The 57,671-nt window shown below is 65.7% G+C and carries 33 protein-coding genes and 4 pseudogenes (1 of these 37 running past the window's edge); 29 read left to right on the top strand and 8 right to left on the bottom strand.

Translation table 11 applies throughout. The features are described from left to right. From BLU09_RS29520 to BLU09_RS29490, 6 genes are all read left to right on the top strand, one after another. A protein-coding gene (locus BLU09_RS29520) for a ligand-binding sensor domain-containing protein (RefSeq protein WP_244172112.1) crosses the window boundary here: on the top strand, positions 1–2,553 show its 3' portion. 666 nt of this gene lie to the left of the window's left edge; only the last 2,553 of its 3,219 coding nucleotides appear in the window; its start codon lies off the left edge, out of view; it ends in the stop codon at positions 2,551–2,553. Further along, positions 2,531–3,187, top strand: coding sequence for a response regulator (locus tag BLU09_RS29515; RefSeq protein ID WP_011556093.1), 657 nt, complete (start codon positions 2,531–2,533; stop codon positions 3,185–3,187). Before BLU09_RS29520 ends, BLU09_RS29515 begins: the two co-directional genes overlap by 23 nt. Before the next feature lie 107 nt (positions 3,188–3,294). Next, positions 3,295–6,723, top strand: coding sequence for a hypothetical protein (locus tag BLU09_RS29510; protein WP_244172111.1), 3,429 nt, complete (start codon positions 3,295–3,297; stop codon positions 6,721–6,723). Between the two features lie 261 nt (positions 6,724–6,984). Beyond that, positions 6,985–9,486 carry an Ig-like domain-containing protein gene (locus BLU09_RS29505; protein ID WP_167371184.1) on the top strand — a complete coding sequence of 834 codons (2,502 nt, stop codon included), beginning with the start codon at positions 6,985–6,987 and terminating at the stop codon, positions 9,484–9,486. A gap of 43 nt (positions 9,487–9,529) precedes the next feature. Further along, entirely contained in the window at positions 9,530–14,077 is a 4,548-nt protein-coding gene (locus tag BLU09_RS29500; protein ID WP_090493336.1) for a myxosortase-dependent M36 family metallopeptidase, read from the top strand. A gap of 535 nt (positions 14,078–14,612) precedes the next feature. After that, entirely contained in the window at positions 14,613–16,346 is a 1,734-nt protein-coding gene (locus tag BLU09_RS29490) for a Kelch repeat-containing protein (RefSeq protein WP_167371183.1), read from the top strand. 230 nt (positions 16,347–16,576) lie between these two features. Here the strand turns inward: BLU09_RS29490 and BLU09_RS29485 are convergent, their stop codons facing one another. Further along, complete coding sequence (locus tag BLU09_RS29485) at positions 16,577–18,025, bottom strand: FAD-binding protein (protein WP_090493330.1); 1,449 nt, start codon at positions 18,023–18,025, stop codon at positions 16,577–16,579. Between the two features lie 575 nt (positions 18,026–18,600). Between BLU09_RS29485 and BLU09_RS29480 the strand changes: the two genes are divergently transcribed. Further along, positions 18,601–19,737 (top strand): lipase family protein, encoded by a 1,137-nt coding sequence (locus BLU09_RS29480; RefSeq protein WP_090493328.1) that lies wholly within the window; start codon positions 18,601–18,603, stop codon positions 19,735–19,737. Positions 19,738–20,145: 408 nt separating this feature from the next. Continuing rightward, positions 20,146–20,319, top strand: a complete 174-nt coding sequence (locus BLU09_RS40140; RefSeq protein ID WP_090493326.1) for a YetF domain-containing protein — start codon at positions 20,146–20,148, stop codon at positions 20,317–20,319. 549 nt (positions 20,320–20,868) lie between these two features. Here BLU09_RS40140 and BLU09_RS29470 read toward each other — a convergent pair. Continuing rightward, the gene (locus BLU09_RS29470) at positions 20,869–21,999 is read right to left on the bottom strand and encodes an acyltransferase family protein (RefSeq protein WP_090493323.1); all 1,131 of its coding nucleotides are present in this window, start codon (positions 21,997–21,999) and stop codon (positions 20,869–20,871) included. Between the two features lie 739 nt (positions 22,000–22,738). Between BLU09_RS29470 and BLU09_RS39950 the strand changes: the two genes are divergently transcribed. The 12 genes and pseudogenes from BLU09_RS39950 to rlmN all read left to right on the top strand — a co-directional run bounded on the left by BLU09_RS39950 (position 22,739) and on the right by rlmN (position 37,538). After that, a complete protein-coding gene (locus BLU09_RS39950; RefSeq protein ID WP_279627376.1) occupies positions 22,739–24,160 on the top strand; it encodes a zinc-dependent metalloprotease in 1,422 nt (473 codons plus the stop codon). Next, positions 24,157–24,732 carry an RDD family protein gene (locus tag BLU09_RS29455; RefSeq protein ID WP_090493322.1) on the top strand — a complete coding sequence of 192 codons (576 nt, stop codon included), beginning with the start codon at positions 24,157–24,159 and terminating at the stop codon, positions 24,730–24,732. Before BLU09_RS39950 ends, BLU09_RS29455 begins: the two co-directional genes overlap by 4 nt. A gap of 304 nt (positions 24,733–25,036) precedes the next feature. Further along, positions 25,037–26,095 carry a type 2 isopentenyl-diphosphate Delta-isomerase gene (gene fni, locus BLU09_RS29450; protein WP_090493320.1) on the top strand — a complete coding sequence of 353 codons (1,059 nt, stop codon included), beginning with the start codon at positions 25,037–25,039 and terminating at the stop codon, positions 26,093–26,095. A 33-nt stretch (positions 26,096–26,128) separates the two neighbouring features. Continuing rightward, entirely contained in the window at positions 26,129–27,457 is a 1,329-nt protein-coding gene (locus BLU09_RS29445) for a hydroxymethylglutaryl-CoA reductase, degradative (RefSeq protein ID WP_090493318.1), read from the top strand. 4 nt (positions 27,458–27,461) lie between these two features. Further along, the gene (gene mvk / locus BLU09_RS29440; protein ID WP_090493316.1) at positions 27,462–28,394 is read left to right on the top strand and encodes a mevalonate kinase; all 933 of its coding nucleotides are present in this window, start codon (positions 27,462–27,464) and stop codon (positions 28,392–28,394) included. Positions 28,395–28,449: 55 nt separating this feature from the next. Continuing rightward, positions 28,450–28,545, top strand: a pseudogene (locus tag BLU09_RS40135) (hypothetical protein); the annotation flags it as partial. Positions 28,546–29,412: 867 nt separating this feature from the next. Next, complete coding sequence (locus tag BLU09_RS29430; RefSeq protein ID WP_090493312.1) at positions 29,413–31,677, top strand: family 2 encapsulin nanocompartment cargo protein terpene cyclase; 2,265 nt, start codon at positions 29,413–29,415, stop codon at positions 31,675–31,677. A gap of 53 nt (positions 31,678–31,730) precedes the next feature. Beyond that, positions 31,731–33,128: a family 2B encapsulin nanocompartment shell protein gene (locus BLU09_RS29425; protein ID WP_090493310.1), complete on the top strand. Its 1,398-nt coding sequence runs from the start codon at positions 31,731–31,733 to the stop codon at positions 33,126–33,128. A 41-nt stretch (positions 33,129–33,169) separates the two neighbouring features. Then, positions 33,170–34,570: a family 2B encapsulin nanocompartment shell protein gene (locus BLU09_RS29420; RefSeq protein WP_090493308.1), complete on the top strand. Its 1,401-nt coding sequence runs from the start codon at positions 33,170–33,172 to the stop codon at positions 34,568–34,570. A gap of 1,283 nt (positions 34,571–35,853) precedes the next feature. Continuing rightward, the gene (locus BLU09_RS29410; protein ID WP_090493304.1) at positions 35,854–36,222 is read left to right on the top strand and encodes a hypothetical protein; all 369 of its coding nucleotides are present in this window, start codon (positions 35,854–35,856) and stop codon (positions 36,220–36,222) included. After that, on the top strand, positions 36,219–36,383 hold the full coding sequence (locus tag BLU09_RS38925; RefSeq protein WP_167371182.1) for a P-loop NTPase family protein: 165 nt from the start codon (positions 36,219–36,221) through the stop codon (positions 36,381–36,383). Before BLU09_RS29410 ends, BLU09_RS38925 begins: the two co-directional genes overlap by 4 nt. Before the next feature lie 45 nt (positions 36,384–36,428). After that, positions 36,429–37,538 (top strand): 23S rRNA (adenine(2503)-C(2))-methyltransferase RlmN, encoded by a 1,110-nt coding sequence (gene rlmN, locus BLU09_RS29405; protein ID WP_090493302.1) that lies wholly within the window; start codon positions 36,429–36,431, stop codon positions 37,536–37,538. A gap of 1,545 nt (positions 37,539–39,083) precedes the next feature. On the opposite strand, the gene BLU09_RS29400 is transcribed toward rlmN, so the two are convergent. Then, positions 39,084–39,917: a LysR family transcriptional regulator gene (locus BLU09_RS29400; protein WP_090493300.1), complete on the bottom strand. Its 834-nt coding sequence runs from the start codon at positions 39,915–39,917 to the stop codon at positions 39,084–39,086. A 68-nt stretch (positions 39,918–39,985) separates the two neighbouring features. Between BLU09_RS29400 and BLU09_RS29395 the strand changes: the two genes are divergently transcribed. Continuing rightward, positions 39,986–40,786, top strand: coding sequence for a pirin family protein (locus tag BLU09_RS29395; RefSeq protein ID WP_090493298.1), 801 nt, complete (start codon positions 39,986–39,988; stop codon positions 40,784–40,786). A 67-nt stretch (positions 40,787–40,853) separates the two neighbouring features. Here BLU09_RS29395 and BLU09_RS29390 read toward each other — a convergent pair. Further along, positions 40,854–41,066 (bottom strand): annotated as a pseudogene (locus BLU09_RS29390) (IS21-like element ISGau7 family transposase); the annotation flags it as partial. A 1,000-nt stretch (positions 41,067–42,066) separates the two neighbouring features. Between BLU09_RS29390 and BLU09_RS29385 the strand changes: the two are divergent. The 5 genes and pseudogenes from BLU09_RS29385 to BLU09_RS29360 all read left to right on the top strand — a co-directional run. Next, positions 42,067–42,329, top strand: a pseudogene (locus BLU09_RS29385) (transposase); the annotation flags it as partial. A gap of 267 nt (positions 42,330–42,596) precedes the next feature. Beyond that, positions 42,597–43,865: an AbiJ-related protein gene (locus BLU09_RS29380; protein WP_244172109.1), complete on the top strand. Its 1,269-nt coding sequence runs from the start codon at positions 42,597–42,599 to the stop codon at positions 43,863–43,865. Positions 43,866–44,024: 159 nt separating this feature from the next. Beyond that, positions 44,025–44,639, top strand: coding sequence for a hypothetical protein (locus BLU09_RS29375; RefSeq protein ID WP_143043219.1), 615 nt, complete (start codon positions 44,025–44,027; stop codon positions 44,637–44,639). A 196-nt stretch (positions 44,640–44,835) separates the two neighbouring features. Further along, complete coding sequence (locus BLU09_RS29370; RefSeq protein ID WP_090493290.1) at positions 44,836–45,180, top strand: hypothetical protein; 345 nt, start codon at positions 44,836–44,838, stop codon at positions 45,178–45,180. Between the two features lie 1,176 nt (positions 45,181–46,356). Next, positions 46,357–47,493, top strand: a pseudogene (locus tag BLU09_RS29360) (IS701 family transposase); the annotation flags it as partial. A gap of 343 nt (positions 47,494–47,836) precedes the next feature. Here the strand turns inward: BLU09_RS29360 and BLU09_RS38395 are convergent. Beyond that, positions 47,837–49,216 (bottom strand): hypothetical protein, encoded by a 1,380-nt coding sequence (locus tag BLU09_RS38395; protein WP_143043218.1) that lies wholly within the window; start codon positions 49,214–49,216, stop codon positions 47,837–47,839. A gap of 473 nt (positions 49,217–49,689) precedes the next feature. Further along, the gene (locus BLU09_RS29355) at positions 49,690–50,160 is read right to left on the bottom strand and encodes a hypothetical protein (RefSeq protein WP_143043217.1); all 471 of its coding nucleotides are present in this window, start codon (positions 50,158–50,160) and stop codon (positions 49,690–49,692) included. Between BLU09_RS29355 and BLU09_RS29350 the strand changes: the two genes are divergently transcribed. Both BLU09_RS29350 and BLU09_RS29345 read left to right on the top strand, forming a co-directional pair. Further along, the gene (locus BLU09_RS29350) at positions 50,159–50,425 is read left to right on the top strand and encodes a hypothetical protein (protein WP_143043216.1); all 267 of its coding nucleotides are present in this window, start codon (positions 50,159–50,161) and stop codon (positions 50,423–50,425) included. The two genes, BLU09_RS29355 and BLU09_RS29350, sit on opposite strands and share 2 nt — an antisense overlap. Positions 50,426–50,834: 409 nt before the next feature. Further along, positions 50,835–53,186 carry an RCC1 domain-containing protein gene (locus BLU09_RS29345; RefSeq protein ID WP_244172108.1) on the top strand — a complete coding sequence of 784 codons (2,352 nt, stop codon included), beginning with the start codon at positions 50,835–50,837 and terminating at the stop codon, positions 53,184–53,186. A gap of 491 nt (positions 53,187–53,677) precedes the next feature. On the opposite strand, the gene BLU09_RS29335 is transcribed toward BLU09_RS29345, so the two are convergent. Continuing rightward, positions 53,678–54,850 carry an HTH domain-containing protein gene (locus tag BLU09_RS29335; RefSeq protein WP_143043215.1) on the bottom strand — a complete coding sequence of 391 codons (1,173 nt, stop codon included), beginning with the start codon at positions 54,848–54,850 and terminating at the stop codon, positions 53,678–53,680. Between the two features lie 1,777 nt (positions 54,851–56,627). Between BLU09_RS29335 and BLU09_RS38390 the strand changes: the two genes are divergently transcribed. Then, positions 56,628–57,341 (top strand): nucleotide-binding protein, encoded by a 714-nt coding sequence (locus BLU09_RS38390; RefSeq protein WP_167371180.1) that lies wholly within the window; start codon positions 56,628–56,630, stop codon positions 57,339–57,341. An 89-nt stretch (positions 57,342–57,430) separates the two neighbouring features. Here BLU09_RS38390 and BLU09_RS29330 read toward each other — a convergent pair. After that, positions 57,431–57,671: transposase (locus BLU09_RS29330; RefSeq protein WP_143043213.1), on the bottom strand; the 241-nt coding region annotated here is incomplete at its 5' end.

The raw sequence follows: 57,671 nt of genomic DNA, 5'->3' as shown, positions 1-57,671 counted from the left end.
GACATCTTCAGCCTCGCGGCGGACCCGGACGGCGGGATGTGGGTGGGCACCCGTGATGGGCTCTACCGGGTCGAGCGCGACGAGGCCTACCTGCGCCGCGCCCGGTTGTCTCCACCGGAGAGCGCCCAGAAGGTGCAGCTCGTCACGGAGCTCGAGCCCGATGGACACGGGACGCTGTGGATCGGCTCCTTCGGCGGTGGGCTCCTCCGCGTGGACACGGCGACGGGCGAAGTGCGTGAGGAGCGTCTCCCGTCCGCGGGGCCTGGCTACGAGCACCGCATCGACGAAGGCGCGCTCACGTTCGACGCCGCTGGCAACCTGTTCATCGGCACGTTCGGGATGGGCTTGTTCTATGCGCCCTTCCGGCAGGAGACCTTCAGGACGCTGCGCGGAAAGGCCGGGAACTCGGCCTCCGGGCTGACGAACGAGGACGTGTGGGCGGTGATTCCGGATGGCGACAGCCACCTGCTCGTGGGCAGCTTCGGCGGAGGCGTGGACCGGGTGGAGGTGCGCTCGGGGCAGGCTGTTCCACTGCCGGGGCCCGTGTTGGATGGCGTCGACACTCGAGGCGTCCTCAGCCTCCTGCGCACCCGCGACGGGGAGCTGTGGGTCGGCATCTCGATGGGCGCCTATCGCCTGGACCCGACGACAGGCCAGTTGCTCAAGTTCTACCGTCGCACGGAGCGCGGGTCGAGCGACCATCCTGGCTTCGTCAACACGCTGCTGCAGGACGCTCGTGGCCACGTCTGGCTGGGCAGCGGGGGACAGGGGCTGCAGCGCTACCGGCCGGAGACCGATGACTTCGTGTCCTTCCGTCACGAGCCCTCGAATCCTCGCTCCCTCTCCGATGACTTCGTGACGGTGCTGATGGAGGACCGGCGCGGGCGCTTCTGGGTGGGAACGCGCTCGGGCGGACTCAACGTCTGCTCGGCCAGCGAGGACACGGTGGAGTGCATGCGCCTGGGCGCTGACTCGAAGCTGCACCTGAGCCACTACTACGTGAGCACGCTCATGGAGGACCCTTCGGGCGCCATCTGGGTGGGGACCGTGGGCGGAGGCCTCCAGCGGGTGTCTCTCGACGACTCCGGGATGCCGGTGTCCGTGGACCTCTGGACGAGCACCGACGGGCTCATCGACAACAACGTGATGGCCATGGCGCGTGCCCCCGACGGGGGCATCTGGGTAGGGACTCGCGCGGGCCTGTCACGGCTGGACGTGGCCACGGGGGCATTCGAGAACTACGCCGCCTCGGATGGTCTGCCCAGTGACGCGTTCAATCCGGAGGCGGTGACGCTCGTGGGCGGCCGGCTCTACTTTGGGAGCTCCAAGGGACTCGTGGACCTGGACCCCTCGGTGCGCCCGCCCCGCGAGCCCTCTCCGCCGCTCATCCTCACCTCCATCGAGGGGCTGGAGTCGGACGCGCTCCCGAACCAGCCGGTGTGGGACCTCCCTGGCCTGGAGGTCCCGTGGCGCCAGCCCTTCTCGCTCGAGTTCTCGCTGCTCGACTATGCGCGCAACGGCGTGGAGTACGCCTATCGCTTCACGGCGGAGGAGCCCTGGCTCTCGCTGGGGACGCGCAATCAGCTCTCGTTCCACTCCCTCCCTCCGGGGGAGCACTCGCTGCGGCTGCGCGCGCGCAGCCCGGGCCGAGACTGGGTCGAGATGCGTCCGTTCACCCTCCGCGTGGCGCCGCCTCTTTGGCAGCGGACCGATGTGCGCTTCGGCGCGCTGGCGGTGGTCCTGCTCTCGGTGGTGGTGGGGCTGGTGTGGCGGACTCGGCTGCTCGTCGGACGCAACCTCGCGCTGCGCACGTTGCAGGCGGAGCGCGAGCAGGCGCTCGAGGAGGCGGAAGCCGGGCGTGAGCGCCTGCGCCGCCTCACCATGCGGCTGGAGGCCGTGAAGGAAGAGGAGCGCAAGCACCTGGCCCGCGAGCTGCACGACGAGTTCGGCCAGGCGCTCACGGCGGTCAAGCTCAACCTCGGGTTGATGAACGCCTCCGCGAGTCCGTCGGTGACGCGCCTGCCCGAGGTCGTCGCGCTCATCGACCGGCTCATCGGGCAGGTGCGGGCGCTCTCCGTGGACCTGCGCCCGCCGCAGCTCGATGAGCTGGGGCTGGTCGCCGCGCTCGAGTGGTATCTGCGCGAGGTGGCCCGGCGCAGTGGCGTCGAGCTCGTGTTCACCGCGTCGTCGGCGCCTCCCTCGCTGAGCAAGGGGCGGGACATCGCCGTCTTCCGCATCATCCAGGAGGCGGTCACCAACGCCCTCCGACATGCCTCCGCGCACCGCATCGACGTGCGGCTGGAGACTGTGGGACGCGTCATCCGGCTCGAGGTGCGAGATGACGGCAAGGGGTTCGACGTCAACCAGGTCCTCACGGGCCGGGGGCCGGGCAGCTTCGGCGTGTTCGGGATGCAGGAGCGGGTGCGCGACCTGGGGGGACACTTCGAGGTGACCTCGCGTCCGGGGGAGGGGACGCGCGTGGTGGCCGAGGTGAGGGCGGACGTGCGGGAAGACTTTTCCGGAGGACCAGATGCGCGTGTTGCTGACGGATGACCACCAGTTGGTGCGGGCGGGCCTGCGTGCACTGCTGGAGTCGCTGGGTGGGGTGACGGTGCTCGCCGAGTGCGGCGATGGGCATGAGGCCCTGACGCTCACGGACAAGCTGCAGCCGGATGTGTTGCTCCTGGACCTCTCGCTGCCGGGGCTCAATGGCATCGAGGTCGCCCGGCGCGTGCCGAAGCTGAGCCCCTCCACGCGAATCCTCATCCTCTCCATGCACACGTCGGCCGAGTACGTGGCCCAGGCCTTGCGCGCGGGGGTGGCGGGCTATCTCGTCAAGGACTCGGCGGTGGAGGAGCTCAAGGTGGCGCTGGAGTCCGTGTGGCAGGGCCGCACCTACCTGAGTCCCGCCATCTCACAGACCGTGGTGGAGGGCTTCCTGCGCATCACCGACGACGAGAGGCCCGCGGCGAATCCGCTGGACCGGCTTACCTCGCGGCAGCGGGAAATCCTCCAGCTCATCTCCGAGGGGAACGGCACGCGCGCCATCGCCGAGCGGCTGCAGGTCAGTGTGAAGACGGTGGAGGCGCACCGGACGCAGCTGATGGAGCGGCTGGCCATCTATGACGTGCCCTCGCTCGTGCGCCTGGCGGTCCGGTATGGGCTCGTCCCGGGAGAGTCGTCGTGACGTAGGGGATTCCTGAGGGGCGGTTAGGGGGCTCCCCGATGGTGGGGCTCTCCGACGGGGCCGTAGGGTCGTCGTGCGTCCCAAACCGTCATGGAGACCCCCCGCCCATGAGACTGATTTCACGCTCCTCCTTCTCCAGCGCCGCGCTGGTGGGCCTGCTGAGCGTCGTGCTCACCGCCTGCGGCTCGGACCCGAAGCCCCCCGGTGAGCCTGATGCCGGAGGCGGCGAAGTCCCGTCCTACGCCGTGGGCGGAACGCTGTCGGGCCTGCGTGACGGCGCCCAGGTGGTGCTGCGCAACGGCGAAGAGTCCCTGCGCGTCACCACCAATGGTTCCTTTGCCTTCAGCCAGAAGGTCGCGCGAGGTGCGGCCTACGCTGTCACCGTCCAGTCGCCGCCTGAGGGCGCCTCCTGCACCGTGGAGAGCGGCAGCGGGACGATGGGCAACGCGGACGTCACCCGCGTCGCCGTCACCTGCGGCGCGAACACCTATCCGGTGGGTGGTGTCGTCTCTGGACTTCTCGAGAGGGCCTCGCTCGAGCTGCGGAACAACGACGGGCCCGTGCTCACCGTCTCCGCGAATGGGCCATTCCAGTTCCCCGCGGAGGTCGTCGATCTCGCCGGCTACTCGGTGACGGTGCAGTCGTCTCCGGAGGGCCATGACTGCACCGTGGAGCGCGGCGCCGGCACGGTGAAGGGCTCGGCCGTCACCGATGTGGCCATCACGTGCGCGGCGAGCACCTTCGGCGTGCGCGGCTCGCTGTTTGGCCTGACACAGGGGCAGTCGGTGGTGCTGAGGAACAACGGGGGCGATGCCATCACCATCACCGCCAGCGGGCAGTTCGCCTTCGCGACGCCGGTGGCCTTCGGCGCGAGCTACGACGTCACCGTCGAGGCGGTGTATCCGGTGGCCTGCACCGTGAGCCGGGGGACCGGAACCATGGGTAACCAACCGGTGACGAACGTGAGCGTCAGCTGCAAGACGACACGGTTCTCGCTGGGAGGCACCGTGACGGGCCTCCTCCCCGCAAGCTCGGTGGAGCTCACGAACGGCGCGGAATCGCTCCGCGTCAACGTGGATGGCTCCTTCGCCTTCGTCGGGCCGGTGGATGACCTGAGTGGCTACTCGGTGACGGTGAGCTCGCCGCCCATGGGCCAGGCCTGCGACGTGCGCAACGGGACTGGCACCGTGAGCGGGGCGCATGTGAACAGCGTGGTCGTGACGTGCTGGGCGTCGGAGTATTCGCTGGGCGGAAGCGTGGCGGGACTCTCGGGGGGACAGTCGGTGGTGCTGAAGAACAACGGAGGGGATGCGCTCACCGTTGCGTCAAATGGCTCCTTCACGTTCCCGACGCCGGTGTCCTACTGGAGCACGTACGCCGTCACCGCCGAGGCTCGCTACCCGCTGATCTGCAGCGTGCCGAATGGCACGGGCCGAATCGAGGTAGGGGGCATCGCGGACGTGGTGGTCTCCTGCACCACGCGGTCCTTCACTGTCGGAGGCGAGGTGGCGGGGCTCGTCGAGGGAACCGCGTTGGAGCTGTGGAACAACGAGCAGGAGCGTCTCACCGTTTCCGCGAATGGGCCCTTCGCCTTCCTCCAGCCGGTGGCGGACCTGAGCGCCTACTCCGTCTCGGTGAAGACCCAGCCGGAGGGACAGTCCTGTGAGGTGCGGCAGGGCACGGGCACGCTGGGGGGCGCGGCCGTCACGAGCGTGTCGGTCGTCTGCTCGCCGGAGTCCTATCTCGTGCGCGGCACCGTGGCGGGGCTGGGGGATGGGCAGTCGGCGGTGCTGAGGAACAACGGAGGGGATGTCCTCACGGTCTCCGCCGATGGAGCCTTCACCTTCCCGACGCCGGTGGCCTTCGGCGCGACCTATTCCGTCACGGCCCAGGCGACCGCGCCGCTGGTGTGCACCGTGTCGAACGGTACGGGCACGATGGGCGAGGGTGACGTCACCCGCATCGAGGTGCTCTGCGGCACGGCGTCGTATCCCGTGGGTGGCAGTGTGAGCGGCCTGGCCGAGGGCGCCATGCTCGAGCTCCAGAACAACGGCGACGAGGTGCTCCCGGTTTCGGCCAATGGTGCCTTCACCTTCGCCCAGCACGTCGCGGAGCAGGGCAGCTACTCGGTGACGGTGAAGACTCAGCCGGAGAACCAACGCTGCTCCGTGAACTCCGGCGTGGGGACCGTGAGCGGTGCGCCCGTCACGAACATCGTCGTCACGTGTGAGAGCGTCTACCGGCTGCGCGTCAGTGTTTCGGGGCTGATCGGCACGCTGGGGCTGAAGTCCGGCGCGGACGCCCTCACGGTCGCCACCGACGGGGAGTCTTCGTTCCCGCTGCCGCTGCGTCCTGGCGAGGCGTATGCGGTGGAGGTGAGCCGTCACCCGATGGGACAGACCTGCGAAATCTCGGGAGGAACGGGCACCATGGGCGAGGTCCACGTCACCGTCATGGTGGCCTGTGAGGCGAACGCGATGGTGGTCCGGGTGGGCGCGGGCGCCGCGGCCCTCAACTCGAATGCCACGGAGGTCTTCATCGATGAGTACCGCCCCATGGGGGGGGCTCCCGTGCGCACCTTCGCCATTCCCGCCTCGAGCGCGGCGGGGGCGGCCCGCCTCACGGTGGTCGGCAGTGATGTCCACCAGGGTTACCTCTCTCGCTCGGGCAATGGTCGCCTGCTCACCTTCACGGGCTTCGATGCGGACGTGGGCCTGGCGAACGTCTCGGGCACGACCGCATCGGCGACACCTCGGGTCATCGGGCAGTTGGACCTCGCGGGGACCTTCACCCTCCCTGTGCGTCTGAGCGATGCCTATGACCAAGACCTGGTGCGCTCGGCCTCGACGGTGGACGGCACTGGCTACTGGCTGTCGGGTCGAGGCGGCGGCATCCGCCATGCGCTGCCTGCCGAGAACACCACGGTGTCGGCAGCCATCTCCACGGGCGTGGTGGACACCCGCTTCGTGAGCCTGTTCGACGGCCGCGTCTACTTCTCGCTCGGAATCCCTCCGAGCCCGAATCCCCAGGGCTACAACCAGGGCGTCCTGACGTTCCCCACCGAGCAGCCCACCGCGGCGGTCGCGCCGAACCAGCTCCCCTCGTTCTCGACGACGCTCAACTCGTCCGGCTTCGCGCTGCTCGATGAACGCCCCGAGGTGGCCGGTGTGGACACCGCTTACGTGTCCATCAACCTCAACCAGAATGCGAACCAGGGCGGGACTCCGGACACGTTGCGCCTGGAGAAGTGGACCTTTGACGGGGTGAGCTGGAGCAAGGTGTCCAGCTTCGTGCCCACCTTCGCCGCCGCGGGGACCACCACCGTGCGTATCGCCACCCATGGCGTCTCGGCGGTGCGGACTCCCCGGGGAGTCCGCGTCTACGTCACCACGTACCAGTCGGGTGGTGGTGGCGCGGGCAACCTCCTGGTGTCCTTCCTGGATGATGGAAGCTCGTTCACGCCGTCCGTGCGTGTCGTGGCCACGGCGCCGGCCAACACCAGCTTCCGGGGCGTGAGCGCCAGCCCGCTGCCCTGAGTCGTGAAGCGCGCGGCATCAGCGCCCCTAGGGGATTCCTGAGGGACCTCCAGGGGCGCCCCCGATGGTGCGCGCCGCCTGAATCCGTACCGTTTCGTTTCCAACTCCATGGTTGCTGTTCGTCGCACGCGCGGCGGTTTGCTGCAGAGAGGTCCATCCATGTCAGTGCGTTCCCGTTGTCGTCTGCTTCACCCCGCGTTGCTGGGGCTGGTCGCGGCGGCAGTCCTTGTCGGCTGCAGTAGCGAGAAGTCCTCCCCCTCCGTGAAGACCCTGCGGATTACGCCCGAGCGCTTCTCGCTCGCCGTGGGCATCGGCGCGGACGTCACCGCGACCGCCACCTTCTCAGATGGCAGCACGCGGGACGTCACGCGCGAGGCTTCGTGGTCCTCGACGGATGCCGTCATCGGTACGGTGTCCTCCGAGGCGGGCGCCGCGCCCCAGGTGCGCGCGCTGGCCAAGGGACAGACGACGCTGCGCGCGACCTACTCCGACGTCTCCGCGCAGGCGCGGCTCGACGTGACGGACGCCACGGCGGTCTCGCTGTCCATCGAGCCGAAGGAGCTGGCGCTCGCCGCGGGCCTCTCGCGGCAGCTCGCCGCCACGGCCTCCTTCTCGGATGGCACGTCGCACGGGCTCACCAGCGACATCATCTGGTCCTCCTCCAACGAGGCGATTGCCGTGGTCTCCGCGAGCGGCCTGGTTCACGCCGGTTCGCCCGGCGAGGCCACCCTCAAGGCCCGGTTCGGCACGCTGGAGGCCACCGTCAAGGCGACCGTCACCTCGGCCGTCGTGACGTCGGTGGCGGTGACTCCGAATGACGCCTCGATGGCCCGGGGCAGCACGCTGATGTTGACCGCCCTGGCGACCCGTTCGGATGGCACGACGGTGGACGTCTCCAATGAGGCCACCTGGAGCTCCAGTGACGGGAACATCGTGTCGCTGAACAAGCGCGTCGCGAGCGGCGCCGCGCTGGGTGGGGCCCGGGTCACCGCGACCTTCGCGAGCGTGAGTGGCGACACCGAGGTGACGGTGTCCGAGGCCGTCGCGCTCGCCGTCTCGCCGGCGGCGAGCATGCTGATTGAAGGCCACCCGAGCCAGCTCCACGCCGAGGCCACGCTGTCCAACGGCCGGACCCAGGAGGTCACCGCGAGCGCCGCCTGGACGAGCAACACGACGGACGTGGCCGTGGTCTCCATGACCGCGTCCACGCGTGGGCAGGTGACGCCGGTAGGGCAGGGCTCCGCCACCATCACCGCGACCTTCAACGGACTTCGCGGTACCGGCCAGGTGAGCGTGTCGAAGCTGAGCATCACCAGCGTCGTCCCGACGTTCCAGATGATGGAGGATGGGGTGGTCTCCTTCACGGCGCGGATCACCAAGGCCCTGCCGCCCTCCACGCGGCTGCGGTGGCGCGTGTCGGTGATTCGTCACAACCCGCCGGCCGATCTCCACCTGCCTCCCACCGACAGCCCCGTGGTGGGCCAGCCGGTGCGCTACTTCTCGGGCGCCGCGGGTGAGGTGGCCGACCAGCCGGAGACGTGGACGGGCGGCTCGGAGACCGACGCGAGCGGCGCGGCGTACATGAGCCAGGAGTCGGGCTTCGAGCTGGGGGCGACTGAGCTTCAGGGCGCCGACGGCCACACGTACGCCTTCCGCACGCGGTTCGCCATCAAGGGCGACTACACGTTCAACGTCGAGCTGTTCGAGGTCGGCGCCGGGGGTGCGCTGGCTCGAATCGGCGACGCCACGGAGCTGCGCGCCACCGTGGGGACGATGCGCGCGACGGATGCCTCCGAGCTGCTGATCTTCACCGCTTCTCCCTCGGCGGAGGCCCAGACGGAGGAGGAGTCCTTCCCGCAGGCGTTCGCCGTGCGACCGGATGGCTCCCAGTTCCGTCAAATCACCCAGGCGCCCACGCCGTTCTTCTCTCCGCGAGACGTCCACTCGGAGGTGATTCGTTCGCCGGACCGCAAGTCGGTGGTCTGGGTGGACGGGCGAGACAAGTTCGGGGGCATCTACTTCCAGGGGCTCCTCTACATCGCGGACGCGGACGGCAGCCGGGTGCGGCGCCTCACCCAGGCGGACTCGTCGCTGTGCGGAGAGCGCATGCCGGAGTACTCGCCGGATGGGCAGTGGATTTCGTTCATGCGGTCGTGCGCGCGAGACCCGTACCCGGGCCGTGATGGCCTCGAGTTCACCTTCATCATCCGCGCTGACGGGACGGACGAGCGGCGCGTCCTCATCAGTGGCATCAACGACATGCCGGCGCCCGTCCCCATCTGGCCGCTGGTCTTCTCCTCCTTCTCGCGCGACGGCAAGACGCTCTACACGGTGCAGTACGCGATGAAGGGCGCCCAGCTCTGGGCCTTCTCGCTGGAGGATGGGAGCGCGCGCTCCATCATCAACTTCTCCGTCCCGGGACAGGAGATGGCCTCCATCGTGCGGTTCCCGATGGAGCTGCCCAACGGCGACCTGCTGTACCACTACTGGAACGAGGACGTGTGGTCGGACACGTGGCTGGAGCGCATCCGGCCCGACGGCACGGGCCGCGAAATCGTGCGGCCCGTCATGCGCGGCAGCAGGGGCGAGTTGCTCCAGTCCCTCTTCACGCTCTCTCCCGATGGCACGAAGGTCGCCTACACCGAGCGGGACCCGGTGACGGGAATCAACACCCTCATGGTGTCCAACATCGACGGCTCGGAAGCCGTCTCCATGGGGAACCCTCCGGCCTACTTCGTGCGGCGCATCTTCTGGGCTCGCTAGCGCGCGTGCCGAGCACACCCATCCCTCTTTCGAGGTCCATCTCGTGAAATCGCTCCTCAAGAACCTCGCCGGTGTCGCGCTGGCGTTCGCGGGCACGCAGGCTGGTGCCGACTCCCTTCCCAACTACGATGCTCTGCTGGAGCGCCCGCCGGCTCCCGGAGCCCGCTCGCTCCTGGAGGACCGTGCGAGTCTGGGCGGGCAGGTGCTGCACCGCGAGCACCGGCTCGGCGTGCCGACCTTCGTCTGGGCCTCGCGGCCCGCGCAAGGTACGGCGTTTCCCCCGTCGCTTCGCGCGGCCAGCGACTACGCGCGGATGTCTCCGGCGACCGCGGCCCGGCTCCAGCTCGATGCGCTGGCTCCGTTCCATGGCGGCCGGTCGCTCTCGCAGGTGGGGACTTCGGTCGCCAGCGTTCGCCGGAGCCCGCTGGGCTCCTCGGTGGTGACGCTGCGGCAGGAGGTGGGTGGCGTCGAGGTGTTCCGTGGCACCGTCAACCTGCTCCTCGACAAGGAGAACGTGCTGGTGGCCGCCTCAGGCCACCTCTCGCCGGACGTGGGGCAGGGCAACAAGAGCCCCGCGCGCTCCTTCCGGATGGGGGCTCCCCAGGCCGTGGCCGCGGCGTTCGCGGACCTGACGGGGCAGTCGCTCGATGCCGGCCTGCTGCGGCTCACGGGCGGGGCCTCGGGCCGCTACTCGCATCATGACCTGGTCCCCTATGCCCGGCCGCTCCCGGTCGGGCTGCGCATCCCCGCTCGAAGCAAGCCGGTGCTCTTCCAGCTTCCCGAGGGACTGCTCCCCGCCTACTACGTGGAGCTGAACACGGGCGCCGCCGGCTCCTCGGCCTCGGACTACTACTCGTACGTCATCGCCGCGGAGGACGGCCGGGTGCTGTTCCGCAAGAACCTCACGGCGGACGCGGCGCACAGCTACCGCGTCTGGGCGGATGCCACGTCTCCGTTCACTCCGTTCGCCGGACCGTCGGGCAATGCGCACATCCCGCACCCGACGGGGACGCCGGATGGCGACGTGCCGCTCTTCGTCGAGCGCAACCTGGTGACGCTCGACAACGCGCCCTTCAGCCGCAATGACCCGTGGCTGCCCGTGGCTGCCACGGAGTCGGTGGGCAACAACGTGGATGCGTATGCGGACCTGGCCTCGCCGGACGGGTTCGGCGCGGGAGACATGCGCGCGGCCATCACGGGGCCCGCGACGTTCGACTATCCGTACAGCTTCAACTTGCTGCCGTACGAGACACCCCAGCAGATCCAGTCCGCCGTCACGCAGTTGTTCTATGTGAACAACTGGCTGCACGACGCGTACTACGACGCGGGCTTCAACGAAGCGGCGGGCAACGCCCAGCATGACAACTACGGGCGGGGAGGGCTCGGGGGCGACAGCATCAAGGCGGAGGCGCAGGACTTCGGTGGCGTGAACAACGCCAACATGTCCACCCCGGCCGACGGTGCTCGGCCGCGGATGCAGATGTTCATCTTTCCCGGGAACACCGCACAGCGCTCCGTCGAAGTGACGGCCCCCGCGAGCATCGCCGGGCCGTATACCTTCGTCTCCTCGCAGTTCGGCCCGCGCGTGTTCTCGGTGTCCGGCCGCGTGGTCGAAGGGCTCGATGCGGGGAACGCCGACGGGCCTTCCACGACAGATGGTTGCACGGCGCTCACCAACGCCGCGGCGGTGGAGGGGAACATCGCCCTCTTCGACCGAGGCACCTGCGGCTTCCATCGGAAGGCACTCACGGCCCAGGCCGCTGGGGCCATCGGGGTCGTCATTGCCAATATCGATGGCATGGACATGCCCGAGGGAATGGGCTTCGAGAACGGGCTGTCGCCGTCGCGCATTGGCGCGGTGCTGATTCCGAAGGGGGACGGGGACCGCATCCGGGGGAAGCTCACGGAGGGGGTGCAGCTCTCGATGATTCAGCGCCCCGAGGGGGACCTGGACGGGACCATCGACACGAGCATCGTGGCGCACGAGTGGGGGCACTACATCAGCAACCGGCTCGTCCATGACGGAGCGGGCCTGGGCACCAACCAGGCGCGCAGCATGGGGGAGGGGTGGGCGGACTTCCACGCCCTGCTGCTCTCGGTGCGCGAGGAGGATGCGCAGGTCGCCTCGAATCCGAACTGGACGGGCGTCTTCCCGGTGGGCGACTTCGCGACGCGGAACATGAGCGCGGACGCCGCCTACTTCGGGATTCGCCGCGTGCCCTACTCGGTGGACTTCCGCAAGAACCCGCTGACCTTCAAGCACATCTCCAACGGAGTCCGTCTTCCCAGCGGTGTGCCCTATGCCTTCGGCGCCGATGGGAGCAACAACGCCGAGTACCACAACGCCGGCGAAGTCTGGGCGACCATGCTGTGGGAGTGCTACGTCGGGCTGCTGCGTGACTCCTCGCGGCTCTCGTTCGACGAAGTCCAGCGGCGGATGAAGAGCTACCTCGTCACCGCGTACACGCTGACCCCGGCCTCGCCGACGTTCCTGGAGGCTCGCGACGCGCTGCTCGCGGCGGCCTATGCGGGAGACCCGGCGGACTACCAAATCTTCGCGGAGGCGTTTGCTCGGCGCGGCGCGGGAATCGGCGCGGTGGCGCCGGACCGGGCCTCCACGAACCATGCGGGCGTGGTGGAGAGCTTTCGCACGGGCGCGGATGTGGTGTTCGTCTCGGCGGAGCTCACCGAGGACGGCAGCGAGAACACCTGCGACGCGGACGGGTACCTGGACAACGGGGAGAGCGGCGTGCTGCGCGTCACGCTGCGCTCCACGGGCACCGCCCCGCTTCAGGCGACGAGCATCTCCGTCTCGTCGGACAGCGAGGCCGTGCAGTTGGCCAACGGTGGGGCGGCGAGCTTCCCTGCCATGGGCCTGTACGAGACGGCCACGGTGGAGGTGCCGGTGCGGCTCTGGGGCGCGGCGCCTCGCTCGGTGGTCCACTTCAACATCGCCTACCGCGATGCCAACGGGGTGGCTGCCGGTGACAAGAAGGCGACGCTGAGCGCCAAGGTGGAGCAGGACGAGCTCCCTGGGGCCTCGACGACCGAGAGTGTGGATGCGCGGCTGCTGCCCTGGACGATGACGTCCGCGATGGGCGGCGTCTCCTTCACCGTGAACGAGGATGCCGGGAGTGAGCGCTCCTTCCACGGAGAGGACGTGGGGCGCGCCGCGGACTTCGCGCTCGTCTCGCCGCCGCTCCATGTGGGCAGAGCGGGCTTGTCGTTCACCTTCCGCCACCGGTACGCCTTCGAGGCGTCAAGGGGAGAGTTCTTTGACGGCGGTGTCCTCGAGCTGTCGGAGGATGACGGCCAGACGTGGACCGATATCGGAAACCGCATCACCTCCAACGGGTACAACGTCACGCTCACGAACTACGAAGGGAACGTCAATCCACTCTCCGGGCGCCGCGCCTTCGGTGGTGCGAGCTTCGCGTTCACGCAGAAGCAGATGGTGATGTCGAGCGTGAACCTGGGCTCTGCCTCCGCGGAGAAGGTGGTTCGCATCCGCTTCCGCATTGGCGCGGATGAGGCGGCCGGGGGCTTTGGCTGGTTCATCGATGACATCGCCTTCTCGGGGTTGGCGAACACGCCCTTCACGGCGCTGGTGGACGAGCAGGGGGTCTGCACGACGGGCCAGGTGGATGCGCAGGCGGGCGAGGACCTGGCGGTCGATGAGCTGTCCGTGGTGCAGTTGCAGGGCAGCGGCAGCAGCCTGGCGGGTGGTGCGCTCACGTACCGTTGGGAGCAGGTGGCGGGTCCCTTCGCCGCGATGAGTGGCGCGGACACGGCCACGCCCAGCTTCACCGCGCCGGAGGTGCTGGCCGATACCATGCTGACCTTCCGCCTGACGGTGCTGGACGGGGGCCTGCGGGACAGGGACACGGTCCAGGTGCTCGTGCGCCAGGTGAACAAGGCGCCCGTGGCGTCCGGGGGCACCGCGCTGACGGTGGACGAGGGGAGCACGGTGACGCTCCAGGGAAGCGCGGAGGACCCGGACGGCGACGCGGTGGTCAGCCAGCAGTGGACGCAGGTCTCGGGTCTGCCCGTCACGCTGACGGGCGCTGATACGCTGACCCCGAGCTTCACCGCGCCCGCGGTCGCCAAGGGGAGCGAGGAGCTCGTCTTCCAGCTCGTGGCGAGTGACGGGCAGCTGAGTGGCGAGGCCGCGATGGTGAGTGTGACGGTGCGCCACGTGCCGCTCGCGCCCACCGTGAGCGCGGGGGACGATGTGTCCACCTTCTCGGCGAAGTCCGTCACGCTGACGGCCACGGCCACGGACCCGGAGCAGGGGACGCTGACCTACGCGTGGAGCCAGCGCGAGGGCCCCGCCGTGACGCTCCAGGATGCGACGCAGGCGCGTGTCCAGTTCACCGCGCCTGAGGTCTCGGCCACCACGGAGTTCGTCTTCGTGGTGAAGGTCTCCTCGGAGAGTGGCCTGTCCGCGGAGGACCGGGTCACGGTGACGGTGAGCCCGGCGCCCCCGGCGCCGAAGGAGTCCAGCGGTTGCTCGTCCACCGGGACGACTGCCGCGCTCCCGTTGGCGATGGCGTTGCTCTCTCTCCTCGCGTGGAGGCGGCGCGAGGACTGACGCCGTCCTGATGTTGTCTTGAGGCAGTGAAGAGGGGCGGTGGCACATGTGCCATCGCCCGCCCCGGTTACCAACGCTCTTGGGAAGGTGCGCCAGTCAGGGGCTCGCAGCAAATGTAAAGAGTCTGAGCTCGCCCCACGAAATCGGGGCGAGCTCACTCTCTCTAGAGGCGCACCGCGCCCGCGTCATCAAGATGCTGGACGTGGACTCGGTGGCGGAGTTGGTGCGGTTCGCGGACCGGTGGGTCCAGGGGCTGAGCCCGCGCTGAGTAGGCACTAGGTCCAATATCCAATCGCTGACACTCAGAGTAAGGGTGGCCGCGCTGACGTGACTCGGTACCTGCTCTGGTTGCTGGCCATCTGGGCCTTTCCCCACTCTGAACCAAGAGCCACTTCGCATGAAAAACCTACCCATCTCACTTCTTGCCTTCTGCTTGGCGCTGGCAGTCATTGGCTGCCATGATCATCCGCCTCCACTTCCTCGCGACGATTTCTCGCTCCGAGTCGCCCTCGCGGAGACCCGCATCTCCGCGGGGATGACGACCCTTGCGAAGGCCCAGCGGGTCTATGACGATGGCCGCGTCGTCGACCTCGACGCCTCCACTTCACGGCAATGGACGACGTCCGATCCTCAAGTGGCCTCCGTCGAACCGCAACCGGATGGCACTGTCAAAGTGACGGCGCTCAAGCCCGGTAGCGCCATCATCACCGTCAACGCGGGCGGAGCCTCGGGCGAGGCAACCCTCGAGGTCACCGCCGCTCACCTCCTCTCGCTACAGGTGTCACCCTCCCTTGCCTCTGTGTCGGTAGGCCTCACGCAGCCATTCACCGCCCAGGGCAGCTACAGCGACGGCACCACGGTCGATGTGACGAGCAGCGCGACGTGGACGACGAGCGACACCGCCATTGCCACCGTGAGCAGCACGGGCCTGGGCACTGGCGTGGCCGCGGGGGGGCCCGTCACCATCACCGCCACCCTGGGTGGCGTGAGCGGCGCGGCTCAACTCACCATCACGCCTCTTTCGCCCGTGCTCACCTCCATCGAGCTCACTCCCACGACGGGCTCGGTGCTCTCGGGCTCGACACAGCAGTTCACCGCCCAGGGCAGCTACAGCGACGGCACCACGGTCGATGTGACGAGCAGCGCGGCATGGACGACGAGCGACGCCGCCATTGCCACCGTGAGCAGCACGGGCCTGTGCACTGGCGTGGCCGCGGGGGGGCCCGTCACCATCACCGCCACCCTGGGTGGCGTGAGCGGTACGGCTCAACTCAGCGTCACCAGGTGGACGTCCGCAGGGGCGATGTCCACGAGCCGCTACAACCACACCGCCACGCGGCTCGACTCGGGCCGGGTGCTCATCGCTGGGGGGCGCGATGGGACGACCACCCTGAGCAGTGTGGAGTCGTACGATCCAGCGACCAACTCCTGGTCTCCCGTCAGTGCCTTGTCCACGGGCCGCTTCGCTCACGCCGCCGTACTGCTCTCCGATAATTACGTGTTCGTCACTGGGGGCGTCGGCGCCCTGACCAGCGCGGAGATGTATGATCCGCAGAGCAACGCCTGGTATCCGGTGAGCCCTATGAGCGGGGGCCGCTACGGTCACGCAATGACGCTGCTTTCCTCGGGCCAGGTTCTCGTCACCGGCGGCACCGATGGCAACAGCGCCGTGGCCACTGCGGAGGTGTTCGAACCGCTCGCCAACATCTGGATTCGGTCCAGCGTCATGAGCACCGCCCGCTTCAACCATACGGCCACATTGCTCCTCTCCGGCAAGGTCCTCGTCTCAGGGGGGACCAATGGCTCCGGGAGCTTGAGCAGCGCCGAAGTGTACGACCCGGCCACCAATACGTGGACTCCAGCCGGCGCCATGGTGACGCGACGTAGCCTTCACGCGGCCACGCTGCTCCCCTCCGGCAAGGTGCTCATCTCAGGGGGGCAATCGCTCGCCGAACCGGCTTCTTCTGAGCTGTATGATCCAGACACCAACAGCTGGTCCGCGGCTGGCTCCATGGTCGAAGGCCGCTCCCGCCACACCGCCACGCTGCTCTCTTCGGGCCAGGTGTTCGTCGCGGGGGGCGACGGCAGCAGCTATTACAACACCGCGGAGTTGTACGACCCGGCCACCTCTTCCTGGTCCGCAACCAGCTCCATGGCGGAGTCCCGCGGAGCTCACACCGCGACGGTGCTGACCTCAGGCAGGATTCTCGTCGTGGGTGGCGAAGATGGAACCCACCCACTTGCCACGGCGGAGGTGTACGTACCCTGAGCGCACAGCCTCTCCCCCTGTGCCAGGAAGGGTGCCGCCTCGGAGTACGCGCCGAGCAGACGATGCCCTTCGCGCGCCTCGCTCACTCGCCTTGACGCACTGCTGAGTGAGCGAGGTGCACCCATGACGCCGCGACCGGATTGGGGGCGGCACAGGTGGCATGGCGGATTCGGAGCCACTCCCATGGGATGCGGCCCCGAGCACGAAGATGCCCCTTCGGGGGGCGTTGATCAGAAGATGCCTTGTCCCGGCGTGAGGATGCGGTCCGGGTCGTAGCGTCGCTTCGCGTGCTCGAACCGCTCCCAGCCGGGGTGGAAGTGGCGGCGCCAGTCGGCGGGGCTCAAGTGCACGGCATCCACGGGATAGATCTTCCCGCCGATGGCCGTGAGCCGGTCGAAGATGGCGCGGTTCTTCCGCAGGAGGGATGCGACGTTCTCCGGCGTCGGTGGAATGGCGGTGCGCAGCAGCGAGAAGAGGAAGACGTGTCTGTCGTTGGGGGTGCGTAGGAAGGGCGTGGTCAGCGCCGAGGCGCGGAAGGGGTAGAGGAGGATGGGTCCCTGCCCCATGTCGGCCTCGGTGGTCTGCGAGAGGACCTCCTGGACGAAGGACTCGGCGGACCGGGCGGGGACGAACATGTCCAGCCACGGATGGGGGAAGCCCCAGACGCCGAGTTGCTTGAGCAGTTCGACCAGCGGTGCGAGCCGGTTGGCGAAGTCGAAGTAGCTGCCGTCGCTCACCTGGAGCGTTCCCGGCTGGAAGCCCAGGCCCGCGAGCAGTCGCGCATCGTTCGGCTCCGAGCCCGGCGTGAAGTACTTCACCACCTCGAGCTGATACGCCCAGCCCCCGTTGGAGGCGACGGCGGAGCCCTCGACGTAGTCGAAGCGACCGTCCTCGATGAGCCGCCGCTGGTCCTCCATGAAGCGGTGGAGGTCGTTGTACAGCGCGATGTACGTCCGAGCGCGAGGCGGCACTTCGACGAGCCGCACCCTCGCTCGCACGATGATGCCGAACTGGCCCAGGCCCGAGCGCACGGCGTCGAACAGGGGCCGCTCACGCCAGCGCGAGCACCGCACGAGCTCACCCCGACCCGTGACGACGTCCATCTCCAGGACGTTGTCCACCTGGAGGCCCCAGCGAAACGCCTGCCCGCCGATGCCCCCCGCAGACAGCGTCCCACCGATGCTCAGCTCGATGTAGTCGGTCAGCACCGGCGGGCTCTTGCCGTGGGGAAGCGAGGCCTGGAGCAACTCGTGCCACCGGACGCCCGCATCCACCCAGGCGCTGTCCTCGCCAATCTCGTGGATGGTCGACAGCGTGGACATGTCGATGACGATGCCCGCCGCCACCTGGGACTGGCCGAAGGTGCTGTGGCTCTCACCGAGGCCCCGAGCGGCGGCGATCTTCAGGCACTGGCGCCTCGCGAAGCGGACCATGGCCACGATGTCCTTCACCGAGCCGGGGACGAGCACCGCCCACGGCGTGCGGTGGAGGATGTGACCGAAGTCCTCCGAGGCCGCGGTCCGCGACGCTGTGTCCATCAGCAACTCGCCATCGAGTGGCGGCAGGGGGACCGCGCCAGCCTCCAGCGTGGAGGCCCAACTCCGGCTCATGGGATTGAATGCGACTGCCACCAACGTGCCTTGGAGCAACGTCCTCCGGGAGACGGTTCGACTCGACATTCACTCCTCCTTCTGCGTCGGAGATTTCTATCCCGAGGCCGCCTCCCCAACAATTGCCCTCTCTCCTCGGGCTCCATCGCATGGTGTGCAATGCGTCAGTCCCGGGCATGGGACGAACGGGAGCCGCCCTGTGCCGTGCTTCCAGGGAGGATCCCCGACGGCGCGCAACTGGCGGTGGGCGGCAGCCCCTCAGGTAGGGGACTTTGAAACAACCTGCTAGGGAGGAAAGGAGTCCTTGCGCAGCCCATTCCGCCATCGCAGACACTGCGGCAACCCGGACAGACAGTTGAACCCGCCTTTCGCGTGGGGGCTCGTCGCCATCCACGGGCTCGCTCCCTTCAGCTCAGGGCTGACATGTCAGTGGTGGGAATTGACACGTCAAACAAGAGGACTGACACCTCGGGCTCCAGCGCAGGCTTGAGTTCTGGCCGGGCTCCACAGAGCAGCGCCCACCCAGAGGCCACCCAACCACGGTAGAGGCACAGCGCATGCATTGCTGCCTCGTGGCGCCAGTTCTTGGAGTTTCTCGACAGGGCTGGCTTTGACCCGCAATCCGTTTCTCAACTGGAGCCCGCATGTTCAATCCCACGTCTATTCAGAAGCAGGTTTTTGCTCTCTCATGGCTGGCGAGCCAAGCCACTGTGGGCAACCTGATTGGTCCCTGGAGCGCGAAGGACCTGGAAGGGCAGATCAACAGCCTGAATGCTCCCTACTCGAAGTGGAAGGTGGTCTGGGGCCCGAGCTATACCCTGGATGACCTGCTCCCCCCTCAGGTGAGCAACGGGATGTTCGTCGCGCAGCAACTGGACGGTAGCAACAACCCTCTCCCGGTCTATGTGGTGGCCGTGGCTGGGACCAACGCGCTGTCCTCCTTCGATATGACGACCGAGGACCTCGACATCGAGCCGACGGACTGGAAGCTCAAACAGGTGGGCAGCACTTCCTCGCCGATGCAGGTGACGACGGGGGATTGGGAGGGCCTCATGAGGCTCCTCTTCAAGATGCAGTGGCCTCTCAATGACATCCGGACGTTTCTGGGGAACATCCCGAACAAGCAGACCGTCACGCTCTGGTTCACCGGGCATAGCCTCGGCGGAGGCCTCGCCCCGATGCTGATGCTCGCGCTCATGGATCCAGATTCGGCACTGAATACGCAGGACACGAACCTGAGCCACTGGCAGCACGTGAACCTGCTGGCGACAGCGGGGCCGTCGATCGGCAACCAGGCGTTCCTCGACCACTTCAAGAGCGTGTTCGGTGCCGGCAAAGCCAATGCCACGTTCATCTGGAACGCCAAGGACGTGGTGCCACACGCCTGGAACGCGGGCACGATGAATGCGCTGACGAAACCGACGAACATCTACGGCCTCAACGTCCTGGCCAATGACCCTGTCGGGAAGATGATCGGCGCTCGGCAGGCGAGCGCCTCGAACCAACAATACGTGCAGTTCGAGCAGACCCCCGCGTTCGACGGCCCGCTGGCGCTCTACACCGACAGCAAGAACACCGGCGTGAAATGGACCGACGATTCGTCGTTCATGGCGCAGCTCGGCTACCAGCACCTCAATGCCTACGTCAGCGCGTTCAATGGCGACAAGGAATGGTTCCCGCAGGGCAAACCGCCGGCCGGGTGCAGGTGGTTCCCGCTGAGCAACTCCTGCGACGACCCCAAGTCGGCTCAGCAGATCGTCAATGCGCTGAGCGGGAATTGACGCGGAGACGAGAGGCAGAACTTCGGCTGGCTCCAATGCGATGGTTGGGGGAGGCTTCCTTGGTGGCCTCCCCCCGCCGTGGTTGCTCCCGCGAGGAATGCCCTCGGGGCGGCCAAAGTCATCTCCAAAGTGGGTGACGGCTGCCGGCAGTAGCCTCCCGGGGAGAGCGTCACGGACGAGGTGCCCTGGGGCTCCTGCGTGGGGAGGTACTCCGGGCTCGCCATCCTCAGCTCGACAGAGGCCGTCTCGGGCACATGAGCCCAGGTCCCACGCCGGCGCTCCAGGTTGCGAGATGACTTGGTGCGCTCCGCCACCCCGCGGTGCCGGCGCAGCGGGGCTGCTCGACAGCCTGTTGGTGATAGCAGCCGTCTGCGCCTGGAGCGTGGCGATTGACGCGTTGGCTTACCGGTGGCCGCGCTGCTCAAGTCCCGGCCCGTGGCGCTGATTCGTGACGGGCAGATAAATCAGCATGCTCTGTGTCGTGAGTTCATGAATCGTGAGGAACTGATGGCGGAACTTCGAATGCACCGGGTTACGGACGTGAAGGAAGTCGCCGCGCCTACCTTGAGCCGAGCGGGATGAACAGCGTCATCCGTGTGGCGCGCAAGGAGCCCGTGCCGCGCGTCCTCTGAAAGGCCCCACGCATTCTTCCGCTGCGCGCACCCCAGTAGCGCCCTCACGTACTCCACTGCGGCGGCATGTGCTTCGCGCCTGCGGAAGTGGGGCTGCAGCCAGGCCCCAATCTCTTCCATTTCCGCGCCGAGTTGGCCGACCAGGCGCACCTCGTGCGCTCGCGTCTCTACGTCGATTGTCGACGACATGGGAAGCCTCGCTCCCCCCTCCTGTTCTTTCAACAGGGAGGTGGTACCGGCTTTTTCCGAACGACAGGTGTAGGAACAAGCACGAAGGCCCCGCGATATTCATTGCGAGGCCCATGTAAAACAAAAGGACCCTACCGGTTGGCAGGGCCCTTCGTTCAGCGCCCCGAATGAACCCCTGCGCGAACTCGTTCTCTGAGCTCTCTCGAGAGACTGCGAAGGAAAAGAACGAGAAACATCATGGGGTTAGGTGAAATCGGGAAAATTCGGGGTCCGATTGAGTGTCCGTGAACTTCGCCTTCGTCCGCCCCAGCTAGCGCGCCATGGTGCTGGTGTCCACCAGGGCGGCGGGTTGGGGCGAAGGCTCGGGGACGAGCCGCGTCTCCAGCCGCGAGCGCCACTTCAACGAGGGCCGTTCCACGCCGTGGTGCAGAGCGAGCGACGCGAGCAGCACCGCCACTGCGCCCCCCAACAGCGTGACGGGGTGGAATGCGTCCATGCCATAGGGCTCCAGTGAGACGCGGACTCCGTGCTGCACGGCTTTGTGGGTGAGGTAGACGGTGAAGCTCAGCACCGCGAAGGTTCTTGCGCCGGGGATGCGGGCGCACACGCGCGAGGCGGTGGGGCCCGCCATGGCCATGAGCAGCGCCGCGTAGCCTAACGACGTCATGGGGAACGCGAGCATCGTGTGGGCCAGGTTCCGAAAGTGTTCTTCGTTCATCCAAAACACTCCGCCCAGGCACACGAGTCCCACCAACGCCAGGCCTCCGGCGCGGGCTCCTCGTGTCCAGCGCTCCCATGCCGCGGGTCGGAAGACGCGCAGCGCCGCGAGCAATACGCCGCACGTCAGCCCGTCGAGCCGCGCGTACGTCGGGTAGTACAGGAGCGTGTCGTAACCGCGCCACCCTGCGTCACCCGGCCCGAGCAGCGAGAAGTGGCGCTGCCACAGGCCGCCCCGCAGGAGCATGCCGGCCACCATCAACCCCACCGCGCCCGCGAGGAGGTGCGGTGCCCGGACGCGCCCGCGCAGCGCGAGCACGGTGAGGGGCAGCACCAGGTAGAAGTGTTCCTCCACGCACAACGACCACGCGTGGGAGAAGCCGTTCAGGCGCAGGCCGAAGTTCTGCGTGAAGGTGAGGAAGCGCCACGCGGGCGTCTCCACGGGGCGTTCACTCCACGCGGGAATGAAGAGGTACAGGGCCACCACGATGAGATAGGGGGGCAGGATGCGCAACGAGCGCCGCAGGTAGAAGCGCTTTAGAGATGGTGCCTCGCCCCGGGACGCTGGCTCCAGGAGCTGCGAGCCGATGAGGAAGCCGCTCAGCACGAAGAACAGCTCCACACCCGTCCATCCGAAGTTGGCGAGCATCCGATAGGCCTCGTGGCCGTCGGGGCGCGGGTAGTGGAAGAGGACGACGATGAGGATGGCCAGGCACCGGAGCAGGTCCAGGCCGGCGAGGTGGCGCGGTTCGGTGGCGTTCAGCGGAGTCGGCTTTCAGGGGTGGGGATGCGCTGGATGCTAGGCGACATCTCCTGACGTGCGGCACCAAATCCCACGCCCCGATGTTCTTCGCCATGCGGCGCTTTCGGGAAAGCGGGGTGGGCCGGAACGCCGTGCTTTTCGCGAACGCCAAGGCAGGATTCCCCGGCAGATTCTCCCGCTGCTGCTTCCACTTCAACCCCTGCCTGCCTTTGCTTTCAGGCAGGGCCTTCTTGCTTTCAGGTCCTCTGCGTACACAGCGCCGTCGATTCGACGCAGGAATGGACTGGCGGAGCGCTAGGCATTGCGAGCGGAGAGGTAGGCATGCACCCGGGACATGAGCGTGGCCAGGGGACGGCAGCGGTGGTTACGGGTGACGTTGGCATGCAATTCGAGCCACACCCGCTTGATGCGATTGCCCTGGGGCAGTACGGGGGAAGGAAGTGGAGGACGAGGCGCCCCCACTCGCTCAATAAGGGGATCCCTCAGGGTCAGGCCTGCACCGGTACAGGGCACTGCGAAGCATTACGGGTAGATGCCTTCGTCGACACGGAGTCTGGCTTCAGCGTACTGTGCGGGATTGTCTGGAAGGAGTGTCGCCTGCGGGGCGCGGCAACCCCGCGAACGGATGTACTTCTGGTCGACCAAAGGAGTATCCATGTTTGTGAAAAGTCTCGTCCTTGCGGTGGGATGCAGTGCTTTGATGTTCGGATGTGCTGGACAACCCGATGAGACGCAGGAGATTGTCGACAATCTGGCCGAGGCCGGGTTTCCGGCCGATGACATCATGGTCGTCGACGGGAAGGTGTACGTCGGGCGAGACGCCGAGGTCTCGCTGGCCGCATCGCGCGAGATGCTCGCGCGGGACCACAGCACCGAGGAGCAGTACCACACGACGAACCTCATCAGCTCGGCGGTGACGAAGATCTGCATCAACGGCTCGACGTTCACCGGCAACTTCAGCACGGCACTCGATCTGGCCATCCAGAACTACGACGAGTTGCCGCTGTCCTTCGCCATGGCGCGCACGCCGAGCACCGGCTGCAGCTTCACCATCAACGCGGTCATCCAGCCGGGTGTCGTTGGAGGCTCGGCGGGATTCCCCTCGGGCGGGCTGCCGTACGGCACCATCAACATCGGCGGCGGGCTTTCCTCTTACAGCGTCGACGTCATCGAGCACGTCATCACGCACGAGATTGGCCACACCATCGGCTTGCGCCACACGGACTACTACAACCGCAGCATCAGCTGCGGCAGTGGCGGCAACGAAGGTGACGCGGGCGTCGGGGCCATCCACATCCCGGGCACGCCGACGACGGCGACCGTCGGCGGCTCGCTCATGAACTCCTGCTTCCGCTCGGTCGAAACGGGGGAGTTCACCTCCGGCGACCTCAGCGCGCTGACCTACCTGTATGCGGCGCTCCCGCCCCGCCCGGACAAGGGCCCTTGGTACAACCCGGCGCGTTCTGGCAACGGCCTGGACATCCAGCACCTCGCCTCCGACCAGATCCACGTCACTTGGTACACGTACACGGCCGCGGGCGTGCCCATCTGGTACCAGGCCTACCTCGTCGCGGAGGCCGGCGAGTGGCGGGGCGATCTGCTGCAGACCTCCTGGACGGGCTCCTCCGCGACGTTTTCCGTGGTGGGCACCCTGCGCATCACCTATAGCAGCGGCCTGTGGCGCTTCTACTGGAAGCTGGGCTCGCTCTCCGGCAACGAGCCCATCCAATTCCTGGCCTTCGGTGGCGGCAGCACCGTGATGAACCTGAATGGCCTCTGGTACAACGGCGCGGAGCCCGGCTGGGGCGGCAGCTTCAATACACAGGGCAACACCCACGTTCTCAACCTGACCGTCTATCAGGGCAGCAATCCGGTGTGGCTGCAGGGCGTGGTGAACAGCGCCTCCACGTCGCTCGTGTTCCCAATGACGTACGTCACCGGGACGAATCTCTGTCCGGGTTGCACTGGACCAACGTCGACCTCGGGGACGGCCGCGGGCACCTTCACCGTCAATGGCTCGGCGGGCACTCCAGGTGGCATGGCTGCCTCCTCCGCAGTGAGCTTCCCCGGCGGGACGTGGAACCGGCCCTCCTTCACGCTTAACCGCCTGACGGGACCATAAGCACCATCCTCCGGGCGCCGTGTCTGCGTGAGCGTCGACACGGCGCCCCTCTTGCCCAGGGGCGTGACATCGCTCCACGAACTCAGCCGCCCATTGCCTGCAAGGCTCAGTGCCTTCACGCAGCTCCGGAGCTGGCGACGCGCAGGGCCCGGCTCGCGGCAAGCCTTGTCGATGGCGCCGCGCTCGTGCTTCCGTCCCTGTTCCTGGGCGTCCTCCGGTGCCGGGCGCTGCCGGGCGAGCCGGCGATGAAGGCTCCAGTTGTCTACGTCCCGGCGCTCCTCGCGTTGCTCGTTCAGGCGAGCCTGATTCGCGGCACTGGGGCGAGCCTCGGCAAGAGGCTCTTGGGAATTCAAGTCGTCCGGAGCGCCGGTTGTCCGGCTGGGGTGTGGCGCATGGCCCTGCTGAGGAACGCGCTCCCGGTTGTGCTCTTCGGCTACTGCGGCTGGTTCGGCCTCGTGGACGCCCTCTTCGTCGTTGGAGAGGACCGGCGGTGTCTCCACGACTGGGTGGCCGACACTCGTGTCGTGAATGCCCGTCGAGCTCCGCGCTCACTCGCGTTGATGTCCGCATGACCCAGCGACAGCATTTTTTTGTAGGCCCAGGGCGTGTCATGAGGCCCGTTGACGCGTCAGCAACTGCGGCTGACGTGTCAAACGCGGAGCCTGGCTGTTTCATCCTCCTCAAATCACGTTTGATGCGGCCTGGCGCATCATGGCGCCGTCGTTGCATGGGCTCGACTCATGTTTGCTGACCACACGCGGAGACGGACCTCGCGGGCCCTTTGGCTTGCACCTTGGCCGCCGTGCTTGCTCAGGAAACTTTGGCCATTCAGGTACTTACGCGCCTTCCACCCAGGGCAGACCGGATTTCAACGAGATGGGCGACGACATCACAGCCAGACGCAAGGACGCGCACCTCGACCTTTGCGCCATGGGTGACGTCGAACCCACCGGTAACAGCACCCTGCTGGAGTGCGTGAAGCTGGTTCACTGCGCGATGCCGGAGATGTCCGTGGAGGACGTGGACCTGTCCACGGCGTTCCTGGGCAAGCGGCTGCGCTACCCGCTGCTCGTCACCGGGATGACGGGTGGGACGGAGCGTGCGGGGGCGGTGAATCGCGACCTGGCGTTGCTCGCCGAGCGCCACGGCCTGGCCTTCGGTGTGGGCAGCCAGCGCGCCATGTCGGAGGATGCCTCGCGGGCCGCGTCCTTCCAGGTGCGGCAGGTGGCGCCCACGGTGGCGCTCCTGGGCAACATCGGCATGTTCCAGGCCATTGGGCTGGGCGTGGAGGGGACGCGCCGGCTGGTGGACGGCATTGGCGCGGACGGGCTGGCGCTGCACCTCAACGCGGGCCAGGAGCTGACGCAGCCCGAAGGCGACCGGGACTTCCAGGGCGGCTACCGCGTGGTGGAGCTGCTGGTGAAGGCCTTTGGCGACCGGCTGCTGGTGAAGGAGACGGGTTGCGGCATTGGCCCGGACGTCGCGCGGAGGCTGGTGGACCTGGGCGTGCGGAACATCGACGTGTCCGGCCTGGGCGGGACGTCCTGGGTGCGCGTGGAACAGCTTCGCGCGTCGCGCGTACAGGCGCAGCTGGGGGCGGAGTTCAGCGCGTGGGGCATTCCCACGGCGGCGGCGTTGGCCTCCGTGCGTCGGGCCGTGGGCCCGGACGTCCACCTGGTGGCGAGCGGTGGCCTGCGCACGGGGCTGGACGCGGCCAAGGTGTTGGCGCTGGGGGCGAACCTGGCCGGCGTGGCGCTGCCATTGTTCCGCGCGCAGCAGGCGGGCGGCGTGGAGGCGGCGGAGGCGGCGCTGGAGGTCATCCTGGCGAGCCTGCGGCAGGCGCTTGTGCTGACGGGAAGCAGAAGCTGCGCTGAATTGAGACAGCGGCCCCGGGTGGTCACCGGAGAGTTGAAGGATTGGTTTGCGGCGCTGTAGCGGGTGGCCGCGCTGAAGTCTGGAAGGAAGAACATGTCTGACACCGTGACGTCCCGGCTTCCCGGGTTCCACAAGCTGCCGATGGAGGAGCGCCACGCGCACCTCTCCCGCATGTTCCGGCTCACGCCCGAGGACCTGCAGCAGCTGCTGGGCTCGGAGGCGCTCCAGCCTGTCCTGGCGAACCAGATGATTGAGAACGCGGTGGGGACGTTCTGCCTGCCGTTGGGCCTGGGCCTCAACCTTCAGGTCAACGGACGTGACTACCTGGTGCCCATGGCGGTGGAGGAGCCGTCCGTCGTGGCGGCGGTGTCCTTCGCGGCGAAGATTGTCCGAGAGGCGGGCGGCTTCCTGGGTGAGGCCGACCCGTCGCTGATGATTGGCCAGGTGCAGGTGTCGCGCTACGGCGACCCGACGGTGGCCACCGAGCGCATCCTGGCGCACAAGGAGCAGATTCTCGCGCTGGCCAACAGCTTCCACCCGGCCATGGTGGCGCGTGGCGGCGGGGCGAAGGACGTGGAGGTTCGCGTGCTGCCGGCCCCGGAAGGGCCGCGCGGCGAGCCGTTGCTCATCGTCCACCTCATCATCGACGCCCAGGAGGCGATGGGGGCCAACCTCATCAACACCATGGCGGAGGGCGTGGCGCCGCTCATCGAGCAGGTGACGGGCGGCAAGGTGTACCTGCGCATCCTCTCCAACCTGGCGGACCGCCGGCTGGCGCGCGCCATGTGCCGCATCCCCATCCCGCTGCTGGCGGACTTCGAGATGCCGGCCGAGGAGATTGCCGAGGGCATCGCCCAGGCCAGCCGCTTCGCGGAGGCGGACCCGTACCGTGCGGCCACGCACAACAAGGGCGTGATGAATGGCATTGACTCGGTGGCCATCGCCACGGGGCAGGACTGGCGCGCCATTGAAGCGGGCGCGCACGCGTTCGCCTGTCGCAACGGGCAGTACCGGCCGCTGTCCACCTGGTACCTGGAAGAGGGCCACCTGGTGGGCCGCATCGAGCTGCCCATGGCGCTGGGGACGGTGGGCGGGCCCATCAAAATCCACCCGGGCGTGCAGATGGCGCTCAAGCTGATGCAGACGACGTCGGTGCGAGAGCTCGCCATGGTGTTCGCGGCGGTGGGGCTGGCGCAGAACTTCGCGGCGCTCCGGGCGCTGGGCAGCGTGGGCATCCAGAAGGGCCACATGGCGATGCACGCGCGCTGCGTGGCGGTGACGGCGGGCGCGCGGGGCGACTGGGTGGAGAAGATTGCCAACCTGCTGGTGAAGGCGGGCCACGTGAAGGTGGAGAAGGCCCGCGAGTTGCTGGCCAGCCTTCCCGCCGAGGATGCCGCGGCCGCGACCGGCACCACGGTTTGACGCCGTGGCTCCTCGTCCTGAATCCTTGTCGGCCTTTGGCGCCGGCAAGGTCATCCTGTTGGGTGAGCACAGCGTCGTGTACGGGCACCCGGCCCTGGCCGGGCCGTTGTCGCAGGGCGTGACGGCGCGCGCCGTGCCGGCGAAGGCGTGTCAGCTCGCGTTGCCCTCCACGCTCAGCCGCCCGCAGCGGGCGCAGCTCACGGCGGCGTTCGCCCGTGCAGCGGAGGTGACGGGCGCGCCGCCGGTGAAGGTGTCGCTGGAGGCGGACCTGCCGCTGGCGGTGGGCCTGGGGAGCTCGGCGGCGTTGTCGGTGGCGTGCGCGCGGTTGCTGCTGCAGGCGGCGGGGAAGGTGCCCACGCCGAAGGACGCGGCGCGTGTGGCGTGGGCGATGGAGCAGGAGTTCCACGGCACGCCGTCCGGCGTGGACCACACCACCAGCGCGGCGGAGCAGCTGGTCCTCTACTGGCGCAAGCCGGGGGCCGCCAAGGGGACGGGGCAGGTGGTGCAGAGCCCCAAGCCCTTGCACGTGGTGGTGACGCTCGCGGGTGAGCGCAGCCCCACGAAGAAGACGGTGGGCGCGCTGCGGGAGCGGCAGGCTCGCTGGCCGTCGCGCTACGAGCGCCTGTTCGCGGAGATTGGACGGGTGTCCTCGGAGGGCGCGAAGGCGGTGGCGGCGGGAGATTTGGAGGCGCTGGGCGACGCGATGAACGTCAACCAGGGCCTGCTCGCGGCGCTGGGCCTGTCGTCGCCGCCGTTGGAAGAGATGGTCTACCGGTTGCGGGAGCTGGGGGCGCTGGGCGCCAAGCTGACCGGAGCTGGTGGAGATGGTGGGGCCGTCATTGGCCTGTTCCTGGAGCCCAAGCCCGTGGTGACGAAGCTCACCCGGATGGGCGTGCGCTGCTTCAGCAGCCAGCTCGCGGGTCCGCGGGCGTCGTGAGTCTTCCCATGAAAGCCACAGCTCTGGCGCATCCCAACATCGCCCTGGTGATGTGGGGTTGCCGTCGGAGCCCCGCGCGGCCAGCATCCTGGCGCGCATGGGCAGCGGCTCGGCGTGCCGGAACGTGCAGGGTGGGTTCTGCGAGTGGATGTGATTCGCTGCGTGCCCGGGTTGGTGCTGCGCATACGCTGGGGCAAGGCGGGAAGGGGCGTGGTGGGGACGTGGCGACGAGCTTCGCGGGCGGTGTGCTGCGCTGCCCGTGGCCCGGCCCACGCGGAACTGCGCTGCCAACTCCTCGTACGTCTTGCCGCGCTCCTCTCGCGCATCGAGAACGCGTCGACGTAAGTTCTCGGAAATCGGTCGGGTCATCCCACGAGCAGCTCATGCCCAGCGGCTCGGGTCAGCCGAACCCCGCTGTCAGCCAAGGCGCCGCAGACGGGCGTGTCATGAGGCCAGTTGACGCGTCAGCAAATGCGGCTGACGTGTCAAACACGGAGCCTGGCTGTTTCAGCTTCCTCAAATCACGCTTGATGTGGCCTGTCGTATCATGGCAGCCTCGTTGCAGGGGCTCGACTCAGGTTCGATGAATGGAGTCATTCGTGAAACAGGCGGTTGTGAAGTTGTGTGTCATTGCTTCGAACCGTGGTTTCTCGCCTGTGAGTGACGGGAGTCCTTTGGCGAAGTGAGGCCAGGCGCGCCGGAGGGGGATGAAATGACCCCCCTGAAGCCAACTGCGTCCGTTTCGCGCGAGCAAGTGGGGGCTGGGGCGGCTCGCTCGACGGGTGGGGCTGCTCGCGCGGCACCCGCTGCGCTTCCTCGAGGCTTGGTTCGTCCCGGACTTCGCGCAGCGGAGATGGACGTCGCTGGACTCTTGTCTGTTCACCCATTGAGCTGGGTGGGCCGTCGCGAATCTCCGCGAATCCCTATTGAGGGATTGATATATCTTGACTCAGACTGTCATTCGTGGAGTTGACTGCTGGACGTCAGCGCAATTCCATGGGACCAACGAGAGGTGTGCATGTCGAAGGGGAGGCAGAAGCAACCATTCCAGCTGCCGGAGTTCTACGTGCCCTGGCCGGCGCGGCTGAACCCGAACCTGGAGTCGGCCCGCGCGCACACGAAGGCGTGGTCATACCAGATGGGCATCCTGGGGCCGCCGCGGGATGGGACGGACCGGGAGGTGTGGTCCGAGCGCCGCTTCGACGGCATGGACTACGCGCTGCTCTGTGCGTACACGCACCCGGAGGCGCCGGGGCCGGAGCTGGACCTCATCACGGACTGGTACGTCTGGGTCTTCTACTTCGACGACCACTTCCTGGAGGTCTTCAAATACTCGCGCGACGTGAAGGGCGGCCAAGCCTACCTGGACCGGCTGCCGCTGTTCATGCCGCTGGACATGTCCCAGACGCCGCCGGAGCCCGTCAACCCGGTGGAGCGCGCCCTGTGGGACCTGTGGCAGCGCACGGTGCCGTCCATGTCCATGGACTGGCGCCGCCGCTTCTTCGAGAACACCAAGCACCTGCTCGATGAATCGATGTGGGAGATCGAGAACATCAGCGAGGCGCGCATCTCCAATCCCATCGAGTACATCGAGATGCGCCGCAAGGTGGGCGGCGCGCCCTGGTCGTCGGACCTGGTGGAGCACGCCGTCGCCGCGGAGATTCCGGACCGCGTGGTGAAGAGCCGGCCGATGCGCGTCTTCAAGGACACGTTCTCGGACGCGGTGCACCTGCGCAACGACCTGTTCTCCTACGAGCGCGAAATCCTGGAGGAGGGCGAGCTCTCCAACGGCGTGCTGGTGGTGGAGACGTTCCTCGACTGCGACACCCAGCGCGCGGCGGAGCTGGTCAACGACCTGCTGACGTCGCGGCTCCAGCAGTTCGAGACCACCTTCGCCACGGAGCTGCCGTGGCTGTTCGCGGAGTACGGGCTCAACCCGGTGGAGCAGGCGCAGGTGCTCACGTACCTGCGCGGACTCCAGGACTGGCAGTCCGGCGGCCACGAGTGGCACATGCGCTCCAACCGCTACATGAACCAGCACTCGGAGGAGCGCCCGGCGCTGTCCATTCCCGTGCCCTCGGGCCTGGGCACCTCCGCGCTGCGGCTGCCGCTGACGGCCGGCGGGCTGGGGCTGGGGCCCCGCGCCCGCTCGCTGAGCCACGTGCCCCGCCAGCACGTGGGCCCCACGAAGCTGCCGCCGTTCTACATGCCGTACAGCACGTACTTGAGCCCGCACCTGGATCGCGCGCGCAAGAACTCCAAGGCGTGGGCGCGGCGGGTGGGCATGCTGGAGGTGGTTCCCGTCGTGGGGTTCTACGTCTGGGACGACCACAAGTTCGACGCGGCGGACGTGGCCCTCTGCGGCGCGTACATCCACCCGGACGCGACGCCGGAGCAGCTGGACCTGACGGCGTGCTGGCTCGTCTGGGGCACCTACGCGGACGACTACTTCCCCATGCTCTACGCGAACACGCGGGACATGGCGGGCGCGAAGCTGTTCACCGCGCGGCTTGGCCAGTTCATGCCGGATGACGTGGAGGCCGCCAACGCCGCCGTTCCCACCAACCCGGTGGAGCTGGGCCTGGCGGACCTGTGGAAGCGCACCGCCGGCCCGCTGTCGCCGCGCAGCCGCAAGCTGTTCCGCAAGGCCATCCAGGACATGACGGACAGCTGGGTGTGGGAGCTGAACAACCAGCTGCTCAACCGCGTGCCGGACCCCGTGGACTACGTGGAGATGCGCCGCAAGACGTTCGGCTCGGACCTCACCATGAGCCTGTCGCGCCTCTCCAAGGGAGACGCGGTGCCGGAGGACGTCTTCAACACCCGCACGCTGCGCGGGCTGGAGAACTCCGCCGCGGACTACGCCTGCTTCGTCAACGACCTCTTCTCCTATCAAAAGGAGATTGAGTTCGAGGGCGAGCTCAACAACTGCGTGCTCGTGGTCCAGAAGTTCCTCGGCGTGGACAAGGACACGGCGGTGCTCACGGTCAATGAGCTGATGACCGCGCGCATGAAGCAGTTCGAGCACCTGGTGGCCAAGGAGCTGCCGGTGGTCATCCGCACCTTCGGCCTGGATGCGAAGGCGCAGGAGAAGCTGCACAAGTACGTGGAGCAGCTCCAGCAGTGGATGGCGGGCATCCCCCGGTGGCACGCGGAGGTGACCCGCTACACGGAGACCGAGCTCATCCACGACGCGTCGCCCAAGTTCAAGGCCGGGAAGGTCTCCGGCCTGGGCATGTCCGCGATGCGCATCGCCGAGCTGTTCCACGGCGGCAAGCCCTGAGTTCAACCGCAGTCCGAAGCCTTTTGATTCTTCAACCTGGAGAGGGGTGAACCATGTCCAACGACATCAAGAAGTTCGACGACAACAACCAGAGCCTCGGCACGCAGGCGGCGCGTCAGCTGGCGACGACGACCAAGTCCGAGCCGCAGATGCAGGGCATCTCCTCGCGGTGGCTGCTCAAGCTGCTGCCGTGGGTGCAGGTGTCCGGCGGTACGTTCCGCGTCAACCGCCGCATGACCTACGCGGTGGGGGACGGCCGCGTCACCTTCACCAGCACCGGCGCCAAGGTGCAGGTGATTCCGCAGGAGCTGGGCGAGCTGCCCCTGCTGCGCGGCTACGAGGACGTGGACGCGCTCACCGCGCTGGCCAACCGCTTCGAGCAGAAGGAGTTCAAGGCTGGTGAGGTCATCACCGAGGCCGGCAAGGAAGCGGACTCCATCGTCCTCATCGCGCACGGCAAGGTGAACCGCATCGGCCGCGGCAAGTACGGTGAGGCGGTGGTGCTGGAGACGCTGGCGGACGGCGACCACTACAGCTACCAGGCGCTGCTGGAGTCGCAGGACTACTGGCAGTTCACGGCCAAGGCCGTCACGCCGGTCATCGCGCTCATCCTCCAGCAGTCCGCCTTCGAGGCGGTGGTGGCGCAGGTGCCGTCGCTGCAGAAGCACATCGAGAAGTTCAAGGCCCGCTCCAAGAAGAAGCAGGACACCGCCGGCCAGAAGGCCATCGAGCTGGCCGCCGGCCACCACGGCGAGCCGGTGCTGCCCGGCACCTTCGTGGACTACGAGACGCACCCGCGCGAGTACGAGCTGGCCGTCGCGCAGACCGTCCTCCAGATCCACACGCGCGTCGCGGACCTCTTCAACGACCCCATGAACCAGACCCAGCAGCAGCTGCGGCTGACCGTGGAGGCGCTGAAGGAGCGCAAGGAGCACGAGCTCATCAACAACCGCGAGTTCGGCCTGCTGCACAACGCGGACCTCAAGCAGCGCATCCACACCCGCTCTGGCGCGCCGACGCCGGACGACATGGACGAGCTCCTGGCCACGGTGTGGAAGGAGCCGTCGTTCTTCCTGGCCCACCCGCGCGCCATCGCCGCGTTCGGGCAGGAGTGCAACAAGCGCGGCATCTACCCCACCAGCATCGACATGAACGGGAACATGGTGCCCGCGTGGCGCGGCATCCCCATCGTGTCCTGCAACAAGCTGCCCATCAGCGAGTCGCGCACCACGTCCATCATGCTGATGCGCGCGGGTGAGAAGAACCAGGGCGTCGTGGGCCTGCACCAGGCGGGCATCCCGGATGAGATCGAGCCCAGCCTCAACGTCCGGTTCATGGGCATCAACGAGAAGGCCATCATGAACTACCTGGTGACCGCGTACTTCTCCGCGGCGGTGCTCACGCCGGACGCGCTGGGCATCCTGGAGAGCGTGGAGCTGGGCCGCTCCTAGTCGTCGTCCCCTGACTTCGCAACCGAACGGAAGGCATTCTCATGGCGAATCCAGACAAGGACCTGGCGGCGAACGAAGGCACCAGCCTGAGCACGGCCGGCGCCCGCCAGCTCGCGACGACCACCAAGACGCAGCCGGTGATGCAGGGCATCTCGCCCCGCTACCTGCTGAGCATCCTGCCCTGGGTGCAGGTGTCCGGCGGCACGTACCGCGTGAACCGGCGGCTGACGTACACCGTGGGCGACGACCGGCTGAACTTCAGCAACATCGGCGTCAAGGTGGAGATCATCCCGCAGGAGCTACTCAAGCTGCCGCTGATGCGGGGCTTCCAGGACGTGGATGACCTGCTCATCCGCACGCTGGCGGGCCGCTTCACCCAGCAGCAGTACAAGGCGGGGGACACCATCGTGGAGGCGGGCAGGTCCGCCGAGCACGTCATCCTCATCGCCCACGGCAAGGCGCAGAAGCTGACGGCCGGCAAGTACGGCGACCCCGTGGTGCTGGAGACGCTGGCGGACGGCGACCACTTCGGCGACCAGGCGGTGGTGGAGTCGAACGACGTGTGGCCCTTCACCGTCAAGGCCGTCACGGCCTGCACGGTGATGGCGCTGCCGCAGGATACGTTCGAGTCCCTCATCACCCAGTCCCCGGCGCTGAAGGCGCACGTGGAGCGCTACAAGGCGAACCTGAAGAAGCCCCAGGACAAGGCGGGCCAGGCGGCCATCCCGCTGACGGCGGGCCACCACGGCGAGCCGATCATCACCGGCGGCTTCGTGGACTACGAGCTGAAGCCGCGCGAGTACGAGCTGAGCGTGGCGCAGACCATCCTGCGCGTGCACACCCGCGTGTCGGACATCTTCAACGACCCGATGAACCAGACGCAGGAGCAGTTGCGGCTGACCATCGAGGCGCTGAAGGAGCGCAAGGAGTGGGAGCTCATCAACAACCCCGAGTTCGGCCTGCTGCACAACGCCGACCTCAAGCAGCGCATCCACACCCGCTCGGGGCCCCCGACGCCGGACGACATGGACGAGCTGGTGTCGCGCCGTCGCAAGACGCGCTACTTCCTGGCCCACCCGCGCGCCATCGCGGCGTTCGGCCGGGAGTGCAACAAGCGCGGTCTGTACCCGACGGTGGTGGACGTGGGCGGGGCGAAGTTCCAGGCGTGGCGCGGGGTGCCCATCCTCCCGTGCGACAAGCTGCCCATCACCCGGGAGAACACCACCTCCATCATCGCCATGCGCATCGGTCAGGAAGACCAGGGCGTGGTGGGCCTGCACAACGCGGGCATCCCCGACGAGGTGGAGCCGAGCCTCACCGTGAAGCGCATGGCCATCAACGACCAGGCCCTCACCCAGTACCTGGTGAGCACCTACTACTCCGCCGCCGTGCTCGTCCCCGACGCGCTGGGCGTCCTGGAGAACGTGGCGCTCGGCGGCTGAGGCGCTTGTTCGCGTCGTGAAGCAGGAGGGCGGGCCCGGTGCGTCCATCGCATCGGGCCCGTTTTCTTTGGTGGAACCGGGCGCAGGCCCTGCGTGTACCCGGCTGTCGAGCGGTGGAGGCTCCTGAATCTTCTCCCGCGCTGGTTCGCCATGCCATGTCGGTCGACCCGCGTGCCCTTCGCTTCCCGCACCATGCTGGCCGTCATCGTCGGGATTGCCATCGGAGTGGTGGTATGCCTTGGCGGCTTCACCTTTGCGTACCTTCACCCGCGTGCGGAAGCCCCGTGCCTGGGGACGTTGGTGTAGCTCGACACTCGGCGCGCCGGCGCCGATGAGCAGTTGCAGCTACGTGTCACAGCCCGTCCCCGTCTCTGGGACTTCACGCCCACCAGCAGTGCCAGTTGAGTCGCCATGGGCGTGGCGGGCGCGAAGCATTCCTGCAGACAGTCGTATTCGCCGCTGCGCCAGCTCTGGCTGGCCAAGGACGGTGTGCGCGCGCCGCGCTGGAGAGGCTGCGTGTACCCGTCATTGACACGTCAGCGGCGCATCATGACGCGTCATGTCTGCTCCCATGATACGTCTCAGGTCAGACGGCATTTCCTACCCCTCCCGCTCTCCGCCCTGGACAAGCTCAGCAGCCTGAGCAAGTCCATGGATGACCTCTCCCTGACAGGGGAGCAGCCCGCGCGACCCGCCTGCTGGCGCGTGGAGACCCCTGGAGTTGCCCCGTCCAGTTCGGACAGGTTGGCGGCTCGACGATGCACTTCTGTCACACCCGTTCTGAAAAACGCTTCTTCCACTCCGCTGGCAACATGGGCGGGCCTTTCAACTCAAGAAGCTGCCGCAAGTCGTGCTTGAAGCGCCGGAGTGCTGCGCCCAGGTCGTCCCAGGCAAACTCCGCGTTCTGCACTCCCAATGAACGGGCAGCACCGGCTCCCGCGTGTCCGGCCCTGTCTGTAGACCGCCCTGGCTGAAGCAACCCCGACCGGGCATGCCTGCCGGGGGCATCCCTTCAGGCTACGCGCTGGTGGCCTTGTGCGGACCGCCGCGCCTGCAGCCAGCGCGCAGGGGCGCGCCAAACAGGCCGACCCGGTGGGATGTCGTCGAGTGGTCGCAGGCAATGGGCTGGAATCCGTAGGTCGTGTGCTATACAGCGCATGCGCTGGTCCGGCCGGCGCCATTATGGCCTAGGTCACCCGAACCCCATCCGCTTCGAGGACGCACGTCGTCCTCTCGAACGAACCGCGCACGGAAGCCGTGCGCCCTTGGGTTTGGAGTGATTCGTGTCCGTGCTGCGACTGCACGGGGGCAGCGCCGCTTGGGTGGCGTCCGCTCCCATTTTCGACTCGGTTTCCCTCACGCTTGGCAGTGGCTTCTCTGGGCTCGCCGGCGCCTACGGCGCCAGCAAGGCCACGCTGCTCTCGAGCCTCGCTGGGCAGCGGGCCCCGCACGAAGGCACCGTCGTCTTCACACCGGAGCACGAAGGCATCGACGCTCTTGCTGCACGGGACGACGGCGTCGCGGCCGCGCTGCGCGGACGCCTCGCGCTCGACCCCAGCGATCTCGAACACGGGTCGATGCTCCCGTCCGGCGAACGGAATCGCTGGCAGACCTCGCTGGGGCTCTTGCTGAGCAGGTCTGGGCGCTGGTGATGGTCGAACCGACGAACCATCTGGACCTACCGAGCGGCGAGCGACTGGAGGCGGCGCTCGAGGCATGTCCGGGGGCCGGGGTGTTGGTCGCCCACGACGACATCTTCGCCGCTCACGTCACGACGCGGTCGCTGCGAGTGGAATACGGCACCGCCTTGTGAGCGCTTCCTCCCTCCAAAACCAACGTCCCTTCAGGAGTCATTGCCATGCATCGCAGCACCGTAAACGAACTCCCACACCCTCCTCCGGGGATCCTCGCCGAGGTTCACTCCTTCCTGCGCGGGCTCGGTGCGCCTCTGTATCGTTACCACCAGTTGGTGACGGCATTTCAGCGCGGCGCCCAGAGTTTCCACGAGGTCCGCGACCTGCCGAGCGACCTCCGGCAACAGCTCGTCGCCCGCTTCGGGCTGACCGTCCTTCCCCTCGATGTCGAAGCAGTGCGTACGGGAGAGCAGGTTGAGAAGGTGCTCTTCCGCACGCGAACTGGTGCGCGTGTCGAGACAGTTCTCTCGCGCTACCGCGCTGGCTGGTCCTCGGTCTGCGTGTCCACTCAGGCAGGCTGCGGTCTCGCTTGTTCGTTCTGCGCCACGGGCGCCTTGGGGCTCGAGCGCAACCTGAGCGTCGACGAGATTTGCGCTCAAGTCGTGCACCAGCGCTGGAGTTTGGAGCCGGGCGGCGCTCCGAAAAGCGTCGCGTTCATGGGGATGGGCGAGGCTCTCGCCAACCCGAACGTGCTCACTGCGCTGAGCGTGCTCACGGCGCCGGGCTATGGTGGGCTGTCACCGCGTCGAATCACCGTCTCGACGGTTGGCCTCGCGCCGGCCCTTGCGACGCTCACCGAGGAGCACCCGCAGGTCACCCTTACGCTCTCGGTTCATTCTCCGTTCCCCGAGCAACGCGCACAGCTTATTCCGCTCGAGCGTCGGTACCCCCTCGAGGAGAATCTCGCGATCCTGGATCGACATGTTCTGCGCGCACGGCGGAAGACCTACTTGGCGTATCTGCTGATCGAAGGTATCAACGATTCCGAGGCACATCTCGTTGCGCTCGCGCGACTCGTGCAGCGGCGATCCAGGCCTGAGCTCTTTCACGTCAGTGTCATCCGCTACAATGCGGCCTTCGGGGCAGACCCGTCGTTCCGGGCCCCAGCGTCCTCGAAGGTCGACGACTTCGTGGCGCGGTTGCATCGCCTGGGTGTCGGGGCGACGCGACGACAGCAGTTCGGGGCAGACATAGACGCGGCGTGCGGTCAGTTGCGCGCTGAATCGCTGGTCCGCCTCGGTCGACGCCGCCCCTCCGGCGACCCGCGTGGATGACTGCGGCTGGCTCAGTGCGGCTCCGTCGTCCCCCCGAGGTCGCTGAGGCCGGGTTCTCAGTGGTTCTCTCTAGAGACTGCGATGGAAAACACGAGAAACATCATGGGGGGAGCTGGCGCGGCTTGGAGCTCGGTCCGTCGACCTGAGGGGCAGGCGCCCTGCTCGGCGAGGCGCTCGCCTTCGCACTCCTCTCCCCGAAGCCTCGGGGGTTGGGCGAGCGGTAGAGGGCAGGCACCTGTCCCCCGAGGCTGTGCTGTGCCCTTGGTGATTCCACCCCGCTTCACCCGCACAGGAACTCGACGGCCTCGTGCGCGCCTCGCTCACTGGTATTGACGCACTGGCGGGCTGGCCTTGCCACGCGAGTGACGCGGCGACCATGTTTGGGTGGGTGTAGCGGGCAACCGGAGTGTCCAGCCGGTGGAAGAGGTGCTCAATAGAGCCCCGAGGTGGAGAAAGAACCACATCTGGCGTGTGAATCGCCTGATGTGGTTTCCGAACAGGGGGACGTGGCTGTGTCGGGAGGCGCGCCCAGAAATTACATGGTCAATTTTCGTGGGCGCATCTCATGAACAAACGAGCTGCGAGCAGTATCTACGGGGCGGGTGGTGCTTCGTCTGGATGTTTAATCCTGCCAACGCATCTCCCTTCGATGCATGCGGCAGTACATGACCTGGGGCAGTAATAGTCCGCCACACCGCCGCATTGGATGTAGGCCGTATTGAGAAGAGCACGGCTTTCCCTGCGCTGGCGCCAAGTCCATGACGTTGAAAAGCAACATCCTTGGGGGAACACGCGGAGGTCTTCTGTGTGGCAGTCGTCGTCTTCTACGCAGTTGTTATGTCGCTCGGCATCGATTTTGAAGATGGTGCGAGCCCTCTGGCATTCGCTGCTGACCTCCTCGTTCTGAATGTCGTTGGGGACAGGGGCTCTCACAGAGGGAACCGTGCATCCGTATATGCAGGTGAGTGCAAGAGCTGCGGCACGTTGGCGAGGAGTGTTGCCGATAGCTTTCAACCAGTGTCGCGACATGGTCAGCAAAGGCCTTGCCTCCATATTTGACATTGACGGTTGCTCAGTCAATTTCGTGGGCGCAATTCATGTGTTGATGAGAGTAGATCGCTATCTGGCTTCACGCCACGCCTCTCTGCAATTCGCGTCGCCCAGTCCTGATTGTCCCAGTCAACGCGGATGTGAATGATGCAAGCTCCGAAGAAACATTGCTCATATCCTGGGCCACCACATTGCCCCTGCATCGGTTCGCCGCGCTTCATTCCGAGCTTGTCTGGGTACACCAGATGGACGACGTGGGAACTCTCAAGATCCCCTGTGGCTACCGGAAATTCGGGTCCAGTGCCACGCGGGCGTCAGCGAACGCGTCATTTCATGCACGGGACTTCGAATGGGCCTCCTGAGTGTAGGGCCCCCAATGAAGGCGGGGGCAGAGCATGTCCGCTTTACGCTGAACTTGTTCGTCGCCGGTCGAGGCATGCTTCGGCGTCAAGGTGGACTGACGCTGCGCGCAGGCTCCCTCGGCGTTCTCTCGGCCTACGTGTGGAACACTCCATCGATGGTGCGGAGCGTGGCAAAGAGCGCATTGCACACCGCCCGGAGTTGACGATCTGCCTTCTGCGACGCCGAAGACAGCAGCCAGAGAGGAGGCCCACCCTCCAGCTCATGTTCCAACCGAAGGGCCGCGTCGTGTTGGGCAAGAAAGCACGGGAGGACAGCGCGCCCGAAGCCCGCACGGCAGGCGTCTCGCACGCCGAGCAGCGAGCTGCAGGTGACGGCTGCGCCGTCGTCCTCGGGCACATGTCGCCACCAGCGCATGGACAACCGCGCTCGCAGCGACGCGCTCGGCATCACCCAGCCCGGTTGCGCCTCGGGTGCTCGATAGACGCCCAACCGTAGCGCCCCTAGCCGCTTTCCCATCAGTACTCCGCTCGGGTCTTGCGAGGGGCGAAGCGCGAGGTCGACCTCCCCAGCGCCGAGGGACAGCTCGGTGTCGCTGATGAGCACTTCAACCCTCGCTTGCGAGGCGGCGTCGTTGGCGAGCGCTTGGAAGAGGAGCGGCGCTAGGACGTCATTGGTGGTGATGACCAGGCGGTTCGCTCGACGCCGTTGGTGTGCGCGCAGCGCGGACTCGATGTTCGCTGCGACGTCACGCATGGCCTCGGCGCGTTTCGCCACTTGTCGTGCGAGCTCCGTTGGCGTGAGGCGTGGCCCTCGTACGAAGAGCGCAGCGCCGAGGCGCGACTCTAGCCCTGCGATGCGCCTGGAGACCGAGGAGTGACGGAGCGACAGTTCACGCGCTGCGGCCTCGAGGTTTTCGAGCCGAACCAGCGCTTCGATCGTCTGCAACTCGTCCCAAGTGATGTGCATGTGCGCACATGAATTGTGCATGTGCGCGCAGTTGTCAAACCGGATGGCTCGCCGGTACGAAGAGGGGCATGACGCTCGGACTGCGATTGGCCACGCGACGCACCTTCCTCCTCGGGGGAAGCGCGCTGTTCGCGAGTGCCTGCTCGCGCACCCGGTCTCGCGGAGAAGCTGTGCCCAACCTCAAACATCGCGCCCTCGACTCGCTCCCCACCACCACGTTGTCGTGGCTCACCCTGCGCGATCACTTCGTGGCCACCGTCGGCGCGCGGGCTGGAGAAGGCCACCCACTCGGCTCTCTGCTGGTGCTGGCGGACGCCACCTTCTCGCCCCGCTCGCGCTTCCCGCTGCATCCTCACCGCGAGATGGAGATCCTCAGCATCGTGCTGAACGGAGACCTCTCGCATCACGGAGACCAGGCCCACGGCGCGACGGTCAGCGCGCGCTCGGCGCAGTTGATCTCCGCGCGCGACGGCATGGTGCATGCCGAGGGCAACGACACCGACGCTCCCACGCGCATGCTGCAGATCTGGTTCGAGCCGACCTCTCGCGGAGGGACGCCCGCTTACTTTCATCGCAGCTTCGCTGAACGAGGACGACATCTCCTCGCCGGTGACGCCGAGATGCCCTTGCGCGCCGACGCGCGCGTCTGGTGGCACGATCTCGAACCGGGGACCATCGAACGACTCTCCACGGCGCCACAGCGGCGAGGCTATCTGCTCGCGATGACGAGTCCGCTCCACGTCGTCGCCTCGGGAGACCCGGCCCGAGCCATTCGCCTGGAGATGGGGGAGGGGCTGGTGGTCGAAGGCGGGGCGGTCGACCTCTCCGCCGATATCGCAGGCGCCGCGCTCTGGCTCGACATCGCCTGACTCGCAGTTGGCAGGACGTGAGCGTTCACGGAGTGGTGCTCGCCGATACGTGCCGGACTCCGGCTCGGCTGCGCGGCATGGAGTCGGTGGTCCCCTCATTGGCCGGTCTTGACTTGCCCCACCGGCGCGGTGGACGGATGCCCACGCCCGCGGCCTTCAGGTAGCCGCTGGCCGTCTCACGGCGCACCCCCGTCGCATCCTCGATGCGTCTCAGGCGCCAACCCAACCGCCCCAGGGCGATGACCTGCTGCTTCTTCTCGTCGCTCAAGACGTTGCCCATCCCCCGGGCGGACTCCACGTCATACCCGGGCGTCAACGTCTCGGCCCTCCCCATTGGCCGGTTTTCAGGCGACCTTCATTGGCCGGTTTTGGGTGACCACTGAGGCGTAAAGGGCAAACGAGCCGCGCCGACTCTCTTCCCTGAGGACGTCACTGATTTGCTGGAGGTACCTCTCAAGCCGCTGCACCGCAGCGGCATTCATGAAGGAGTCCATACCTCCTTCATGAGTGGGGCGGATGGCGCCCAATGCAATGACGGCCTGCTTGCCCAGCCCTCCGCCGCCCTCTCCCCTTGGGCGTACCGTAACGCAGTAGTGTTAAGCACGAAGGCCTCGCGACATTCATCGCGAGGCCCGTGTCAAACAAAAAGGCCCTACCAGTTGGTAGGGCCTTTCAAGCAGCTCCCCGAATGAAGCCCTGCGCGAACTCGTTCTCGGCGATTCTCTGAGAGGACTCAAACTCTCTGAGGGCCGAAAAACCGAGTGATATCCAGCGGTTTCAAAGAAGGGGCTGGGGGCCCCCTTCAATCGGGGACCGATTGAACGTCCGCAAACTACATGGTGGTGACCTCCCGTCCATGGTTCTGCTCCTCTAGGCGCCCGCTTCACAGAGAGTGCTGGGCGGCGACGCGCGTGAGTTCGCGGGCGACGCGCGGAGGTGGGTGAAAGTCGCATGCTTCGAGGCGCGCGCGGGACCTGGGATGCGCGAGGCCTTGGCCTGGAGTTCCCGCGGTCAATCGCGGCCCGCCCGGCGGGCGGTCCACGGCCTGCGAGGGCAGGCCTTGCCAGGCCGTGTCGAGCCAAGCCGCGCGCAGCAGCAGATTGGTACGCCCCGCTGCCGCCCCTGGTGCTCCACCTCGCCCTTCACCGCTACAGGCACTCGATGGCCTCGGTCCCCTACGCGTCGCGCTCACTCGCCCTGACGTACTGTCGAACGTGGCCTTGATGCTCCGCATGGCTCGGCGCCCGAATTTTGGGTAGGCACAGGCCCTCCAAGAAGAGCTGGGGCGCCAGTTGCCCGAGGCCATGGAGTGTCTGCGCCAGGGCTTCGCCGCCGCCACCTGCTTCTTCTCCTTCCCAAGGCCCACTGGAAGCGCCTTCGCGGTACCAATGGCCTCAAGCGACTCCACGGCGAGCTGAAGCGCAGCATCCGCGGCGTCGGCGCTTTCCCGGAGCGCGCCAGCGCCCTGGGCCTCATCACTGCCGTCGCCCTCGGCGTCACCGGCGTCTGGGATGACCGCCGCCACGTCGACATGTCCCTCTGAATTCAACCCCTGACACCGCCGCTGCTTGATGCCGCCAACGGGCCTCCCTCCCCCAAACCCCTCCGGACCACCTACACACGATTCGGGACTTGACCGGGCAGTCGTGGGTGCCCCTCAACGGGATGTACCGGATGGTGAAGACTAGGTGACCCACGACAGGCGCTCGCTTGCCCGGCTGGTCTTGGTTCACCTACATTGTGGGCTGTGAGCCAGAATCCAAGCACGAAGGACTTGCGGGACGCGATTGGGCGGGCGCTTCAGGAACATGTGAAGAGCGATGACCTAGCTCCTGTCTGCATGGCGCTTGGAATGGTTGTGCCAGACCCGAACGCTGGTCTGGTTTACAACAGCAAGTGGGCCACTGTTCGAAGCTGGCTTCCTCATGACCGTGAATCGGTGTTGTCAATCGCGAAGCGGGTGTTGGACCAGTTCTGGACCTATCGCCTTGAGGAACTTGTGTGGGCTGCTCAAGAAGAGTCGGTAGAGTTTTCGGAGCTAACGCGCCGAAACCTTCTTTCAACTCTCAGTTCTCTTCCCGCGCCGTGGGGAAAGCTAGGGTTGAACAAGGTTGTCGGAGAGGTAATTCAACTGGATGAATTCCTGCGCAATGCGACTTTGTCGGAGTCTGAACTTCAGGACGTTCAGGGGGTTTTTGAGCGATGTGGAGTGTTGGGAGTGTCGGATAGGCGCTTTCGAGTACTCATTGAACGGATGGTTCATCCATCAGTTAGAGGCGAAGAAGAACAAAAGAAGTATGTTGATGCGCTGGGGGCGGAGTTACGAAAATCCGGCTGGGAACTGCAAGCGACAGACCAGGATGCAGGACGGGCGCTATATTCATTGATGCGCGCGAATGGTGGAGTCGGAGGGCGGCCTAAGCGAATTATATTTGCTTCACAGGCGAAGCCGGATTTGAGATTCTCCGATGCCATTAATGGCGATATCGAGATTGTGCGATTTGCAGACAAGGTGCTTGTTTATGATCGCCCGATCCCGCCGACTGGCTTCCTCTGGAGGCATCTTCAGGAGTGGTGGGCTGCTGCTCATGGTCTAGAGCCTGAGGCTCGCACGACAAGTGTGAGCCTTTTTCGGCGTCTTAGGAGTTCACTGCCGAAAAGCTCGCCACCACAACGACTACTGTTTGAGGAGTTTTTTTCGACTTTTCAGAAGTCGTTCGACGAGTTGCCTGCATTGCTTCCAGAGGTATGGTTGTACTACGACCCGTTGACGGTTTCGCAAAGAGGAAGGGACGCGCTTCTTAGGCAACGAATGGATTTTCTGATGCTGTTCTCCCAGAGCGTTCGTGTTGTAATCGAGGTTGATGGGGTGGGGCACTATTGCGACCCTCAAGGAAGGGCTAGTGCGTCGAAGTATGCTGAAATGGTCGCAGCAGATCGCGACCTACGTCTTTCTGGTTATGAGGTCTATCGGTTTGGCGGGAAGGAGTTGGAGGGGGAATCAGGAAGAAATATTGTAAGAGGTTTTTTCCGCCTCTTGTTTCGGCGCCACGGCATAGAAGCCGAGGAGTCCAAGTGAGAACTGCCTGGGGTGTCCCCCCTGTGTCAGGGAAGTTGTCGCCTTGGAGGATGCGCCTCGTCACTCGCCTTGACGCGCTGTTAAGTGTGGCAGTGGTGCACGTATGGCGCGGCGTCCGAGTTTGGGAAAGGCACAGGGGGGCAACTCGGGAGACAAACGATGGCTGCGACGCTGGAATCACTGATTGGGAATTTCAAGAGCACGCGTGCGCATTATCGCGACGGCTCTATCGAACTATGCGTCACAGCAGGGACCTTGGAGGAGGCCATCCGGCGGGCCGCTACGGCTGCTCATCCGAGATGGAAGAAGCACATTCATCAGAGGAGGATTCCTGACGATGTTCTTGAAGCGGTGAGTGCAAAGTTGCTCACCAGAATCGACAGGATTCAGAGCGCCACGACATTCGATGATCTGCACAGGATTGTGGCCAGCTGTGCTGTGGCGGGGTTCGCCGAGATGGCCATCTACGACACAGCCCTCCGGCTCGGAATGCGCCTGAAGAAGCCGCCGACGGCGGTCTACCTGCATGCAGGGACGAGGAAGGGGGCGGAGGCCCTGAACCGGAACATCGCGGGCGGCAGGTTGAACTTGTCGAAGGATATTCTCCAAATGCACGAACTCCCTGCGCCGCTTCAGCAACTCTCCCCGGCAGAGGTGGAGGACTTCCTCTGCGTCTACAAGAAGTACCTGCAGGACAGATCGGCCCCTCCAGACAACTTCCCTTCGGGAATCGGCTGCTGTGCTACTTCCGGTCCCGGAAGGCTTGGCTGCTGAAGCCAGGGCCACCGTTTCCAGCTTTGGGGCGCGTGTCGCTGCTGCTCAACCACGGCCAGCGCGTCCCTACATGCGGACGAATAGGTCGCTGGCTCTGTGCTCGCTGGTAAGGCGCGGGGACTTCCGAATAGCATTGGGCGTTGAATATGCGATGCTGTGATGCCGGTTGAATCCGGCACGTCTGGAGGAGGACGTCATGAAGGAACTCGTGGAGGTTTACGAAGTTGCGGACGGGCTAAGTAGACCGGGGTTCGGCTACAAGCCCAGGTGCATCGCCTTGCTATCGCCTGACGAGTCACTGCCCAACATCGGAGACATCATCATCCTGCCGAGGAGTGAGACGGACGACACTGCCGAGCAAGCATTTTACTATGGAACGGCTGCGCCCTTTCGGGTGGTTGACCGTGAATACCTCTATATGCGCACCACCAAAAAGCGGAGTGACGACCAGCCAGTGCCATTCCAAAAGACGTGGATTCACGTCCGACGTATCACTGCCGAGGACTACGAACGGACGCCAGGGCAAGTCGCCAAGAGGTAGGTGGCGGCGCTCTGAGCCAGAACGTGTGAGAGACTCGACGGGAGGAGTTAATGCTGGCGAATCAGGCGGCCTGATTACGGCCAACCTGCTATCTCAACAATCCGGCGTGGTGCAGGAGTCAACTGCGCATGGTTGGTCTAATGTCGACGGGAAAGTTGCCCCAATGTCTGGGCGATCCCCTCATCGGTTGCGTACCCCTCTCATGAGAGGGCTCGGCGTCGTTGGGCATGGGACCTTGCGCCGCTATCTGCTCGCCTGGGACACGCGGCTGGCCTTGAGGGGTAGGGCCGCCCAGTTCGACCAGGCGCTCGCCTCTGCTGCGTCCCCAATGCCTCGTGATTTGAGTGTGCAGCGGAGGGCAGACGCCCGAACCACAAGGCAGCGCTACGCCCTTGGTGATTTCTCCGCCTTGCCAGCACGGAGCCTCGTGCGTTCCTCTCTCACCCTCATTGACGCACTGCCGGGTTAGCCTTGACGCGCTCATGACGCAGCGACGGGTTTAGGAGGCACAACCATCCGCTGGACGAGCAGGGGCGCTGTGGACGCCCGGGCGTATGTCCACCGCGTTCAGTACCGACACCTACCTCCCCTGGGTGATTGCCCTCATCCGTGCACCCGACGCCTACTGTTGACGGTGGCGCCCCATGCGGTTGCGGTTGACGCGGGATGTGGAGCAGGAGGACGCCGGCCGGCGGGAGCTGACGGTGGAGTCCTTCGTCCTCGAACGGGGGGCGGCGCCGGGGTTGTACCGCGTGCGGAGCGGGAGAGGTGTTGCCTGTGAGAGTTTCGCTGAGGGGGCAGGTGTGCGCACTCTGGATACAGATAGGGATGCGACGTACCGTAATGCGGAGAGACGTACAGCCGCGGTTGGCGACGAGGCGGGCTGATTGAGAGGATGTGCACCATGGGGAATAAGAAGCAGCCGGAACCCCTGCATTTCATACGCAGCGGAGAAGATGAGACGGTGTGTGGGCGGGCTGGGTTCCGGGTCCGCAACAAGACTCGTGAGTTTTCGACGTGGGATAACATGTACGTCGCGAACGGTTATCGCTGTCCCTCTTGCGGCGGCTGGGTGCAGTCGAACAGGACGCCCCCCTAATCCTACAGTTGTAGTTCGGAAGACTCCGCAGTCTTCCCTCTGTTGAAGCAACAGGAGGGGGAGGAGCGAGACTTCCCATGCAGCATCCATCGACCACGGAAGCGCAGGCACCGGAAGTCCGGCTGGTTGGCCGTCTCACGACGGAGTTGGATGCCGTAGGCGCCTGGCTGCAGCCGCACTTCTGCCGACGCGAGGCGCATGCCACCGCAGTCGAATATGTGAAAGCGCTGCTGGGACGGGCGCAGCGCAAGAATGCGTGGGGCCTGTCGGAGGACGCGGGACACCGAGCGCCCTGTGCCTTCCAACACCTGCTGTTGCGTGCGAAGTGGGACGTGGATGCGGTACGAGACGACGTGCTGGAGTACGCGCGCCGGGCGCTGGGCGAAGGCGGCATTCTGGAGGTGGACGAGACGGGCTTCCTGAAGAAGGGAGAGAAGTCCGTGGGCGTGGCGCGCCAGTACACGGGCACGGCGGGCAAGGTGGAGAACGCGCAAGTGGGCGTCTTCCTCTCGTACGTGACACCGCTGGGGCATGCACTGGTGGACCGGGAGCTGTACCTGCCGGAGCCGTGGACGGAGGTCGCCGCCCGCCGCGAAGCAGGAGGCATTCCGGACGAGGTGGGCTTCGAATCCAAACCGGCCCTCTCGCAAGGCATGCTGCAACGGGCGCTGGGCGCGGGACTGAAGCCCGCGTGGGTGGTGGGGAACGAAGTCTATGGACGCGACAGCACGCTGCGCCGCTTCCTCGAAGGCTTGCACCAGCCCTACGTGCTGGCGGTGGCCTCCAACACACACGTCTGGCGCGGCTTCTACCAGGTGAAGCCGGGCGACATGGTGAAGGAAGTCGCGCCAGAGGGCTGGGTGCGACTGTCCGCGGGGACAGGCTCGAAGGGGCCGCGCCTCTACGACTGGGCGCGCATGCGGCTCAACCGGCACCTGGGCCTGTCGCGGTGGCTGCTGTTTCGCAGAAGCCTCGCGGACAGGAAAGTAGCCTTCTACGTGGCCCACGCCCGGCGCAATGCCGCCCTGGAGTCGCTGGTGCGCGCGGCCGGCAGCCGGTGGGCGGTGGAGGAGGACTTCGAGTCCGCCAAGGGTGAAGTGGGCTTGGCGGACTACGAGGTGTGCACCTGGACGGCCTGGCACCGGCACATGACGCTGTGTCTGGTGGCACACGTCTTCCTTGCCGCTGCACGTGCCATGGCCAACCTGCGGCCCCAGGAGGGCCTGCCCCAAAGCGTTCGGCCTGCCGTCGCGACGAAACCCCATGCGCGCGTTTCGCGCCCGGCGTGGCCTTCACTGACAGCCCTTGTCCGCTACTCAGTCCAAGAAGTGCGAGGGCTTCTGATGGCGATTCTTCGGCGTGTGGCGGAGCCTCTTGCGCACGTCCTGGCCAGGAGTCGATGGCGACGCCACCACCAAGCCGTCGCCATGCAGTGTCACTACAGAGCCCGAGGAGCACGACTCAAACTGCATCTGCAGGACTAAACAGCCTACCAATCCCTCCTCGCCAGCTTGCTAAATGAGGGGCTGCCTCAGCCCGGAGCCTCCATCGGTGCGACTATTTCGGCAAGTCAACTCCAACAGAATTCTTCGAAAGGATCAGATTGGACTTAAGCATTTCCAGCACACTTGTTGGTGTTGTGAAATTATAGAACATTCTCGCAACCACTCCCGTGCCGACATTGCCCGCGAAGCCATCGAAAGTCAATGTCATTACATTCCCCTCCTTGTTCGACAGCAGATGTCCAAGATGGCTGGGATTGAGGTCAGTGCCATTTTTAGGATCCACCCAGTTGACCTTCATCTCATGGGCCTCTGCAAGAGCCGCAAAATGGGACAGAGAAAGACACATGAGCACGCGAATGTGCCCGCTGTATATGTCGTTACAGTGGGGCGCGAGCGTCGGGAATAAATACATTGGGGTGGCCAACGGGACAAATAACGCAGACCGGAGATCCGAGGCCGGGCCGTCTAATTCCACTTCCCTCAACCACAGATCAAATGCTCGTCCGTCACAAAAAGGACCACGATAAACACCCAAATACAAGCACTTTTCAACAATCTCGATTGCCCAATTTAATGACTTAGATCGCTCAATCAAACAGGCCAATTGGCCTTCATAAAGGCGCTCCTCCAGAACTTCCTTTGAAAGGCGAACTAAATCGCCACGAGCATCGTGGCCAGCGCCTGTCTTGATGAGTTCTTGTGTCCGATTCAGGCGTTCGGCCTGCTTGAGGAGTCTCTTAAATTGCTCGAACTTTCTAGGTGGCTCTTTTTTCTCAACTTCCGCAATGAAGTGTTCGCAATTCGTTCTTACTGCGAACTGAGCCAGAGGCAGTAGCTCTTCGTTTACCTTTCCCTCCTTAAGCTCAATCACATGCAGTGCGCGCTCATCTCCGTCTCGGGCAAGAATGTCTCCCAGGCGAACAAAAGACGTCAAATCACTGATAAGGGCAAATCCCCGGGGGTTATCTGCATTGAACCAATCAGCGAATGAAATATAGGATTCTACATTTGAGTGAATTAACGATGGGGACGAGTCATCTGTGTTCAGGCGCCGCGCAAGCCATAGTTGATTTCCTATAAGTTGCCACGCGATTGTGTCGGCCAACTTGCGTAGAATTGCCTCGGATTCATTCAAGCGCTCAAGCGAGTGAATGATTTTCCTCTCGGCAGCTCTGTTCTTTGAGGATTTGCTTCTTTTGAGCGACGATCGGTCCTTTTCGATTTCTATTAGTCCGGTTAGAATTTCTTTTTGACCCTTTGCGAACCCTTCGTGTACTGCTGGGATGAACTTTTCTTCGTATTTAGGGTCGAAAATGTCGCCTGGTCCAACCAGATCTAAGCCGTATGTGTTTATATGTATCTCGATTTGCTTTCGCTTCTCCTGAAATATGGGGTTGTCGGAACTCCAGTCGGAACTCCAGTCGGTCAACATGTGTTTAAGCCCTCCTCCTGTGAGTGAACGTCAATGGGGTTGTAGTCTATGTCAATGGGGTTGTAATCGCCACCAAGGTGTCAGCCGACTTGTAGGCGCGAGGTACCGGAGCGGATGCCCACCGAGCTACCGGAGCGGGGGCGTCACTACTCGCGCGCCCGGGCTTGCTCAGCAGGCGGGAACGTCACGTTCCCGAGGGTGATGGAACGGTAACCGTCGGGCCAACGACGTGCCGGATCGCTTGAAGGCGGACGAGATGTGCGCGGTGACGAGCGGCACGACCGATTAATCCTACATCTGCAGTTTGAACCGCGCCTTTCGGGCCCGGTAATGGCACTGCATGGCCACGACTTGGTGGTGGCGTCGCCAGCGATTTCACGCCAGGGCATGAGCAAGCGGAGCCGCCGCATGCCGCAGAATCGCAACCAGAAGCCTTCGCACTTCCTGGACGGAGTAGCGAACGAGGGCGGCAGTCAGTGCAGGCCGCGCCAGGCGAGAAACGCGCGCATGGGGTTTCTTAGCCGCGGCAGGCCGAGAGCTTTTGAGGGCATGCCCTCCTGGGGTGGGAGGTTGGCCATGGCACGTGCGGCGGCAAGGAAGACGTGAGCAACCAGGCACAGAGTCATGTGCCGGTGCCAGGCCGTCCACGTGCGCACCTCGTAGTCGGCCAGGCCCACCTCGCCCTTGGCGGACGCGAAGTCCTCCTCCACCGCCCACCGGCTGCCGGCCGCGCGCACCAGCGACTCCAGGGCGGCATTGCGCCGGGCATGCGCGATGTAGAAGGCCACCTTCCCATCCGCGACGCTTCGACGAAACAGCAGCCACCGCGACAGGCCCAGGTGACGGTTGAGCCGCATGCGCGCCCAGGAATAAAGACGAGGGCCTTTGGTGCCTGCGCCCGAGGACAGACGCGCCCAGGCCTCCGCGGCCACCTCCTGCACCATGTCGTCCGGCTTCACCAGCACGGTGCTGGCGCGCGGCGCGAAGCTGCCACGCTCCAACGTCGAGGAGCAGATGCCGATGCTCGCCGGCTGGGTGCAGAGCCTCCTGCGTGTGAAGACGGAGAGCCGCTACTGGCTGGATGGCCGTGTTCGCGCGGATCCGGACATCGGCATTGTGGGCGCTGCCTTCCGCGCAGCACAAACCGCGAAGGTGGAGATGCCTGCGGACACGCTTCTTCACATCGACCTAGCGCGGCTATTGGCATGACGATGATGTCAAGCTTATCGCTGAGCAGGGACGCGCAAAGCCTACGCGCCTCGCTCACTCGCCTTGGCGTGCCAAAGCTCTTGGCCCTCACCTGACGCAGCGGTCGAAGTTGAGCATGCATAGGTGCTGCGTGATAGTGCTATGTCTGTAATATTTCCCACCTGGGTCCGGCTAATGTGGGGCACAAGGGTATGTCATTGCATCAGCGCTCTCAAGAGCAGCAAAAAGGTAAAGCAGGCGAAGAGTCCTGAGGGACCTCCCCGGTCCACAGATGACTCAGGAGTGCATCGCACGGCACTTCTTCTAGAGTTGCGCCCCCTTCTCCCCCGTGAAGAGTGCTTCTGTCCGCGTGGGCGCAGAAGGCACTGGAGGTGAGAGCCCCTTCAAGTCCCACGCACGGGAGAAGTCCATGCAGAGTGGAAGTCGAAGTGGGCTGGTGTTGCTGGCCCTGGGCCTGGTGCTGGTGCTGGCCGGGTGCGAGGCGCAAACACGGCTGGCGCCAGAGGGCAGCGCGCAGGTCGTGGTGACGGTGCCGTGGGCACTGAGTGCCAATGATGTCACGCGCGTGGAACTCACGGTGTCCGGGGCGGGCATGACGACGCGCACGGATGCACTGGTGAAGACGGGCGAGCAGTGGGGTGGGGTGCTAGGCCAACTGCCCGCTGGCCCTGGACGCCACTTCAGCGCGCAGGCCTTCGACTCCTCCAACACGGTGCGCTACTCAGGCGAGGTGACGTCCGTAACCATCCAGGCCGGCCAGACGGCGGCCGTCACCCTGCTGATGCAGGAGGTGAATGCGCCTCCTCCCTTCGACAACGCCGCGCCGCGCATTCTCTCCCTGGTGGTCAGCCTCGGCACCGTCTCCCCGGGCGGCCAAGTGGCCCTCTACGCCACCGCGGACGACCCGAATGCCGAGGACACCCTCACCATCGCCTGGACGGCCAGCACTGGCAGCTTCAGCGCCCCATCCAGCCTCACCAGCACCTGGACGGCCCCAGCCACGCCGGGCCAGGTGGTGCTGATGCTTACCGTTACGGACTCCAAGGGCGCCAGCACCTCGCTGAGCGCCACCGTCACAGTGAGCACCGGCATCGGGCAGGCCGCCGTTAACGTCTCCTTCAACACCTGGCCCATCGTGGCCAGGGTGACGGCCCTGCCTTCCTCCGTTGCTGTCGGCCAGGCCACCCAGGTGATGGCCTCCGCCAGTGACTCCGACGGGGACGCCCTCAGCTACCAGTGGACTGCCAGCTGCGCCGGCACCTGGGCCGATGCCAACTCCGCCACCGCCAGCTTCACGCCTTCGGGGGTGCCCTCGGGCGGCACGTGCAAACTCACAGTGATAGCGAGAGACGGACGGGGCGGCCAGGGCCAGGGCAGCCTCACCATTTACGTCTCCTCCTCGCCCGGCAGCGCGCGCTTTCCGCCCGAGGTGGTGGAGTCCTTCCAGTCCGTTGCCTCAATGCCGGCGGTTGGCGGCACCGTCGTCTTCCGCGCGAGGGCGAAGGATGCGCAGGGCAGCGCTCTCACCTTCACCTGGGCCACTAGCACTGGCACCCTGGGCACCCCCACCAGCACCGCCACGACCAGCGAAGTCCTCTGGACGGCTCCTTTCTGCGTCACCGAGGGAAGCCTTCCCACGGTGACGGCCACCGTCACCAACGCGCTAGGCCTCTCCGCATCCTATGTCTTCGCCCTCCAGGGCGGCGCCGTCTGCAGCGCCGCCGTGTCGGGTGGCTGGTGCACTTCGTTCTTCTTGAAGGAGGATGGTACCCTCTGGGCCTGGGGCCGGAACGAATATGGCCAACTGGGCGACGGGACGACGACGGCCCGCTTTACGCCGGTGCAGGTGCATGGCCTCACGGGCGTGGCCGCCGTCGCTGCGGGCAATAGCTCCCACTCCGCAGCGCTGAAAGCGGACGGCACCGTCTGGACCTGGGGCTACAACGGCAACGGCGCGCTGGGCGACGGGACGACGACGAATCGAGCCACGCCGGCTCAAGTACAGGGCCTCACCGGCGTAGTCGCCGTTGCTGTGGGGGGCCACACCGTAGCAGTAAAGTCGGACGGCACCGTCTGGGCCTGGGGCTGGAACGAAAAAGGCCAACTGGGCGACGGGACGACGACGGGCCGCCTTACGCCGGTGCAGGTGAAGGGCCTCACCGGCGTGGTCGCCGTCGCGGCAACCTCGTACCACACCGTAGCGGTGAAGTCGGACGGCACCGTCTGGGCCTGGGGCTGGAACGAGGATGGTCAGCTGGGTGACGGGACGACAACGGACCGCCTCACGCCAGTTCAAGTACAGGGCCTCACCGGGGTGACTGCCGTCGCCGTTGGTTACTACCACAACGTGGCGTTGAGGTCGGACGGCACCGTCTGGGCCTGGGGTTGGAACAATTACGGCCAGTTGGGCGATGGGGCGACGACGAATCGCTCCGCACCGGTTCAAGTACAGGAACTCACCGGGGTATTGACTGTAGCTGGTGGCGCTGGCCACTCCGTGGCGTTGAAGTCGGACGGCACCGTCTGGAGCTGGGGCAGCAACACCTACGGTCAGTTGGGTGACGGGGCGTGGACGAACAGTTTTGTGCCGGTGAAGGCGCAGAACCTCACTGGAGTGGTCGCCGTCTCCACTCATAGCCTTCACACTCTGGCGATGAGGTCGGACGGCACCGTCTGGGCCTGGGGCCTCAACGCCCATGGCGAACTGGGCGAGGCGCCAGAGACGTACCGCTCAACGCCAGGGCGGGTGCAAGGCTTTTAGTTTCGGAAGGGGACAGCTTGCAGCGGAGCAGCCGTCTGCGCCGCTGCAGGCTGATGCAGCCGCCAGCCACTCAATTATCTTGGCTGGTAACGGTTTCCCCAACTCAAAGCTCGCTGTACGTAACTCCCGGGGGGGCACCAGTTCTTCGAACAGATGAAGACGGAGATGGAGCAGGTCCTGGTGCCACCCTAGACAATTCTGTAGGCCGCGACGTAGAGCCTGAGTGCTCCATTCCTGGTCATGGGAGAAACGCCCCACCTGGTTTCGGGCATGTCCGTGACAGTGATGCTGTCAATGCCGGGGTGCGCCGCGCGCCTCATGGTCTCTGCATGGTACCAAGCCCCCGACGCCATAGACAGAACGATGACCTCGCGTGCCTCGCTCACTCGCCTTGACGCATTGCCTGAAGTGGTCGGAGGCACGCATGATGCGGCGTTCGAACTCTGAGAAGGCTAAGTGGGGCAGGCGGCCCTAAAACGAGCGTTGGAGCGTCACTCTTTGACTCGCCAGCTCTGGAGGAGCCCCTGTGTAAAGAGGACATGCGGACGCAGCGCCGGGGATGCCTCGGATGAGGCGGCATCGCGCGCCGACCACCGGCCGTCGGAGTGTTCAACGAACCTCCCGTCGTGTTTCATCTGCCGGCGTAGATAGCTCCCCAGGTCCTTGTTTTGGCTAACGGCTCCTGCCGTACGGACTCGCTGCGTGATCTCAGGTAGTTTAAGCGGCTCACTGGATTTTACAAGCACGCGCAATGCGTGGTCCGTGATGCTCAATCGGCGAGGATTCGGCTTAATGTCGCGCTCAATGAGCTGTTGAGCTTGGGCGCGCTCTCGGCTGTTTTCTTGGAGTTGCTCGCAAAACTCGACAAATTTTGGCAGCACGGCTTGGTAAAGCCCAGGGTTCGCTAAGACGGCAAGCATAGCTCCCCGTCCGAGCCAACGGAGCGCCGGTGGCGCACGGCCTAGGAAGTTCCATGCGCCCTTGACCGCTTCAACCATGAAAAAGGTTCCAGTAGTCAGTACATTGAATCGGCCAATTTCCTCAGTGACAGTGCGTGCATACTTCTTCAGCGTCGCGAGCAGGTCGTGGTCATCGGCCTTGACGATGTGATAACCCGTGACCTCCCAGTCGGCATCTCGCGAGAGCACTGAGTCAAGCTTGAGGTGCTCGAAGAGCTGGGCATATGAAACATCTTTGGGGTCCCTGGCACGAAGCCGCTCGATGGCCGGCGAGGTGACATCTGGCGGCTCGACGATTTGGATGCTACTGAGTAGCAATCGCCTCGCCTCCTGGACACGCTGAAATGGCAGCGGCTTCTTCGTGGAAGGCTGGTAGCGGCTGAGGTGTTCGTCGTCGACCTCCCGAAGAAGCTCAGGAGGGGCGAACACCTGAACTACGCCAGCCGCGACGGCCTCTTCCAGGGGCGTACGAGTCTCGACGCTCGTGTATCGAGCCTTTGTCCAGATGGTCGAGAGTACACGGTTCGCGTCAATCAACAGCATCGGCGGGTCGAGCACAGGAACAGGGGTGCCCAGAAAGCGAACGCCATACTCTTTGAGTTGGGGGAGTTGATCGGATGGAAACGGACGTGCAGGATCGAGCTTTGCCGTGTTTGGCTGATAGGCTTGATTTCGCAGGTTGGGGGGCGGGGATTTGGGTTTCATGCAGAGGGCATGAGTATATCAGGGGCATAGCCAGGACTGGCAGCGCACGAGGAGGTGAATTGCTGCAGCTCCCTGCTGGTCCGGAGCCCTAGTGTAAGTAGTGGGAGGAACTTTCTTTTATGCGAGCTCCCGCTCTCTACTTCACGGGTTGGAGGGCTGTGGTCATTGGGGACCCATCGTGCCACGGCATGTCAGCCCTACCTGGCACACAGAAGCCCATAAGTCGGGTGTGGCGCCCGACGCGAGGGAGGGCGCATGCAGCGGGGACTTGGAACGCAGAAACCGCAGTACTTCTCCATCCGGTCGGTCATCCAGGTCATCTCTGACGACGTCCAGCCCATGGTGCGAAAGGCCTTGCCGCCGCGGGAGATGATTCTGGTGGGTGAGGTCGTGGACGTGCCCCCTGTGTCTGGGAAGTCGTCGCCTCGGACGGGCGCCTCGCTCACTCGCCTTGACGCACTGCCGCGAGGGCTACTGCGCACCCATGGCGCAACGACCGAACTTGGGGTCGGCACAGGGGGGACACCACGCCTTGGCAGTCGCGGGCCGTACCTCTAGCGCATGCTGCGACCTGCCACATCCGGGTGGTGTCCTCCCCGCTCGCCATGGTGGCACGCGTCTACGCGTCGCCGCTCAGATCTCCCTGAAGGGTGACGTTCGTCTTTCCTGTCTCGGTGCAGGTTGCATTGATGGTGACTCGCCACGACGGAGCGTCATTGTGCCATGTGAGCGTGCCCCTCCAGGTGGTGCATACCACCCCGCTAACGCTGGCGTATAGAGTGGCGCCTGGATGCGGGAGAGTGACCGTATCACCTCTAGGAACTGTGGCTCTGATGAGTGAGACAGTAACGTGCCCCGCCGCTGTCGTGGGACATGCGGTAGTGGCGCCTGGGAGGGGAATGCTTACATATAGGGACGCGTCAGCAATGCAGGATGCGCCGCTCACCAACGCGGGACTGCCAAATATTTCCCCGGAAACGGGCGGCGCGCTAAAATTATATTTGACGGTGGGCTTCGCATGGCGACAACACGCGCCGCCTGGACCGCAATTGGGATGGCAGGAGATGGGATTATTGTCGCTCCCGCCGCCACACTCGTTAGGGAAGACCCCATCCGTGCCTGACAGAGTGCAATACCATAGCGTGTTGTCATTGCAGAACGCCTTCCCTGGCGAACAGATTTGGGGCCCCCGACCATCCAGTCCAGGTGGGCCTTGGGGGCCAGGAGGGCCTTGTGGCCCCGTGCTGCCGGGCTCTCCGCGGAGACCCGGAGGCCCCTGCGGACCTCCAGCAGGGCCTTGAGGTCCGGGAGGGCCTTCTGGGCCTCGCTCTCCTGTTGAGCAGGCGGCGAGGAGGAGCGCGGTGAGAAGTACAACTCGCATTGATGTCTCCTTAAAAGGGGGCGGCAAGGTGTTGGGGGAAGACGGGCTGGAGTGTACTCGGCGCCGCGGATGGAATGGCAGAGCTGCCCGATAGCCTGCGGAGGCGTTGTGGGAGGCGCAGTGAGTAGGCACCCGGCTCCACCGCTGTCGCCCTTGCTGAGTCCTGGCGAGGGAGACCGCGAGGCAAAGACACGAGATGGTCTTGACACCCGTGGAGGCCGCTCAATACGGTAGAGCCTGTGCGGTGACCCACCGCCTGACTCCGTTCGCTTCCCTCCGCGAAGCGGCTTGTTGGGGCAAAGGGGATTCATTTCCTCGGGTCGGCGGCCGTCTTCCTCGTATGCCGTCCGGGAGTGAGCGGAGGTCATTTCTCGGTGCGGCACGATGGAGACCGCCGTGACGGAGTCCAAGAAGTTTAAGATGAGCATCCGGGAGCGCGTTCGCGCCACTGGAGAGAGTTACTGTGCCGCTAGGCGCGTACTGCTTCGACGACACGAGAAGGCCCTCGGCCAACGTGCCGAGGTCATCGCAGTCGCAGGGATGAAAGGTGGCATCGGTCGAAGCACGCTAGCCATCTTAATCGCATGCGAGATGCACTTGCGCGGTGAGCGAGTTTTGCTTGTGGGGCTCCAGCCTGCCGTCATTCCGTTTGGCGAGCCAATGAAGTACCCGAATACGATTCAGCATTGGACGACTCGCACGGAGAACAGCGGATTCGTAGGGCCAGCCTCAATAACCATCAGAGATCGGATGCTTGCATCTCCGGAGTTTGCTGAACTGACTTCGGGGTACTCGCTCGTCATCGTCGACTGTCCGAGAATACTGGAGGTTCAGTACGCTGCCATGCTTTGGGCCGACACCGTGCTGATTCCTTGTTCGACAGCCTCGGAGTCTGCGAGGGCGGTGGATGATGCTCGTGCGTTGATTGCCCTGGGGCTCAGGAAGAACCCCAATCTTGTCAGCAAGGTCGTCATCGCAAACGAGCAGCCACGCACAAGTCCTCGACGAATCGCTGCGCTTCGTGAAGCTGCGAGCGAATGCGGGGTTGATGTCTTCGGGGTAGTCTTGCGCGACCGAGTTGCATTCGGGAACTGTCTAGCAGGCTGTTGAAGAAGTCCGGTTTGTGGGCATGAGACCGGGCTTCTCGTGTCCTCCGCTCTCAACCTTGTCATCGGGGGGAGGCGGAGGGCGAAGAGCGCCTATGCGGCAGCCAGCCGCGCCATCCGCACCAGGTTGTACGCGGCGCCCACCAGGTAGGCCGCCATCTCCGTCCGCTCCCTGCCTTTGAAACGCGTCTTGCGGAAGCCGCCCACCGTCTTCATCCAGCCCCAGACTTCTTCTATTCGTTTCCGTATCCGCTGGCTGAGGGCGTATCCGGCGGACCTCGTCGTTCGCCTGTCGATGGCCGAGCGGCGTCGAGTGTCCGTCGTCTGAGCAATG

It is taken from the genome of Myxococcus virescens (assembly GCF_900101905.1).
Lineage (GTDB): Bacteria > Myxococcota > Myxococcia > Myxococcales > Myxococcaceae > Myxococcus > Myxococcus virescens.
This window is presented reverse-complemented; position numbering and strand designations above follow the sequence as displayed.

Bases quoted from the DNA above. Each gene is read 5' to 3' on its own strand.
- BLU09_RS29345 (WP_244172108.1), top strand. From the start codon at position 50,835: ATGCAGAGTGGAAGTCGAAGTGGGCTGGTGTTGCTGGCCCTGGGCCTG.
- BLU09_RS29375 (WP_143043219.1), top strand. From the start codon at position 44,025: ATGGCTGCGACGCTGGAATCACTGATTGGGAATTTCAAGAGCACGCGT.
- BLU09_RS29430 (WP_090493312.1), top strand. From the start codon at position 29,413: ATGTCGAAGGGGAGGCAGAAGCAACCATTCCAGCTGCCGGAGTTCTAC.
- BLU09_RS29490 (WP_167371183.1), top strand. From the start codon at position 14,613: ATGACGACCCTTGCGAAGGCCCAGCGGGTCTATGACGATGGCCGCGTC.
- rlmN (WP_090493302.1), top strand. From the start codon at position 36,429: ATGCATCGCAGCACCGTAAACGAACTCCCACACCCTCCTCCGGGGATC.
- BLU09_RS29445 (WP_090493318.1), top strand. From the start codon at position 26,129: ATGTCTGACACCGTGACGTCCCGGCTTCCCGGGTTCCACAAGCTGCCG.
- BLU09_RS29350 (WP_143043216.1), top strand. From the start codon at position 50,159: ATGTCGTCCGGCTTCACCAGCACGGTGCTGGCGCGCGGCGCGAAGCTG.
- BLU09_RS29395 (WP_090493298.1), top strand. From the start codon at position 39,986: ATGACGCTCGGACTGCGATTGGCCACGCGACGCACCTTCCTCCTCGGG.
- BLU09_RS29370 (WP_090493290.1), top strand. From the start codon at position 44,836: ATGAAGGAACTCGTGGAGGTTTACGAAGTTGCGGACGGGCTAAGTAGA.
- BLU09_RS29480 (WP_090493328.1), top strand. From the start codon at position 18,601: ATGTTCAATCCCACGTCTATTCAGAAGCAGGTTTTTGCTCTCTCATGG.
- BLU09_RS39950 (WP_279627376.1), top strand. From the start codon at position 22,739: ATGTTCGGATGTGCTGGACAACCCGATGAGACGCAGGAGATTGTCGAC.
- BLU09_RS29515 (WP_011556093.1), top strand. From the start codon at position 2,531: ATGCGCGTGTTGCTGACGGATGACCACCAGTTGGTGCGGGCGGGCCTG.
- fni (WP_090493320.1), top strand. From the start codon at position 25,037: ATGGGCGACGACATCACAGCCAGACGCAAGGACGCGCACCTCGACCTT.
- BLU09_RS29400 (WP_090493300.1), bottom strand. From the start codon at position 39,917: ATGCACATCACTTGGGACGAGTTGCAGACGATCGAAGCGCTGGTTCGG.
- BLU09_RS29355 (WP_143043217.1), bottom strand. From the start codon at position 50,160: ATGGTGCAGGAGGTGGCCGCGGAGGCCTGGGCGCGTCTGTCCTCGGGC.
- BLU09_RS29420 (WP_090493308.1), top strand. From the start codon at position 33,170: ATGGCGAATCCAGACAAGGACCTGGCGGCGAACGAAGGCACCAGCCTG.
- BLU09_RS29485 (WP_090493330.1), bottom strand. From the start codon at position 18,025: ATGTCGAGTCGAACCGTCTCCCGGAGGACGTTGCTCCAAGGCACGTTG.
- BLU09_RS29335 (WP_143043215.1), bottom strand. From the start codon at position 54,850: ATGAAACCCAAATCCCCGCCCCCCAACCTGCGAAATCAAGCCTATCAG.
- BLU09_RS29425 (WP_090493310.1), top strand. From the start codon at position 31,731: ATGTCCAACGACATCAAGAAGTTCGACGACAACAACCAGAGCCTCGGC.
- BLU09_RS38395 (WP_143043218.1), bottom strand. From the start codon at position 49,216: ATGTTGACCGACTGGAGTTCCGACTGGAGTTCCGACAACCCCATATTT.
- BLU09_RS29510 (WP_244172111.1), top strand. From the start codon at position 3,295: ATGAGACTGATTTCACGCTCCTCCTTCTCCAGCGCCGCGCTGGTGGGC.